General features: G+C 43.8%; 51 protein-coding genes and 2 tRNA genes (1 of these 53 running past the window's edge). 38 read left to right on the top strand and 15 right to left on the bottom strand.

Translation table 11 applies throughout. From position 1 onward, the window contains the following. The 10 genes from KTR06_RS15285 to KTR06_RS15240 form a co-directional block, all read left to right on the top strand. Positions 1 to 825, top strand: the 3' portion of a protein-coding gene (locus KTR06_RS15285) for a DUF3945 domain-containing protein (protein ID WP_004326354.1). 993 nt of this gene lie to the left of the window's left edge; only the last 825 of its 1,818 coding nucleotides appear in the window; its start codon lies beyond the left edge, outside the window; its stop codon occupies positions 823 to 825. A gap of 53 nt (positions 826 to 878) precedes the next feature. After that, positions 879 to 1,139: a DUF4099 domain-containing protein gene (locus tag KTR06_RS15280; RefSeq protein ID WP_004326355.1), complete on the top strand. Its 261-nt coding sequence runs from the start codon at positions 879 to 881 to the stop codon at positions 1,137 to 1,139. A gap of 76 nt (positions 1,140 to 1,215) precedes the next feature. Beyond that, the gene (locus KTR06_RS15275; RefSeq protein ID WP_004326356.1) at positions 1,216 to 2,985 is read left to right on the top strand and encodes a DNA topoisomerase; all 1,770 of its coding nucleotides are present in this window, start codon (positions 1,216 to 1,218) and stop codon (positions 2,983 to 2,985) included. Positions 2,986 to 3,276: 291 nt separating this feature from the next. Further along, entirely contained in the window at positions 3,277 to 3,492 is a 216-nt protein-coding gene (locus KTR06_RS15270; RefSeq protein ID WP_004326363.1) for a hypothetical protein, read from the top strand. Positions 3,493 to 3,514: 22 nt separating this feature from the next. Continuing rightward, positions 3,515 to 3,724 carry a hypothetical protein gene (locus KTR06_RS15265; protein WP_004326364.1) on the top strand — a complete coding sequence of 70 codons (210 nt, stop codon included), beginning with the start codon at positions 3,515 to 3,517 and terminating at the stop codon, positions 3,722 to 3,724. Between the two features lie 18 nt (positions 3,725 to 3,742). Next, positions 3,743 to 4,804 (top strand): PRTRC system protein E, encoded by a 1,062-nt coding sequence (locus KTR06_RS15260; RefSeq protein ID WP_004326365.1) that lies wholly within the window; start codon positions 3,743 to 3,745, stop codon positions 4,802 to 4,804. 44 nt (positions 4,805 to 4,848) lie between these two features. Then, the gene (locus tag KTR06_RS15255) at positions 4,849 to 5,070 is read left to right on the top strand and encodes a PRTRC system protein C (RefSeq protein ID WP_004326366.1); all 222 of its coding nucleotides are present in this window, start codon (positions 4,849 to 4,851) and stop codon (positions 5,068 to 5,070) included. Positions 5,071 to 5,106: 36 nt separating this feature from the next. Then, positions 5,107 to 6,216, top strand: a complete 1,110-nt coding sequence (locus tag KTR06_RS15250) for a hypothetical protein (protein WP_004326367.1) — start codon at positions 5,107 to 5,109, stop codon at positions 6,214 to 6,216. A gap of 5 nt (positions 6,217 to 6,221) precedes the next feature. Next, a complete protein-coding gene (locus tag KTR06_RS15245) occupies positions 6,222 to 6,923 on the top strand; it encodes a prokaryotic E2 ligase family D protein (RefSeq protein WP_004326368.1) in 702 nt (233 codons plus the stop codon). Beyond that, on the top strand, positions 6,920 to 7,702 hold the full coding sequence (locus KTR06_RS15240; protein ID WP_004326369.1) for a PRTRC system ThiF family protein: 783 nt from the start codon (positions 6,920 to 6,922) through the stop codon (positions 7,700 to 7,702). Before KTR06_RS15245 ends, KTR06_RS15240 begins: the two co-directional genes overlap by 4 nt. Positions 7,703 to 7,756: 54 nt before the next feature. Here KTR06_RS15240 and KTR06_RS15235 read toward each other — a convergent pair whose 3' ends face one another. Continuing rightward, a complete protein-coding gene (locus KTR06_RS15235) occupies positions 7,757 to 8,062 on the bottom strand; it encodes a helix-turn-helix domain-containing protein (RefSeq protein ID WP_004326370.1) in 306 nt (101 codons plus the stop codon). 318 nt (positions 8,063 to 8,380) lie between these two features. Here KTR06_RS15235 and KTR06_RS15230 point away from each other — a divergent pair, with 318 nt between their 5' ends. After that, complete coding sequence (locus tag KTR06_RS15230) at positions 8,381 to 8,662, top strand: helix-turn-helix domain-containing protein (RefSeq protein ID WP_004326371.1); 282 nt, start codon at positions 8,381 to 8,383, stop codon at positions 8,660 to 8,662. Beyond that, positions 8,659 to 8,952, top strand: coding sequence for a helix-turn-helix domain-containing protein (locus tag KTR06_RS15225; RefSeq protein ID WP_004326375.1), 294 nt, complete (start codon positions 8,659 to 8,661; stop codon positions 8,950 to 8,952). The genes KTR06_RS15230 and KTR06_RS15225 overlap by 4 nt, the downstream gene beginning before the upstream one ends. A gap of 264 nt (positions 8,953 to 9,216) precedes the next feature. Here KTR06_RS15225 and KTR06_RS15220 read toward each other — a convergent pair whose 3' ends face one another. Beyond that, positions 9,217 to 11,088, bottom strand: a complete 1,872-nt coding sequence (locus KTR06_RS15220; RefSeq protein WP_217290526.1) for a PAS domain-containing sensor histidine kinase — start codon at positions 11,086 to 11,088, stop codon at positions 9,217 to 9,219. A 192-nt stretch (positions 11,089 to 11,280) separates the two neighbouring features. After that, positions 11,281 to 12,666, bottom strand: a complete 1,386-nt coding sequence (locus tag KTR06_RS15215; protein ID WP_217290525.1) for a GDSL-type esterase/lipase family protein — start codon at positions 12,664 to 12,666, stop codon at positions 11,281 to 11,283. Between the two features lie 91 nt (positions 12,667 to 12,757). Here KTR06_RS15215 and KTR06_RS15210 point away from each other — a divergent pair, with 91 nt between their 5' ends. The 3 genes from KTR06_RS15210 to mtgA all read left to right on the top strand — a co-directional run bounded on the left by KTR06_RS15210 (position 12,758) and on the right by mtgA (position 15,710). Next, entirely contained in the window at positions 12,758 to 14,110 is a 1,353-nt protein-coding gene (locus KTR06_RS15210) for an MATE family efflux transporter (protein WP_008643882.1), read from the top strand. 162 nt (positions 14,111 to 14,272) lie between these two features. Beyond that, a complete protein-coding gene (locus tag KTR06_RS15205; RefSeq protein WP_008017353.1) occupies positions 14,273 to 14,989 on the top strand; it encodes an OmpA family protein in 717 nt (238 codons plus the stop codon). After that, positions 14,967 to 15,710, top strand: coding sequence for a monofunctional biosynthetic peptidoglycan transglycosylase (gene mtgA, locus KTR06_RS15200; protein WP_004311587.1), 744 nt, complete (start codon positions 14,967 to 14,969; stop codon positions 15,708 to 15,710). Before KTR06_RS15205 ends, mtgA begins: the two co-directional genes overlap by 23 nt. 270 nt (positions 15,711 to 15,980) lie before the next feature. On the opposite strand, the gene KTR06_RS15195 is transcribed toward mtgA, so the two are convergent. Continuing rightward, positions 15,981 to 16,484 carry an RNA polymerase sigma factor gene (locus KTR06_RS15195; protein WP_004311586.1) on the bottom strand — a complete coding sequence of 168 codons (504 nt, stop codon included), beginning with the start codon at positions 16,482 to 16,484 and terminating at the stop codon, positions 15,981 to 15,983. A 240-nt stretch (positions 16,485 to 16,724) separates the two neighbouring features. On the opposite strand from KTR06_RS15195, the gene KTR06_RS15190 reads away from it, so the two are divergent. The 3 genes from KTR06_RS15190 to KTR06_RS15180 all read left to right on the top strand — a co-directional run bounded on the left by KTR06_RS15190 (position 16,725) and on the right by KTR06_RS15180 (position 18,973). Next, complete coding sequence (locus KTR06_RS15190; protein ID WP_004311585.1) at positions 16,725 to 17,285, top strand: LemA family protein; 561 nt, start codon at positions 16,725 to 16,727, stop codon at positions 17,283 to 17,285. Between the two features lie 45 nt (positions 17,286 to 17,330). Next, complete coding sequence (locus tag KTR06_RS15185) at positions 17,331 to 18,293, top strand: M48 family metallopeptidase (protein ID WP_008643886.1); 963 nt, start codon at positions 17,331 to 17,333, stop codon at positions 18,291 to 18,293. 182 nt (positions 18,294 to 18,475) lie between these two features. Then, complete coding sequence (locus tag KTR06_RS15180; RefSeq protein ID WP_008022096.1) at positions 18,476 to 18,973, top strand: DUF4251 domain-containing protein; 498 nt, start codon at positions 18,476 to 18,478, stop codon at positions 18,971 to 18,973. A 198-nt stretch (positions 18,974 to 19,171) separates the two neighbouring features. Here KTR06_RS15180 and KTR06_RS15175 read toward each other — a convergent pair whose 3' ends face one another. Next, positions 19,172 to 19,795, bottom strand: coding sequence for a trimeric intracellular cation channel family protein (locus tag KTR06_RS15175; RefSeq protein WP_004311582.1), 624 nt, complete (start codon positions 19,793 to 19,795; stop codon positions 19,172 to 19,174). Positions 19,796 to 19,887: 92 nt separating this feature from the next. Here KTR06_RS15175 and wecB point away from each other — a divergent pair, with 92 nt between their 5' ends. The 4 genes from wecB to KTR06_RS15155 all read left to right on the top strand — a co-directional run bounded on the left by wecB (position 19,888) and on the right by KTR06_RS15155 (position 26,298). Then, positions 19,888 to 20,973, top strand: coding sequence for a non-hydrolyzing UDP-N-acetylglucosamine 2-epimerase (gene wecB / locus KTR06_RS15170; protein ID WP_004311581.1), 1,086 nt, complete (start codon positions 19,888 to 19,890; stop codon positions 20,971 to 20,973). 366 nt (positions 20,974 to 21,339) lie between these two features. After that, entirely contained in the window at positions 21,340 to 23,916 is a 2,577-nt protein-coding gene (locus KTR06_RS15165; RefSeq protein WP_061448297.1) for a DUF5686 and carboxypeptidase-like regulatory domain-containing protein, read from the top strand. 6 nt (positions 23,917 to 23,922) lie between these two features. Then, positions 23,923 to 25,194 (top strand): replication-associated recombination protein A, encoded by a 1,272-nt coding sequence (locus tag KTR06_RS15160; RefSeq protein WP_004316871.1) that lies wholly within the window; start codon positions 23,923 to 23,925, stop codon positions 25,192 to 25,194. Between the two features lie 147 nt (positions 25,195 to 25,341). Beyond that, a complete protein-coding gene (locus KTR06_RS15155; protein WP_217290524.1) occupies positions 25,342 to 26,298 on the top strand; it encodes a D-2-hydroxyacid dehydrogenase in 957 nt (318 codons plus the stop codon). Positions 26,299 to 26,532: 234 nt separating this feature from the next. Here KTR06_RS15155 and cydB read toward each other — a convergent pair whose 3' ends face one another. The 3 genes from cydB to KTR06_RS15140 are packed head-to-tail and all read right to left on the bottom strand — an operon-like array spanning position 26,533 to position 29,513. Further along, the gene (gene cydB / locus KTR06_RS15150) at positions 26,533 to 27,675 is read right to left on the bottom strand and encodes a cytochrome d ubiquinol oxidase subunit II (RefSeq protein WP_087318342.1); all 1,143 of its coding nucleotides are present in this window, start codon (positions 27,673 to 27,675) and stop codon (positions 26,533 to 26,535) included. 33 nt (positions 27,676 to 27,708) lie between these two features. Continuing rightward, on the bottom strand, positions 27,709 to 29,256 hold the full coding sequence (locus tag KTR06_RS15145; protein WP_217290523.1) for a cytochrome ubiquinol oxidase subunit I: 1,548 nt from the start codon (positions 29,254 to 29,256) through the stop codon (positions 27,709 to 27,711). Positions 29,257 to 29,276: 20 nt separating this feature from the next. Continuing rightward, positions 29,277 to 29,513 carry a DUF4492 domain-containing protein gene (locus KTR06_RS15140; protein ID WP_008643891.1) on the bottom strand — a complete coding sequence of 79 codons (237 nt, stop codon included), beginning with the start codon at positions 29,511 to 29,513 and terminating at the stop codon, positions 29,277 to 29,279. 218 nt (positions 29,514 to 29,731) lie between these two features. Between KTR06_RS15140 and KTR06_RS15135 the strand changes: the two genes are divergently transcribed. The 7 genes from KTR06_RS15135 to KTR06_RS15105 all read left to right on the top strand — a co-directional run bounded on the left by KTR06_RS15135 (position 29,732) and on the right by KTR06_RS15105 (position 36,957). Beyond that, on the top strand, positions 29,732 to 31,129 hold the full coding sequence (locus tag KTR06_RS15135; RefSeq protein WP_217290522.1) for a TolC family protein: 1,398 nt from the start codon (positions 29,732 to 29,734) through the stop codon (positions 31,127 to 31,129). A 46-nt stretch (positions 31,130 to 31,175) separates the two neighbouring features. Beyond that, the gene (locus KTR06_RS15130; protein WP_074708216.1) at positions 31,176 to 32,396 is read left to right on the top strand and encodes an efflux RND transporter periplasmic adaptor subunit; all 1,221 of its coding nucleotides are present in this window, start codon (positions 31,176 to 31,178) and stop codon (positions 32,394 to 32,396) included. Between the two features lie 48 nt (positions 32,397 to 32,444). Then, the gene (locus tag KTR06_RS15125) at positions 32,445 to 33,188 is read left to right on the top strand and encodes an ABC transporter ATP-binding protein (protein WP_004313363.1); all 744 of its coding nucleotides are present in this window, start codon (positions 32,445 to 32,447) and stop codon (positions 33,186 to 33,188) included. A 177-nt stretch (positions 33,189 to 33,365) separates the two neighbouring features. After that, a complete protein-coding gene (locus KTR06_RS15120) occupies positions 33,366 to 34,586 on the top strand; it encodes an ABC transporter permease (protein ID WP_015531250.1) in 1,221 nt (406 codons plus the stop codon). A gap of 38 nt (positions 34,587 to 34,624) precedes the next feature. Next, complete coding sequence (locus KTR06_RS15115) at positions 34,625 to 35,686, top strand: sensor histidine kinase (RefSeq protein ID WP_004313365.1); 1,062 nt, start codon at positions 34,625 to 34,627, stop codon at positions 35,684 to 35,686. Between the two features lie 96 nt (positions 35,687 to 35,782). Next, positions 35,783 to 36,481, top strand: a complete 699-nt coding sequence (locus tag KTR06_RS15110) for a LytTR family DNA-binding domain-containing protein (protein WP_004313366.1) — start codon at positions 35,783 to 35,785, stop codon at positions 36,479 to 36,481. A 263-nt stretch (positions 36,482 to 36,744) separates the two neighbouring features. Next, entirely contained in the window at positions 36,745 to 36,957 is a 213-nt protein-coding gene (locus KTR06_RS15105; protein WP_004314093.1) for a hypothetical protein, read from the top strand. A 35-nt stretch (positions 36,958 to 36,992) separates the two neighbouring features. Here KTR06_RS15105 and KTR06_RS15100 read toward each other — a convergent pair whose 3' ends face one another. The 4 genes from KTR06_RS15100 to gnd all read right to left on the bottom strand — a co-directional run bounded on the left by KTR06_RS15100 (position 36,993) and on the right by gnd (position 42,051). Then, on the bottom strand, positions 36,993 to 37,943 hold the full coding sequence (locus KTR06_RS15100) for a Dyp-type peroxidase (RefSeq protein ID WP_004314092.1): 951 nt from the start codon (positions 37,941 to 37,943) through the stop codon (positions 36,993 to 36,995). A 44-nt stretch (positions 37,944 to 37,987) separates the two neighbouring features. Further along, positions 37,988 to 38,713, bottom strand: a complete 726-nt coding sequence (gene pgl / locus KTR06_RS15095; RefSeq protein ID WP_162613611.1) for a 6-phosphogluconolactonase — start codon at positions 38,711 to 38,713, stop codon at positions 37,988 to 37,990. Then, positions 38,710 to 40,206: a glucose-6-phosphate dehydrogenase gene (gene zwf / locus KTR06_RS15090; protein ID WP_004314090.1), complete on the bottom strand. Its 1,497-nt coding sequence runs from the start codon at positions 40,204 to 40,206 to the stop codon at positions 38,710 to 38,712. The genes pgl and zwf overlap by 4 nt, the downstream gene beginning before the upstream one ends. 369 nt (positions 40,207 to 40,575) lie before the next feature. Then, entirely contained in the window at positions 40,576 to 42,051 is a 1,476-nt protein-coding gene (gene gnd, locus KTR06_RS15085) for a decarboxylating NADP(+)-dependent phosphogluconate dehydrogenase (protein ID WP_117683730.1), read from the bottom strand. A 109-nt stretch (positions 42,052 to 42,160) separates the two neighbouring features. Between gnd and KTR06_RS15080 the strand changes: the two genes are divergently transcribed. From KTR06_RS15080 to KTR06_RS15060, 5 genes are all read left to right on the top strand, one after another. Further along, positions 42,161 to 43,339 (top strand): dicarboxylate/amino acid:cation symporter, encoded by a 1,179-nt coding sequence (locus KTR06_RS15080; RefSeq protein WP_217290521.1) that lies wholly within the window; start codon positions 42,161 to 42,163, stop codon positions 43,337 to 43,339. A gap of 84 nt (positions 43,340 to 43,423) precedes the next feature. Further along, complete coding sequence (gene gmd / locus KTR06_RS15075) at positions 43,424 to 44,494, top strand: GDP-mannose 4,6-dehydratase (RefSeq protein WP_004316341.1); 1,071 nt, start codon at positions 43,424 to 43,426, stop codon at positions 44,492 to 44,494. A 97-nt stretch (positions 44,495 to 44,591) separates the two neighbouring features. Continuing rightward, positions 44,592 to 45,662: a GDP-L-fucose synthase gene (locus KTR06_RS15070; protein ID WP_008022074.1), complete on the top strand. Its 1,071-nt coding sequence runs from the start codon at positions 44,592 to 44,594 to the stop codon at positions 45,660 to 45,662. Between the two features lie 422 nt (positions 45,663 to 46,084). Then, positions 46,085 to 47,743, top strand: coding sequence for an AMP-binding protein (locus KTR06_RS15065; protein WP_008022073.1), 1,659 nt, complete (start codon positions 46,085 to 46,087; stop codon positions 47,741 to 47,743). Positions 47,744 to 47,797: 54 nt separating this feature from the next. Continuing rightward, positions 47,798 to 48,946 (top strand): LA_2272 family surface repeat-containing protein, encoded by a 1,149-nt coding sequence (locus KTR06_RS15060; RefSeq protein ID WP_217290520.1) that lies wholly within the window; start codon positions 47,798 to 47,800, stop codon positions 48,944 to 48,946. A gap of 199 nt (positions 48,947 to 49,145) precedes the next feature. Here the strand turns inward: KTR06_RS15060 and KTR06_RS15055 are convergent, their stop codons facing one another. From KTR06_RS15055 to KTR06_RS15045, 3 genes are all read right to left on the bottom strand, one after another. After that, a complete protein-coding gene (locus tag KTR06_RS15055) occupies positions 49,146 to 51,140 on the bottom strand; it encodes a fructose-bisphosphatase class III (RefSeq protein WP_008775961.1) in 1,995 nt (664 codons plus the stop codon). Positions 51,141 to 51,205: 65 nt separating this feature from the next. Continuing rightward, entirely contained in the window at positions 51,206 to 52,870 is a 1,665-nt protein-coding gene (locus KTR06_RS15050) for a putative transporter (RefSeq protein WP_008022070.1), read from the bottom strand. A 354-nt stretch (positions 52,871 to 53,224) separates the two neighbouring features. Continuing rightward, positions 53,225 to 53,671, bottom strand: coding sequence for a hypothetical protein (locus KTR06_RS15045; protein WP_004316335.1), 447 nt, complete (start codon positions 53,669 to 53,671; stop codon positions 53,225 to 53,227). 213 nt (positions 53,672 to 53,884) lie between these two features. Between KTR06_RS15045 and KTR06_RS15040 the strand changes: the two genes are divergently transcribed. The 4 genes from KTR06_RS15040 (at position 53,885) to KTR06_RS15025 (ending at position 57,516) form a co-directional block, all read left to right on the top strand. Then, a complete protein-coding gene (locus KTR06_RS15040; RefSeq protein WP_032842191.1) occupies positions 53,885 to 55,459 on the top strand; it encodes an AAA family ATPase in 1,575 nt (524 codons plus the stop codon). Next, positions 55,434 to 56,861 carry a hypothetical protein gene (locus tag KTR06_RS15035; protein ID WP_192498820.1) on the top strand — a complete coding sequence of 476 codons (1,428 nt, stop codon included), beginning with the start codon at positions 55,434 to 55,436 and terminating at the stop codon, positions 56,859 to 56,861. The genes KTR06_RS15040 and KTR06_RS15035 overlap by 26 nt, the downstream gene beginning before the upstream one ends. A gap of 429 nt (positions 56,862 to 57,290) precedes the next feature. Next, positions 57,291 to 57,377, top strand: a tRNA-Ser gene (locus tag KTR06_RS15030). A 67-nt stretch (positions 57,378 to 57,444) separates the two neighbouring features. Beyond that, a tRNA-Glu gene (locus tag KTR06_RS15025) sits at positions 57,445 to 57,516 on the top strand. Positions 57,517 to 57,671 lie beyond the last annotated feature (155 nt).

Genomic DNA, 57,671 nt, shown 5'->3' with positions numbered 1-57,671 from the left:
CCGAATGAAATCAAAGGGGTAACCCTGACTCCGGACGAAATTCAGAAACTGAAAAACGGAGAACAGATATTCGTAGAGGGAATGAAATCCAATCAGGGTAAAGAGTTTAATGCCAATCTGCAATACAGTGCAGAAAGAAGAGGCATCGAATTTATCTTCCCGAAAGACCAGGCCTTCAATCAGCAGACGCTCGGCGGGGTACCGCTTTCCCCCATGCAGCTCAAAGCGTTGAATGAAGGACATACCATCCTTGTAGAGGATATGAAGCGAAAGAACGGCGAACTGTTTTCCTCCTTCGTTACCATGGATAAGGTAACAGGCGGGCTCCAATATACACGCCACAATCCGGAAACGGGAGAAATCTACATACCGAAGGAAATCTGTTCGGTACAGCTCACACCGGAAGATAAGGAAGCGTTACGCAAAGGGCAGCCCATCTATCTTGAGAACATGATCAACCGTAAAGGTGAGGAATTCTCGTCATTCGTCAAGCTGGACCTGGCAAGTGGAAGACCACAGTATTCCAGAACTCCGGACGGTTTCAACGAACGACAGGCACCTACCATCCCGGCTGAGGTTTACGGACACCTGCTTTCGGCACAGGAAAGAGCAAATCTTCAGGACGGAAAGGCCATCCTTGTAACGGGTATGAAAGGTCCCAACGGCAAACCGTTTGATTCCTATCTGAAAGTAAACGCAAACACCGGACAGCTGCAATATTTCCAGGAAAATCCGGATGTGCGCCGCAATACCTCACAGCGTGCTTCACAGACTGACAATACCCAGCAGCAGGAACAGAAGAAGGGAGCAAAACAGGCTGTCTGACCTGAACGGGATTCAAATCATTCAAATCATCAATTACTAAAAAAGGAAAGAACATGAACAAGACCAATCATCATATCTACAAGGCTGAACAAATCGACTGGGAGAAACTGGAATCGGTAGGTATCAGCAGATCGCAAATTGAAAAGGACGGAAACATGGACCTGCTCCTTCAGGGAGAGGAAACCAATGTCATGTCCATTAAAATCAAGACTCCTGTATTTTCACTTACAATGGATGCCACACTCAGTCTGATTGAAGACGAGAATGGAAATCCGGTCATCAGCATAAACGGTATCAACCCTTCAGGTGAATAAATAAGAATCCATAATGTATCATCTCTCTTTCCATACGGACTTACCGTATGGAAAGATATAAAAAACAGAATTTATCATGATTGCCATATTAACAGACAAACCAAGTGTAGGAAAAGAAATCGGAAGAATCATCGGTGCAACCAGAGTAAGAAACGGATATGTGGAAGGAAACGGCTACATGGTTACGTGGACTTTCGGGAACATGCTGTCACTGGCCATGCCGAAGGACTACGGAACCCAGAAGCTGGAACGGAATGACTTTCCTTTCATCCCGTCCGAATTTGAGCTGATGGTACGTCATACACGCACCGAGAACGGATGGATACCGGACATTGATGCCGTGCTCCAGCTTAAAGTAATCGAGAGAGTGTTTCAGGCATGTGACACCATCATTGCGGCTACCGATGCCAGCCGTGACGGGGAAATGACATTCCGCTATGTATATCAATACCTGAACTGTACACAGCCCTGTTTCCGTCTGTGGATTTCATCTCTTACCGACGAGTCTGTGCGTAAAGGCATGGAAAACCTGAAGCCGGACAGTTGCTACAACAGCCTGTTCCTTGCTGCCGACAGCCGCAACAAGGCGGACTGGATTCTCGGAATCAACGCCAGCTATGCCATGTGCAAGGCGACGGGCCTCGGCAACAATTCCCTTGGACGGGTGCAGACACCGGTACTGGCTGCCATCAGCAGACGCTACCGTGAAAGGGAAAACCATATTTCATCGGACAGCTGGCCCATCTACATCAGCCTGCAAAAGGACGGCATCCTCTTCAAGATGCGCCGCACACAGGATCTTCCCGACAAAGAATCCGCAACAATGTTTTTCCAGGACTGCAAACTGGCACATCAGGCACAGATCACAGGTATCAGTCACAGCGTTAAGGAAATACTTCCACCGGATCTGCTTGACCTGACACAACTTCAGAAGGAAGCGAACATCCGCTATGGTTATACCGCATCAGAGGTGTATGACATCGCACAGTCCCTTTATGAAAAGAAACTGATTTCCTACCCAAGGACTTCCAGCCGTTATCTGACGGAGGATGTGTTTGACTCGCTTTCACCAATCATGGCACGTCTGCTATCATGGGAGCTGTTCCCTGCCGCTAAAGGAACTGGAGGTATTGACATATCCAGTTTGTCCCGCCACGTAATAAGTGCAGAAAAAGCCAATGTACATCATGCCATCATCATTACAGGTATCCGTCCCGGAAATATGTCCGAAAAGGAAATGCAGGTTTACAGACTTGTAGCCGGAAGGATGCTCGAAGCATTCATGGCTCCATGCCGCATAGAAACGACAAATGTTGAAGCGGTCTGTGCCGCACAGCATTTCAAGGTCGAACAAACAAGAATCATTGAAGCCGGCTGGCATGATGTGTTCATGTGTTCCGACATGATCCCGACATCGGGGTATTCCGTCAAAGAACTCCCAAAAATGGAGAAAGGTGATACCCTGAATGTATGCGGATGCAACATGGTACACAAGAAACAGCTGCCGGTAAATCCGTTCACGGATGCAGAACTGGTGGAATACATGGAACAGAACGGACTGGGTACGGTATCCTCACGTACCAATATCATCCGTACACTGGTTAACCGTAAGTATATCCGTTATTCAGGGAAATATATCGTTCCGACCCCGAAAGGCATGTTCACCTACGAAACCATCCGTGGAAAGAAAATTGCGGACACTTCACTCACCGCAGACTGGGAAAAACAGCTGGCCGGACTTGAAAGCGGAATGATAACCGGACAGGACTTCCTGAACAGGATCAGGACTCTCGCCAAGGAAATGACTGATGACATTTTCAACACCTATTCCACAAAAGAAGAATAACATCTATACCTAATCAACCAAGAGAATGCAGGCCGGAAGGTCTGCATTTTTTGTATCCGTACAGAAAAGATTCTGTTTTTCCGCTTTTAAGCGGCAAAGGTCTTGGATTGCCTGCCTTTTGCCGCAAGGCTGCCCTGAAGGGCTTGGCTGGACAGGAAAAAATCATCCTCGCTACGCTCCGGTATTTTTTCCTGCCAGGCCTTGCGCAAAAAGGCAATCCAAGAGGCCGGAGGCCTATAAAATCGGGAAAACACATCCCGATGGGATTATTCATTCATAAAATTAAGGATTATGAAACTACAGATTATCAGAAAGATTGGCAGACATGCAACAGCGATATTCCTGATTACCGGAATATGTCTGCTGACAAGCAAAGGGATTGTCCCCACCGGGATGATTACGCTGCTGTTGCTTGCAGGAGGATTCTTCGGTTTCCTGTTCAGGATACTGGTCATTATTTTCAAGATTCTTATTCTTCTGTTCATTGTAGGATTATTTGTCGCATAACCCAAAATATAAATATACATATATGGAAACAGTTGCTATAACTTCACAAGCTCCTGTCATGCCGACTGCATGGCCACAAGGCGAACATATCAGACCGGTCAAAAGACGTCTGCCCAATACAGTTGATGAACCTAAAAACATCGGCTACTATCTGGAATCGCTACGTGATATTTCCAGCAATCCGGACAGAGAGAATATTCTGAAAGAATTCTTCAAGGAAACTTATGTATAACCATAAAATTTTTCAATTATGTTTTTTCAATCAATTTATCAGATGATTACAGCAGGTACGGATCTGAATATCAATATCCGTAAAGTGGATAACAGCCTGAGTGTGGCAGTCATGCCAAGGCGGAACAGCCTGAAAGAGGATACACGGCAAAACATGGTGCCATTGGTCGTGAACGGAACACCGGCAGAACTGGATATGGGCTTCCTGCAGACCATACTCCAACCGATACAGAAGGTACAGGGACTGCTTGTCAATGCGGAAAATTTCGAGAAACAGGCAGAAAAGGCTACATCACAGGCCAAATCATCCAAAACTCCAACAGTACCGGCTGAATCAAAGGAAGCCAGGGAAAAACGTGAAAAGATGGAAAAGCTCCTCAAGAAGGCTGATGATGCAACTGCCGCAAAAAGGTTCTCCGAAGCAATGACATGGCTGAAACAGGCACGAGTGCTGGCTCCTTCAGAAAAACAGAAGGAGATTGACGAAAAGATGCAGGAAGTACAGAAACAGGCCAGCGAAGGAAGTCTGTTCGGTATGGCAGAGGAACCGGAGCCGGTAATTCCCCAACCACAAGGCAATATGAACGGTCAGTCACAGCCCGGTATGCAAACAAGCATATTCCCAGAACAGCAGACCCATACTATGAATCCTGAACCTGTCATGCAATCTGCTCCACAACAGATTCCACAGGGAATGCCTCAACCGGTATATGGAATGAACGGAGCATATATCCAACCTGCTCCAAACCGCCCCGTAATGCAAGGAACAGGTATGCCACAAGGAGCTACAATGCAGCCCTATCCGCAGCAGCCGGCTTACCAGCCTGAGACGGCTCCTTATCCACAACAACAGGTACGGCAGCCGACAAACGACCATATACCGAACAGAACAGCACAGGTACAGAACGGAAACGGACGGGAATACCAAACTGCACCGGCAGCCCATGATACATTCTGCTTCGATCCGGAAGACGAGAATGACAGGGAACTTCTAAGAGAGGACCCGTATGCGGAATATCCGGATTTTCCGGCTGAGTACCGTATGAAGGACGAGGCACAGGTAGAAATGGTATACTGCTGATTATAAAAATAAATGATTTGTAAAACCAATAAACAATAAACAATATGGCACTGGAAATTAAAGGAATGAAAAGAGTATTCAAGATGAAGAAGAACAGTCAGGAAATCGTACTGGATGATCCGAACGTAAACATGTCTCCGGCTGAAGTAATGGATTTCTATTCAATGAACTATCCGGAACTGACCACCGCGACCGTACATGGGCCTGAAATCGAGGACGACCGGGCGGTATATGAATTCAAGACAACCATCGGAGTGAAAGGGTAAGGACATGAAAAAAGGACAACGTAAAAATAAGAAACCATGTACACAACTTACGGAACGGGCTTTGGAAAATTTAGCCAGACTTATCATATCGGAACTCGAAAATACGGACATAAGCCGGGGCATCAGGAGCAGAAAGAAAAGAAAACTCCCTCCCGCAGAAAGCCTCATGGTTTTCTGAACACAAGAATACCTTCCATCGCCCCCGATCTGTATGTGGAGAATGACAGGGATGTAACGGTAAATGTCACCACCAAAGAGAATCTTGATTTCCTGTACCGTTCAGCCATGAAGTATGCGCAGCTCCTGGATGTGGAGCTGCCATACCATCCTACAGGCAGGACTTCCATAAGAGAAAAAATATGCCTGCTATATAATGCGCTGGATTCCATAGTATCTCATCATGTAAATCTGGAACTTGTCGGTGACAGGCTCCAGTTCTGTATCTATCATTTCCATGAATGGCCTGATTACACCCTGTTCCTGATACCGATAGATTTTACAGAAAAACTGAAAGGTGAAATCAAAAGGATCACACTGGAGTTCATCAGAAGGTTCATCAAGTATCACAGGATGATGGATATAACCGATACCCCTTATTTTGAGATGTCGGAAGTCTGTATCGATTATGTGGACTTTGAACAGCTCGATGAGGAAGAGAAAAAGGATTTGTACAGAAAGGAAAAGCTTTTCAGGTCATATGAGAAAGGGAGAATCCACAGGAAACTGTGCCGGATGCACTCCAAGGCTTTCTGCAGGAATCTGGAAGAACATATCCGCAACTGTAATCCTTCCAGCAATAAGGAAAAAAGACTTTTGGAACTGATTACTGAAGGGATGTTCCTGATTGCAAAAGACAGTCCTCATATCTTGAATTATGATTATGACTATGCAAGCGAAAAGGAAAGGGATTTCGAACCGCCACCGCTCGAATATCAGATTCTACTTACCTATTCCATTACGGATACGGTTACCAAAGACATGGAAAGCTGTTTCAGTACTGACTGTCAGGAAACATATAACCAGACTCCCGTATCATTTACCTTCATCACACCGGAAACTGAAAAACTGTTCAGACCAGAGAATTATCCGGAACGGTTCTCAAAATGGTTTGAGAAATTTGTAGAACATGTTACCTATAATTTATAAACATCATGAATGAACTGACCCAGAACATACAGAAAATGATGGTGCCGAAAGCTGCTATCATAGCCTACAAATATGAAGACAGAAGAAATTCTGACACCAGGTACTTCATAGAATTGCGTCCCATCGGGAAAAGCGGACAGATGGGGGCAGGTATCCCCGTCACATACGAATTCATGAATACCCTGCTGGAATCCTATACGGAGGAAATGAGCGGGATACCGGCAGGCAGAGTCCCCGAAAACATGCTGGCCTGCAATCCAAGAAAAGGACAGGAAGAATATATCTGGTACAATCCGCCCGGAAAAAGACAGATGTTCTTTCACAAGGATCTCAATATACAGGACGGCATGTTCAATCTGCCGGGAATTGTCTACCATGTAAAAAACGGAAGCATGGACGTATTCGCCTTCAAGGGAAAACGTCCGGTGGAGACGACTCCGCTGTTCCGTGCCCCGTTCTTCAACGTGACCGGATCAAGTGTCTGCCTTGGCAGCAGTTCTTTGGAAAAGCCACAAAACCCGACTTTCCTTTCCCTGCTGGAATACTGGGAAAAACGGTTCTGGCTGACTGAATTCTCCCATCTGGGAGGAAATGTGAATCCTACCGTTTCAAATCTTGTCATCGTTACCGAGAACATAAGAAACAATCCGTTCGACATGAACGAACTCAAGCCCATGAATAAAAAACTTAAAGACATACTTCCATGAAAAAGATACATTTTACCGACCGCTACCTGCTCAATCCGCGTCATCCGGTAACGGTATTCGTCATCGGAGCAGGAGGTACCGGCTCACAAGTGATAACCAATCTGGCACGCATGAGCATGGCACTTCAGGCATTGGGCCATCCCGGACTACATGTCACCGTATTCGATCCCGACACAGTAAGCCAGGCCAATATAGGACGCCAGCTTTTCAGTGAAACAGAACTGGGACTGAACAAAGCCGTATCACTAGTCACACGCATCAACCGTTTCTTCGGATACGCATGGACTGCCGAACCGCAATGTTTTCCTACCAGGAATTTTTCTGAAGACAGCACAGCAAATATCATCATTACCTGTACGGACAATATACGCTCACGTCTTACGCTTTGGAAGTTCCTGAAGAAAGTCCGCAAAGAAAACTTCAGTGACCATTCGGCTCCCATATACTGGATGGATTTCGGGAACAGCCAGACAAAAGGACAGGTCATCATCGGGACGGTACGTGAGAAAGTTCTCCAACCTTCTTCACAGGAATATATTCCCATGCCTAAAATGAATGTCATCACCGAGGAAGTGGACTATGCAAAAATCAAGGAAAAAGAATCGGGACCAAGCTGTTCTCTGGCGGAAGCCCTGGAAAAACAGGATTTGTTCATTAACTCCACACTGGCACATATCGGATGTGACATATTATGGAGAATGTTCAAGGAAGGAAAGACACTGTATCGCGGTGCCTATGTCAATCTGGAGACATTGAAAGTGACCGCAATCCCAGTATAATGCATAAGTGACCGTATCATCTTTCCATCAGAATACGGTCACTTATTCTATTTGCTACTTATTATTTACTACGTTCTTACCTCGCTGGAGCAGGAAACTCTGTATCTCTGAGGCGAGATAGAATGATTTCCCGTTCTTTTCAACCGAGTAATATTTAATCTTGCCCTCTTGCCTGTAACGTGCCAGAGTTCTTTGTGACACACCAAGGAGTTCTGCCAGATCCACATTATCAAGCAGTTTATCCCCATTCATACATTCTTTCAGACGGTTCATCTGATCCAGTTTCTTTTCAATGCGGGCAAATCCCTCTACCATGGTTCCTATCAGTCTTTCGAGTATCTCATTATCTATATATGACATAATTCCAATATTATAAGTGAATAAATCGATACTCTTTTCGTGCGCACTCAAGAGTATATACTTATAGTAGTGAAAATAGTATGCCTAAATCTGAGATAAAGATTAATAAGTTTGCTAACCGTTGATAATCAGGTGCATAAAATTCTTTACTTAATATTTAGTGTAAACTAAAAGTGTAAACTATATAATAAAGAATTGGAAACCGGTTAACACAGCCACCAACAATGACATCTGATGCTACCTGACGACACCTAATGACAACATTTTGTATCATATAAATATTCAAAATACATTTGTACAAACTCAACTTTTTTGGATATGGAAATCATTGGAATTGAAACAGCTACATATGAAAAGACATTAAAGGAAATTGAAAACTTCCTTGATACCATTGATAAATTGATTACAGCTTCTTCACAGAAAACAATAGGGGAATGGTTGGATAACCAAGAAGTTTGCCTGATCCTCAAAATTTCTCCCAGAACATTACAGAATCTTAGAGATACAGACCAAATCTCTTATTCTCAAATTGGAAAAAAGATTTATTATAAAAAAGAAGATATTCAGAAGTTCATTGAAAAACACAACAGAAAATTATGAGCAAAGTAATTACCCAAGATAATGAGCAAGTTATTCAGATATACAATAGGTTAAAAGATACACTAACAAGACTCGAAGATATTCTGAAGAACAACAACCCAACACTTAATGGGCATAGATATATGAATGATGCAGAATTGGCAAATTACCTTAAAGTATCAAGACGCACTTTACAAGAATATAGAAATAATGGAATCTTATCCTATTATCAGATTGGAGGTAAAATTTTATATCGGGAATCTGATATAGAAGAACTTCTTAAGAAAAACAGACAGGAAGCATTCCGTTAAACATTTCTTGGAATTTTCGTTGATTTTCAAAGCAAAAATCCGTATCTTTGCAGTACTGACAAAGAGTTGTATATCAGTGCAGAACAAAGAAGTTCAATCGAGGTGAAATAGGTGGACTAAATGATAAACAGCAAGATAAGTAACTGATTATTAGCGATAAAAAATATAAGGTTCCGCCCCCAGGCGGATCACGAAACATAAAATTAATCCCTTGATAATCAGTCGTTATCAAGGGATTTTTATTTTAATATTCTTCACATATACTTATTCTACAAGCATAGAGCGACACGGTAATTCGATTATAAAAGTAGTACCTATCCCCAGTTGGGAATCGACTAATATCCGCCCGTTCATCTTCTCGACGATCAGTTTGCAGATAGGTAAGCCCAGACCGGCCCCTTGAGCAAAGGAATCCAATTTCTCAAACCTTTCGAATATCTTTTCAAGCATATTCTGCGGGATGCCCCGACCGGTATCTTTAACACCGATTCTGACAGATTGGTGGTCTACCTCATAGAAGACTTCCACATGTCCGGTGGTAGTGTTCTTTAAGGCATTCGAAAGGAAATTACTCAAGATCTGTTTGATACGCAATTTGTCCAGTTCTACCAGAGAATCATGTGCCGGATAGTTGGTCAGAAGTTCAACGCCGGATGGTACTTGATGAGCATACTCCGCTACACTCTCGTCAAGAAGCTCGGTAAGGTTAACCCAGTCCGGACGCAATTCCAGATAACCGGATTCTATTTTAGAAAGATCAATTACATCATTAATCAGATTTAATAATAGTTTGTTGTTATGTCCAATCAGAGAATTATATAGTTCCTTTTCCGCTGCATTTTCCGTACTAGTCAACAGGCTTGAAAAGCCGACAATAGCATTTAAAGGAGTACGGATTTCATGACTCATATTAGCCAGGAAAGCAGACTTTAACCGATCGGACGCTTCAGCTTTATCACGTGCCTTGACAAGCATTTCTTCTGTCCTTTTCAGTTCTGTGATATCATAATTGATGCTGATAATTTCGATAATCCGGTCCTGCGGGGCATATTTCTTTACTAACAGATTGACATGCGTCCATGTGTATGTGCCATCCTCCCTAAGAACACGCATCTCTTTGCTAAGTTTGGTAGTAAGTCCCTTTCGTGCGTCGTCCAAAAACCGAATCAACAAGGCACGGTCATCAGGGTGGAAATGCCGGTATGTGCCAAAGATGTCGGACAACGGAGTTTCATCCGCTTCACCCACATTTCTGTACCAGCTTTTTTGGGCATAGCCGTGTCCACTCAAAATATTGAAATGAGCATAACCGACCTTGGCATAATCACCGACCAATTCAAAAAACTCCTCAAACTCCTGAATCTTATTATAGGCTACCGTTGTTTCTGTCTTATCCGCATTAATCAATAGATAGTTTATTGGCTGATGCTCACTATTATATAATGTAGTCACTTTAGTCATCAGATCAATCGTACCCTGTTTTTGGGTATTCTGATAATACGATCCGACCTTCGAGAAGTCATAACGGAAAGTAAAGTCGGCGTCTTCATTTTTCTTCAGCCGTTCTTTCATTTCTTTCGGAAAAATAGGATTATCAAAAATATTGATACCCAATACATCTTCTTTCTTCTCTATATGAAACATTTCTAATTCCTTATCGTTCAGATCCACCAATACCCCATCCATATCGTATAATTCGATACCAATAGGCAAATACTTGAAAATGTTAGATAAGAGACGCTCACTGTATTGCAAAGCTTGGTAAGCAGATGCCATATCAGGACCATCTTGCACTTCGGATATACCATAGATGACTTCGTTTCCGTCTTCATCCGTTTCTTGAAAGCATACCTTGCTACGTACCCAAACAGATCCTTTCACCGTATCAAGCAAATACACCACCTCCGGCCATTGATACACACCAAAGGAATGAAAAGTTGCAGAATGTTGCTCCTCTTTCTGAATACGTTTATTGAAATCGTCAAAACTGATAACTCCGGTCTGATCCAGACCTAATAACTCTACTATAAAGTCAGAACATTCATAATTCGCAGTTGATAAATTGGCTTTCCACCATCCCATATTAGCGTTAGCCATCAACTGCGAGAAAAAGGTAAAATCTTGTAGTCTATTCATAACGCTATTTATCATTTTATTATTTTTCGGGCGCAAAAATACAGATTGGTAACAAATCTAACTTTCAGAAAGACACTTTTTTAGCATATTATAAGAAGATTATTTGTGATTAAACTAAAAAATTTCCGGTTAAAACTTTCTCTAAAAGAGATTATTTCAACCGGAAATTTTACAATCGTCAAGTTCCTTATTTTACTTTTTCAAGGACTGATAAACAGCTTTTGCCATCACTTTAGCCCCTTCTTCATTCGGATGGATCTTATCCGGAAACAATTGGGGCATTCCGTCCATTGCTGCGTGAAGATCGATGACAGACAAGTTATTTTTCTTGGCAACCTTCTTTATCATCGGAATGATTTGTTTAGAGATGATATCATCGTTGATATTATCACCGGTCTGATAGGCTTTAGAAGGATAACAAAGATAAATCTTCGGTTGAGCTGGCAACGCTTTGAAAGCATCGACCATTGTTTGCAGATCTTTCGTGAAGTCGGCCTTATATTTCCAGTTGAATGATTTACTGTCATTCGTACCCAACTTGATAACAACGATATTAGGATTGAAAGCCAGCGCATCCTGATAAGCCTTTTCATTCATATAAGGATGATCGCCCTTGTTCAGCAGAGTGCGGGCACTGACTCCGAAATTCTTTACCCAATAAGCCTCTCCCAACATACGACTCAACACAGCCGGATAACTGTCACGATCACGATTCTTGATACGTGCTCCATGCGTAATACTATTTCCAATGCAAGCTACACGGATAGCATCTTTATGAGGTACTTTGAAACTACGGAGCCAAGACGTCAGTTCGTCCAACATTTCATTCTTATAGAGGAAACCCTCGCGAATTCCCCATCCATGTCCACCGGAAGGATAAATATGAAGCACTGAAGGAACATTGTTCTTGTTCAGCGCCAAATAATAATTAACTCCGTTAGCAGGCGGAACGACTTTATCATCATCACTATATACGATAAAAGCACGTGGTGTATCTTTCGTCACTTGCTTTTCATTAGAATATTCAAGTTCCAATTCAGCAGAAGCATCTTTTCCCAAAAGGTTGTCGTGAGAGCCCCTATGGGTATAAGATTTATCCATCGTAATCACAGGATAGAAAAGAATCTGAAAGTTCGGACGAAGTTCGGGCTTAGCATGAGTGGCAATGGTAGAAGCCAGATGTCCACCGGCAGAAGAGCCCATGATACCAATGTCATTCGGGTTCAAATTCCAGACATCGGCACTGTCACGTACCAATTTCATTGCTGCTTCAGCATCCGAAATGGGTAATGTACGATCACCGTTCGGCATCCGATATTTTAGCACAATCAATGCAATACCTTGTTTATTAAAGTAGGGAGCCCAATCACACCCTTCGTGTTCGAATGCCAAATGCGAATATCCACCTCCCGGACACGCAACCACAGCACGCCCCGTTGCCAGTTCCGGCGCAGGAAGGAATACGCGAAGTGAAGGTTGTTCAATATCAAAAGGTTTCGGAGCATTTTGCGCCACCACTCGTGAACCAGCAAAAAAGAGAAGCAGCAAGATAAAAATAGTAGAAAATTTCTGTTTCATAGTATCTATGTACTTTGATTAATGAATAATTAGATGCGCGAAGATAGTAATTTTGCGTATCTTTGCACCCCATTTTGATTAGAAAAATTATATGCAAGGAATAAAGAATCTGACACAAGGCCCTATCAATCGTCAACTGTTTAATCTGGCAATGCCGATCATGGCAACGTCGTTTATCCAAATGGCATATAGCCTCACAGATATGGCGTGGGTAGGACGACTGGGAAGTGAAGCCGTAGCCGCCATCGGTTCTGTCGGAATCCTGACCTGGATGTCCGGTTCTATCTCCTTATTAAATAAGGTGGGATCTGAAGTGAGTGTCGGACAATCCATCGGTGCGCAAAGCCAGGAAGATGCCCGCAGTTTCGCGTCTCATAACATCACGATTGCTTTGATTATTTCCATCTGTTGGGGCACACTCCTTTTTATATTTGCAGAACCTATCATACGCATCTATGAACTCGAGGATCATATTACGGCCAATGCCATCCAATACCTGCGGATTGTCTCTACCGGATTACCTTTTGTCTTCCTCTCCGCCGCCTTCACCGGAATTTATAATGCGGCAGGGCGCAGTAAAGTCCCGTTCTTTATCAGCGGCACAGGATTGATACTGAACATCATCCTGGACCCGCTCTTTATATTCGGTTTCGGGCTGGGAACCAATGGTGCGGCATACGCTACCTGGATTGCGGAAGCAAGTGTTTTCCTGATTTTCGTCTATCAGTTGCGTTGCCGGGATGCCCTGCTTGGCGGTTTCCCTTTCTTCACGCGGCTAAAGAAAAAATATACACGGAGAATCTTTAAACTGGGATTGCCCGTAGCTACTTTGAATACGCTATTTGCTTTCGTCAATATGTTCCTTTGCCGCACCGCCTCGGAACAGGGAGGACACATCGGACTGATGACTTTCACCACCGGAGGGCAAATTGAAGCAATCACCTGGAATACCTCACAGGGATTCTCCACCGCTCTAAGTGCCTTCATCGCCCAAAACTACGCCGCCGGACGAGTGGAACGGGTACTTAGAGCCTGGTATACGACTTTATGGATGACGGGAATCTTCGGTACATTCTGCACATTACTATTCGTTTTCTTCGGGAATGAAGTTTTTGCCATATTCGTCCCCGAACAAGCAGCCTACGAAGCCGGAGGTGTATTCCTCCGTATCGACGGATATTCGCAGCTTTTTATGATGCTCGAAATCACCATGCAGGGAGTATTCTACGGCATCGGACGCACCATCCCTCCTGCCATTATCAGCATCAGTTGCAACTATATGCGTATTCCGCTTGCCATCCTGTTTGTACGGATGGGTATGGGAGTGGAAGGAATCTGGTGGGCAGTCTGCATCACCACGGTTGCCAAAGGGTTAATTCTTTTGAGTTGGTTCATTATTATTAAAAAGAAGTGTTTGAGTATTCCTTCAACGATAAAAGGATAATTATCATTTCCCTTTATTAACAAACAAAGGGGCTCTTCCGAGTTATTTTAACTTAAAAAGTACACGCTTGCCAAATAATATGTATCTTTGCATTGTTATTAATAATGCGAAGTGATTCGTATAAAAACATTTTTTATAAACCAATTAAAAAACATCAACATTATGAACAAGATGAAATTTATGGTTCTCTTCATGAGTATTGCCATGATATTTGGTAGCTGTGGAAGTATGAACAACACTGGTAAAGGTGCTGCTATCGGTGGTGGTTCGGGCGCTGCACTAGGTGCGATCCTGGGAGGTGTTATCGGTAAAGGTAAAGGTGCTGCTATCGGTGCTGCTATTGGTACGGCAGTAGGTGCAGGTACAGGTGCTCTTATCGGTAAGAAGATGGACAAAGCAGCAGCAGAAGCAAAACAAATTGAAGGCGCACAAGTAGAACAGATAACAGACAACAACGGATTGCAAGCCGTGAAAGTAACATTCGACTCGGGTATTCTTTTCACTACCGGTAATGCAAATCTAAGTGCTGCTGCTAAATCTGCTTTAAGCAAGTTTGCCAACAATGTGCTCAACCAGAACCGGGATATGGACGTGTCTATCTACGGATATACCGACAACCAGGGCTGGAAGAACAGTACTGCTGCACAAAGCCAGCAAAAGAACCTGAACTTATCACAAGAACGTGCGCAAAGCGTGTCCAGTTACTTGTTGAGTTGCGGTGTTTCCACCAATCAAATCAAGAGTGTACAAGGAATGGGTGAAAGCGATCCCGTTGCAAGCAATGACACTGCTGCCGGTCGCGAACAAAACCGTCGTGTAGAAGTATACATGTACGCAAGTGAACAAATGATTAGAGATGCACAAGCAGCTACTCATTAAAAAATTACTGCGCTATACGCGCAACCTGCTGATTTTCTTCTTTGCATCAACACTACTGGCCGTGATTATTTATCGTTTCATGCCGGTTTATGTAACTCCGTTGATGGTTATCCGAAGCGTTCAGCAAGTTTTTTCAGGAGATAAACCCACGTGGAAGCACACGTGGGTTTCTTTTGATAAGATATCTCCCAACCTGCCGATGGCGGTCATAGCCTCCGAAGACAACCGTTTTGCCGAACACAACGGGTTCGACCTCGTAGAAATCAAGAAAGCGATGAAAGAAAACGAAACACGCAAACGGAAACGGGGAGCAAGCACCATCAGTCAGCAGACAGCCAAGAATGTATTCTTATGGCCGCAATCGTCGTGGGTACGCAAAGGGCTCGAAGTCTACTTTACGTTTCTCATCGAACTCTTCTGGTCGAAAGAGCGAATCATGGAAGTCTATCTCAACTCTATAGAAATGGGAAATGGCATCTACGGCGCACAAGCAACCGCAAAAAATAAGTTCGGAACAACAGCCGACAAGCTGACCCGGGGACAATGTGCACTCATCGCCGCCACCCTCCCCAACCCAATACGATTTAACTCGGCGAAACCTTCGTCATACATACTAAAACGACAAAGTCAGATATTACGGCTGATGAATCTGGTTCCTAAATTCCCACCGGAAGAGAAGGCCGTTGAAAAGAAAAAAAGCAAAAAAAAGAAAAGCAAATAACAAGAAAGAATTTATAACCTAGTTTAATTTACGATTAGACGAATAGGTGATTTACGATTAGACAATTTACGATGTACGATTGAAATAACTTTTGGAATTATAAGTACTTATCTTTGCATAAGTATCTCCTCATTCACAATTCAAATTTCAATCGTACATCGTAAATCGTTTAATCGTAAATAAAATTAGGTTATAAAAAAGGAAGGAGCAATGAGAATCTATCTCTTTGCTCCTTCTGCTAATAAGCTTGTTTGTATGCGCTATCCTCATTTATACAAAATCTTTCAATTCCTGTTGTAAACGTTGACGTGTGAAGAATATGCGGCTCTTCACTGTGCCTAATGGTAATCCTAATTTCTCTGCGATTTCGCGGTATTTAAAACCAGATACGTGCATAGAGAAAGGAATCTTATACTCCCGGGGGAGTGCGTTGACGATACGGTGCATTTCTTTCAGGTCGTAAGCACCTTCTGTACTCTCAAATCCTGAATCTTGTGGCAGATTTAAGTGATAATAATTATCGGTTGTGTCAACAAAAGTTTGATCGCGTACTACTTTACGGTAGTTATTTATAAAGATGTTACGCATGATAGTGTACATCCATCCTTTGAAATTTGTGTCCGGAACATATTTTTCTTCATTATCTAATGCTTTTAAAGATGTTTCCTGCAATAAGTCATTTGCTTCTTCACGGTTGGCCGTCAATTTATAAGCAAAACGAAGCAACTCTTCCTGTACTCCAATTAAATCTTTTCTGAAACTTAAACTTTTCATACTTTAATGGTTTTATGGTTAATATTTCGTTTTTCTCGATGTTTGCAAGTTTAAAGGTATTTTGCTTATCAAGCAGGGTAGGATCCGTTATTTTTTAGGGTGAAATTCTATCAATTGACAGATTTTGGGTGCTTTCTGACAGTTTTTAGGTGGTATTAGCGAAATTTACCCCCTACTACTTGGTTAAAAGAACCAAATAGATTACTTTTGATTTTATATTATTAAATAAAACAAAAAGCTATGACCATACTTATTATTGTAGGGATTATTGTATTGCTGGGCATCTTCTTTGCTTCCATGTACAACTCATTAGTGAAATTGAGAAACAATCGTGAAAATGCGTTCGCCGACATCGATGTACAGTTGAAACAACGCCATGATCTCATTCCCCAACTGGTAGACACCGTGAAAGGATATGCCGCACACGAAAAGGAAACGCTCGACCGGGTGATTCAGGCACGTAACGGTGCAGTGGGCGCAAAAACGATTGATGATAAGATAGCTGCCGAAAACCAGTTAAGCTCTGCTCTTGCAGGATTGAAAATCACTCTCGAGGCTTATCCCGATTTGAAAGCTAATCAGAATTTCCTGCAATTACAGGAAGAAATTGCTGATGTAGAGAATAAACTGGCTGCTGTCCGCCGTTACTTCAACTCGGCAACCAAAGAATATAATAACGCCGTACAGACATTCCCATCGAATATAGTAGCAGGAATGACCGGATTCCAAAGAGAAATCATGTTCGACCTAGGGAAGAATGAACGTGCGAATCTGGATCAAGCACCTAAAATAAGTTTCTAAACTCATTATTCACACCGTCCACTCAATTACAAAAGTTGAACACGCATGCAATACGTCGGAATCCAAACACAGCAGAGCCGGAATAATCTGCGCTCTGCGTTTCTACTGTTCCTGTTTCCCTGTCTCGTGGCAGCACTCCTCTATTTATCCTGCTACCTGTTGGTTCTTTTTGGATACGGAAAGAGTATGGAAATAGAAATAATGCCAATGGTCAATCATTTCTTTCTCTCTTCGTTGCCATACACCATGGGAATCGTAATCATCTGGTTTCTGATTGCCTACTGGGCCAACACAAGCATTATCAATTCTGCCACCGGTTCCAAACCGCTGGATCGTATAGAGAATAAACGCGTTTACAACCTGGTGGAAAACCTATGTATGTCGCAAGGCATGAAGATGCCGAAAATCAATATCATCTATGACAGTTCTCTGAATGCATTTGCAAGCGGCATCAATGAACGTACATACACTGTTACCCTCTCGGAAGGTATCATCAAAAAACTGAATGATGAAGAACTGGAAGCAGTGATTGCGCATGAGCTAAGTCATATCCGCAACCGTGACGTGCGCTTGCTGATAATATCCATCGTCTTTGTCGGTATCTTCTCCATGCTGACAGAAATCACATTATATACCATCACGCACATACGTGTACGCAGCAACAGCAAAGGTAGTGGCGGTATTTTTCTTTTCATTCTACTCGCTTTAGTGATAGCCGCCATCGGTTATCTTTTCTCAAGCCTGATGCGTTTTGCCATTTCACGCAAACGCGAATACATGGCAGACGCGGGATCGGCAGAAATGACAAAGAATCCGTTGGCACTGGCCAGCGCTCTCCGCAAAATATCGGCAGATCCTGCCATCGAGGCAGTAGAAAGGAAAGACGTGGCGCAATTATTTATACAGAATCCTAAAAAGAAATCGAAAAGTATATTCAGCGGAATCAACGGATTGTTTGCCACTCATCCTCCCATTGAAAAACGAATTGAAATACTGGAACAGTTCTAAAAGCCTGTTCTAATTTTCTTCCCAAGCGTTTTTATTCAAAAGTTGATTATGCCCTTAATTGGTCTAAACTTATAAATAACAGGGATTTCTGTTTAATTTTCATTAAAGGAAACAGAACTATCCCTGTCTTTTTCTTATATTTGGTTGTTATACATATATACATCAACCTAAATACAACTGATATGAGAACGAAGAAACAAATCTTTATGCTGTTACTAGCCTTGCTAGTGGGCATCCCTACCCTTTCGGCTCAAAGTAAAAAGGAAAAGAAAGAACAGAAGAAAGAAGCCGTAAAGAAGCTGATTGAATCTGAAAACTACAAGATAGATGTCAACACCGCCATGCCGATGCGCGGACGCTCCATCCCTTTGACATCTTCCTACTCACTGGAAATCAGAAACGATTCGGTCATTTCTTATCTGCCTTATTATGGACGGGCTTACAGCATCCCCTATGGCGGAGGCGACGGGCTAAATTTTAAAGCTGTGCTCAAAGAATACAGTATGGAAATGGATAAGAAAGGAAATGCCGTCATCGAGTTTATCGCACGCAATCCCGAAGACAGGTATGAATACAGAGTCAAAGTATTCCCCAATGGTTCGGCAAGCATTGATGTCAATATGCAAAACCGTCAGTCCATTAGTTTTCAGGGGGAGCTGTATATAAAGGAAGAAAAGTAAGAAACAAAAAGCAAGTAAGAAGAACGGACTGAATAATTTTGTATTATTAGGCGTGGATTGCACGGATTACACGGTTGTTAGAATGATGATTACCATACAGCAACCGTGTAATCCGTGCCTAATTTTATAATATAAACTATTAATTCTTAGCTATCCGATAGAAACAATATGAACACATTCACTCGGGCAATATCTTTTTTATTCTTCCGGCTCTTCCCCACCTTTTAATATAGGCAGGCAAATGTGATATTTCACAGCTAAGATGCGAGTCAGAAATACGGCTGATCCGCCAATCAACTGACAAGCGTAGGACTCCATACCTGCGAGATCGCAAATCCAATATGCAATACCGCCTACGACGCAAGCCATTGCGTAAATCTCCTTTCGGAAGATAAGAGGTATTTCATTGATAAATACGTCACGAATCACCCCACCGGCTGCTCCCGTAATGCTACCCATGATAATCGCCACCCAAAAAGGATACCCCAGAGCAATGCTCTTGCCTACACCTACCACGGTAAACAGTGCCAGACCGATGGTATCGAAAATGAAGAAAGTATTATTGAGCCGGATGAGCCAGCGTCCGAAACAGATGACCCATAACAAAGCCAGTCCTGTACAAATCAGATAGATAGGGTCAGTCATCCATCCCGGTGTCACGTCGAGCAGTACATCACGGATGGTACCGCCGCCGATAGCCGTAGCAAGTCCTACCACATAAGCGCCGAACCAGTCGAAACGTTTCGCCGAAGCTAGCCGGATACCACTAATAGCAAAGGCAAATGTGCCTATAAAATCAAGAATTTGAACGAATGTGGGCATATATTTGTTATTTTGTATGCAAAGTAACGAATAAATTCCGTAAGAAAATGTACTTTTGCTTCACGAATTAAACCGAATTAGGTAGAAACAATATGAAAATAACAATTGTTGCGGGGGCACGCCCCAATTTTATGAAGATAGCTCCCATTACACGCGCTATTGAAGCCGCACGGGCGCTGGGTAAAAGTATCTCTTACCGACTGGTTTATACAGGAAGGAAAGACGATACGAGTCTGGATGCTTCTCTCTTTTCGGATCTCGACATGAAAGCTCCTGATGTATATCTGGGAGTGGAAAGCAGTAATCCAACGAGTTTGACAGCCGGAATCATGGTAGCCTTTGAACAAGAACTGACGGAAAATCCGGCACACGTAGTCCTTGTGGTAGACGACTTGACCGCAACCATGAGTTGTGCCATCGTTGCCAAGAAACAAGGCATCAAGGTAGCGCATCTCGTAGCCGGAACCCGTTCTTTCGATATGAAAATGCCGAAAGAAGTCAACCGCATGATTACAGACGGACTATCCGACTATCTGTTCACAGCCGGCATGGTTGCCAACCGCAACCTAAACCAGACGGGAACGGAAAGCGAAAACGTATATTATGTAGGCAACATTCTGATTGATGCCATCCGCTATAACCGGAACCGCTTGCTCAAACCGATATGGTTCTCCGTCCTGGGACTGCAAGAAGGAAATTATCTCCTATTTACTCTCAACCGTCGTGTATTACTCGGCAATAAGGAGAATCTGCGTCAGTTGATGAAAACAATCATCGACAAGTCCGCCGGTATGCCTATCGTTGCACCGCTACATACCTACGTACGTAATGCCATTAAAGAGTTGGACATCGAAGCTCCGAATCTCCATATCATGCCACCGCAGAACTACCTATTCTTCGGTTATCTGATAAACAAGGCGAAAGGAATCATAACAGATTCGGGAAACGTAGCCGAAGAAGCGACCTTCCTGGGTATTCCTTGTATCACACTCAACACGTATGCCGAACATCCGGAAACGTGGCGCATGGGCACCAACGAACTTGTCGGAGAAGATCCTGCCCTGCTTGCCAAAACCATGGATACACTGATGCACGGTGAATGGAAACGTGGCGAACTTCCCGAACGTTGGGACGGACGTACCGCAGAGCGTATTGTACAGATACTTACGAGCAAATAATATTTACCCGGCATGTTCCATTCCGTTTCCCGGCATGGGACTGTTAGTTTCAAGCAATGAAACTAATAGTTTCACACCGAGAAACAAAGTGTTTCACACCGAGAAACCAACAGTTTCATGCCGGGAAACAAAAAGTTTCAAGGGTCGAAACAAAAAGTGCCCTACAACGGGAGCAAAGGTTTCAAATACCGAAACCGGGAGAACGAAATGCGGAAACGGCCTTATCAAAAGGATTAACAGCGGGATGTTCTTTGAATTATCGGACGATATATGCTTGTAAACAACAAAAAACGATGAGTAAAAAAAGTTATATATTCTGTTATCCTTAGAGTTATTTGTTAACTTTGCAGCCCTACTACAAACGTTATGATACAACGATATAACAAAATACTTATACTGTTCTTACTCGTATTGGTAGCTTCCAATGCTTTTGCGCAGCAAATTAAAGGGGTAGTCACTGATTCGGTTACCCACGAGCCATTGATGTATATCTCTGTTTACTATCAGGAGAAGAGAGATATGGGAACCATCACCAATATTGACGGAGAATACAGTCTTGACACCCGCAGAAACGGAGGAACACTGGTGTTCTCCGCTGTAGGTTATATCAGTAAAACGGTTCGGGTTGGTTCCAACAATCAGACAGTGAACGTTAAGTTAGCTCCGGATAATGTGCTCCTGAACGAGGTTGTCGTGAAACCTCAAAAGGAGAAATATTCCCGCAAGAACAATCCGGCAGTGGAATTCATGAAGAAGGTAATCGAACACAAAAAGGCACAAGTCCTCGAAGTGAACGAGTACTATCAGTACGACAAGTACGAGAAGATGAAAATGTCTATCAACGACCTCACACCGGAAAAGCTTGAAAAAGGTATCTACAAAAAATATTCATTCTTAAGAGACCAAGTGGAAGTGTCGGAAACAACCAATAAGTTGATTCTCCCTATTTCCGTACAGGAAACGTCCTCGCAAACCATCTACCGCAAAAATCCCGAAAACAAGAAAACGATTATCAAAGGAAAGAACTCTAATGGTATAGAAGAATTTTTCTCTACGGGAGATATGCTCGGCACCGTATTGAAAGACGTATTTGCCGACATCAATATCTACGATGATGATATCCGGTTGCTTCAGCAGCGTTTCGTCAGTCCGATCGGTAACAATGCCATCTCATTTTATAAATATTATCTGATGGATACATTGATGGTAAACAAACGCGAATGTGTCCACCTTACTTTTGTTCCGCAAAACTCGCAGGACTTCGGATTCACCGGCCATCTGTATGTATTGAACGATTCTACATACGCCGTTCAGAAATGCACGATGAACCTGCCTAAAAAGACCGGAGTCAACTTTGTCAACCGCATGGACATCACGCAACAGTATGAGCAACTGCCCAACGGCAACTGGGTATTGGCGGATGATGACATGACCGTAGACCTTTCCTGGAATTCCAACAAAACAGCAGGTGGATTGCAGGTGGAACGAACCACGAAATATAGTAATTATAAATTCGATCCTATCGAACAACGACTGTTCCGGTTGAAAGGCAGCGTGATAAAAGAAGCGGATATGCTCTCGAAAAGCGATGAGTACTGGGCGAGTGTCCGTCAAGTACCATTGACAAAGAAAGAAAGTTCGATGGATGTATTCGTCAACCGTCTCGAACAGATTCCGGGATTCAAATACATCATCTTCGGAGCGAAAGCACTGATTGAGAACTTTGTAGAGACAGGAAGCAAAGAGCATCCGAGCAAAGTGGACATCGGCCCTATCAACACCATGATTTCGAGCAATTACATTGATGGTACGCGTTTCCGGTTGAGCGGTATGACTACGGCTCATTTCGACAAGCACTGGTTCTTGAGCGGATACGGAGCGTACGGTCTGAAAGACGAACGCTGGAAATATAGCGGAACGGTGACTTATTCGTTCAACAAACGCGATTATGTGGTTTGGGAGTTCCCGAAACATTATCTTTCGGCAACGTACAGTTATGACGTAATGTCTCCGATGGACAAATTCCTGTTTACGGATAAAGATAATATCTTCCTGTCGGTCAAGACAACGACAGTAGACCAAATGTCGTATATGCGCGACGCCACCATTAATTATGAACTCGAAACGCTGACCGGATTCGGAGTGAAAGCCATGCTGCGCCACCGTAACGACGAGCCTACCGGCAAACTGGAATACCTGCGCAATGATGCCGCACAAACCCGTGTGCACGATGTCACAACTTCCGAAGCAAGTCTGACGCTGCGCTATGCGCCGGGCGAATCATTTGTTAATTCCAAGCAACGCCGCGTGCCTGTGTCGCTGGACGCTCCTATCTTTACGCTCACTCATGCTATGGGTTTCAAAGGCGTATTGGGTGGGGATTACAACTTTAACCGTACGGAAGCAAGTGTGTGGAAACGTTTCTGGCTCCCGGCTTCCTGGGGAAAGATTGATTGCAGCGTGAAAGCAGGTGCAGAATGGAACACAGTTCCTTTCCCGTTGTTAATCCTGCCGGAAGCCAACTTGTCCTACATCACCCAGCGCGAAACGTTCAACTTGATTAATAACATGGAATTCCTGAACGACCGTTACGCTTCCATGTCATTATCCTACGACATGAATGGAAAACTCTTCAACCGTATTCCTCTTATCAAGAACCTGAAATGGAGGGAAATGTTCCGTGTACGTGCTTTGTGGGGAACATTGACGGACAAGAACAATCCATTCAAGAGCAACAATCCCGATTTGTTCCGTTTCCCGACACGCGACGGTAAATTCACCAGTTTCGTGATGGACCCGAAAGTGCCGTATGTCGAAGCAAGTGTAGGTATCTACAACATTTTCAAGTTGCTGCACGTTGAGTATGTACATCGTTTCACTTATCGTGATAATCCGGGTATCAACAAAAACGGTATCCGCTTCATGGTATTAATGGTATTCTAAAAAATTATGCAACCACTAGCAGAACGGTTACGGCCAAAGACTTTGGATGATTATATCGGTCAGAAACATTTAGTTGGACCGGGGGCTATCTTGCGGAAAATGATTGACGCAGGACGCATCTCTTCGTTTATTCTCTGGGGACCTCCCGGAGTGGGTAAAACAACCCTTGCGCAAATCATTGCCAACAAACTGGAAACACCTTTCTATACGTTAAGTGCCGTGACTTCCGGTGTGAAGGATGTGCGCGAAGTGATAGAACGTGCCAAGAGCAACCGCTTCTTTTCACAGTCTAGCCCGATTCTGTTTATCGATGAAATCCATCGGTTCAGCAAGTCGCAGCAGGATTCTCTGTTGGGAGCGGTAGAGAACGGAACAGTCACACTGATTGGCGCAACAACGGAGAATCCGTCGTTTGAGGTCATCCGCCCTCTCCTGTCCCGCTGCCAGCTTTATGTGCTCAAATCTTTGGAGAAAGAAGATTTATTGGAACTTCTGCAACGTGCCATCACCACGGATGCCGTATTGAAAGAGCGCAAAATTGAATTGAAAGAAACAACAGCCATGTTGCGCTTCTCCGGTGGAGACGCCCGCAAGCTGCTTAATATATTGGAACTCGTTGTACAATCGGAAACGGAAGAGACTGTCGTCATCACCGATGAAATGGTGACCGAACGGTTGCAACAAAATCCGCTGGCATACGACAAGGATGGGGAGATGCATTATGACATTATCTCCGCTTTCATCAAATCTATTCGTGGCAGTGATCCCGATGGAGCGATCTACTGGCTTGCCCGTATGGTGGAAGGAGGCGAAGATCCTGCTTTCATTGCCCGCCGACTGGTGATTTCGGCTGCCGAGGACATTGGTTTGGCAAACCCGAACGCACTGCTTCTCGCTAACGCCTGCTTTGAAACATTGATGAAAATCGGCTGGCCCGAAGGACGGATTCCTTTGGCTGAAACAACGATTTATCTGGCTACCAGTCCGAAGAGTAATTCGGCATACAGCGCGATCAATGACGCACTGGAGTTAGTCCGTTCAACCGGCAATCTGCCTGTCCCCTTGCATCTGCGCAATGCTCCGACCAAACTGATGAAGCAACTGGGCTACGGACAGGAATATAAATATGCACACAGCTATGAAGGTAACTTTGTCAAACAGCAATTCCTCCCGGACGAACTGAAAGACAAACGGATATGGCAGCCGCAAAACAATCCGGCAGAGCAGAAGCATGCCGAACGGATGATACAGTTGTGGGGAGACAAATTCAAGAAATGATATTTTCAGGCATAGATTACACGGATTACGCAGATGCTTCATGCAAAGCATATTTTAAGAAAACGTGAAATCCGTGTAATTCGCGCCTATAATATCAATATGTTGTTAAGAAAACACGTATAACTTATTATTAATATTGAAATTGAAATGAAGATTGTAGTTTTAGACGGCTTTGCCGCCAATCCCGGAGATTTATCTTGGGAAGGTATGAAAGTTCTTGGAGAATGTACAATTTATGATCGTACAGCTCCGGAAGAGGTATTAGAACGTGCAGCCGGTGCAGAAGCAATTCTGACTAACAAGGTAATCATCAATGCAGACCACATGGCTGCACTGCCCGAACTGAAATATATCGGTGTATTGGCTACCGGATACAACGTGGTAGACACAGCTGCTGCCAAAGAACGGGGAATCGTCGTTACTAATATTCCTTCATACAGCACCGCTTCCGTTGCTCAAATGGTATTTTCGCATATCCTGAACATCACTCAACAAGTGCAACACCACTCCGAAGAAGTGCACAAAGGCCGTTGGACAAACAACAAGGATTTCTGTTTTTGGGACACTCCGTTGATGGAACTTCGGGATAAGAAAATCGGTCTGGTAGGACTGGGAAACACCGGATATACCACAGCGCGTGTTGCTATCGGATTCGGTATGCAAGTGTACGCATTGACTTCTAAATCCCACTTCCAATTGCCACCGGAAATCAAGAAGATGGATATGGATCAATTGTTCAGCGAGTGCGATATTATCAGTTTGCACTGCCCGCTTACGCCGGAGACACGCGAAATGGTGAATGCACGCCGTCTTGCTATGATGAAGCCGACAGCTATCTTAATCAATACCGGTCGCGGACCGCTTATCAACGAACAAGATCTTGCAGATGCTTTGAACAGCGGTAAGATTTATGCAGCCGGCTTAGATGTGCTTTCTACCGAACCGCCTTGTGCCGACAATCCATTGTTGACAGCAAAGAACTGCTACATCACTCCGCACATTGCCTGGGCAACCATAGAGGCTCGCGAACGTCTGATGAATATTGCAATCAGCAATCTTCAGGCTTACATTTCCGGCAAACCGGAGAATGTAGTCAATAAATAATTAACATTAGTGTAATTCATAATGCCCGAAGTGTTTAGGCACACACGTTAAGTATAAAATATATAAAAAGCTCCCCTTATTTTATCTCTCTACCATGACTTAGAGTGATGTTAAATAAGGGGAGTTTATTTGTTCCGACTAGAATCTCTATTTCGAAATTCTATATGGACAAAGTATGAGTGTATGGACAAAGTTATTAGTACACAGACAAAAGACTAATATACAAATGATATATTAGTATGAGTGTCCTCCTTCATCCATTTCTTTCTCGGTAATCTTATGCCGGTCGATACTACGCCAAGCGTAGAAAATATAAGCAATCACAAACGGAACAAGAATGGAAACATAAGCCATTGTCTTCAGTGTAAATTCACTGGAGCAGCTATTGGCTAATGTCAATGAGCTTTGCAGGTCGGTGTATGACGGATAATAGGCAGTGTTGTTGTACCCTGTTACCAGTAGCAAAGATAAAACAGTCAGCACCGTACCGATTCCTGCAAACCAGATACCTTTATCAAAAGTCTTTTTAAGCAATGTCTTTCCGATACCGAAAAGAACCAATACCACCCCAATCAGGAATAAAGCCAGCACTACCGGCATCTCGATAAAGTTTGTGAGATACTTGTATGGCTGCATATAAATCTCCTGTGTTTCCGGGTTAACGGCAAAGCCTTCGGATACCAGTGTACGAATGACAAACGACAAAAAGAATACAAGGAACAAGACTGTGTTATTGCGTACTGCACGACGACATTTGTCGGTCAGTTCTTTGTCATCAATATTATTAATGAAATAGAGTGCTCCCAATACACGAGCAAGGAAGAAGACAGCCAATCCGAGAATTACATTCCAGATATTCGTCAACGCATCCAATCCGTGCCAGCCATTTCCCCAATGACTGATTACCGGCATAATAGTGTCTGTCATATTGGCCTTATTAATATAGAAATCAGAACCGGTGAAGAAAGTAGCCACCGCCCCGCCAAGTAACACAGGACCCACTACCCCATTAATCACCAAGAAAGTCTGATATGTCTTTTTACCTAACAGATTTCCTGCCTTACTCTGAAACTCATAACTGACAGCCTGCAATACAAAACTGAAAAGTATAATCATCCAAAGCCAATAAGCACCACCGAAACTGGTACTGTAGAACAACGGGAAAGAAGCAAAGAAAGCTCCTCCAAACGTCACCAACGTAGTAAACGTAAACTCCCACTTACGCCCGGTAGAATTCACCATCATCTTACGATGCTCTTCGGTTTTACCCAGACAGAACAATAATGAATTACCTCCCTGCACAAACAATAAGAACACGAGTATGGCTCCCAGCAAGGAAACGACAAGCCACCAATATTGTTGCAAAAATATATACATAAGTTTCAAGTATTAAGTAATAAGTATTAAGTATTATGCGTCCGGTCCTTTCTTGATAGCTTTCACCATAATTCCGACACCTGCAATCAGCATCACTGTAAACAGGAGCAGGAAGATAAAGAACGTAGTTTGCACGGAGCTTACATCCAGTTTGGAGATAGCAGCCATCGTAGGCAACATATCGCGGATAGCCCACGGCTGACGACCACATTCGGCAACCACCCATCCGGCTTGTCCGGCGATGTAACCCAAAGGAATTGTCAGCAAAGCAATCCAGTGCATCCAGCGCATCTTACTCAAATCCTTTTTATAGATAAAGAAAAGAACGACTATAAAGAACAGGATGAAATATCCGCCCAAGATTACCATTATACGGAATGCGTAGAAGTTGAGAGGAACATTCGGAACCAGTTGGTTCACGTCTTTGATATATCCGTAGCCAAAATAGGGAATATTTTCCTGCAATACATTATATGCAATCTTCGCATCTTCCTCGTGTCCGGCACTCTTTGCAGCACGATAGGCAGCCAATGCGCCGATAGCCGTTTTACCACGTTCTATCTTCTCGGCAGCAGAGAGAGCCTTCGGTCCGTCTTTCAACTGATACCCACCTTCGATGATATTCGTAATGCCCGGAACGTAGCCGTCCACATTACGTTCGGCAAGGAAAGAAAGCATACTCGGGATTTCAAAACGGAAGAGGAAAGGATCTTTCCCATCGTTGTAAGTCTTCTTTTCAGGATTCAATACTCCTATTCCGACCAGACCGACATTCGTTCCGCCTTCATACAGACCTTCCACTGCTGCCAGTTTCATCGGTTGTGTCTGGGCAATCTGATAACCGGAACCGTCACCCGTCCAAACAGAAAGCAACGATGCTACCAATCCGAAGATTGCACCAATCTTGATGCTGGCCAGTGCAAACTCACGATTTCGTTTCTTCAGCAAGTACCAACAACTGATACCGACCACAAAAATAGCACCCAACACCCAGCCGGACAATACCGTGTGGAAGAACTTATTGACTGCTACAGGCGAGGTAGCCACCGCCCAAAAATCAACCATCTCATTACGGACAGTGTCAGGATTGAATTCCATGCCTACCGGATGCTGCATCCATGCGTTGGCAACGAGAATCCACCACGCGGAAATCGTAGCTCCCAATCCTGTCAGCCAGGTGGAAGCCAAGTGGAAACGTTTACTTACTTTTCCCCATCCGAAGAACATAACCGCGATAAACGTAGCTTCCATAAAGAATGCCAGAATACCTTCAATAGCCAACGGAGCACCGAAGATATCCCCTACAAACCACGAATAATTGCTCCAGTTCGTACCGAATTCAAACTCCAGAATCAACCCCGTTGCCACACCGATGGCAAAGTTAATACCGAAAAGTTTCATCCAAAACTGGGCAGTCTTTTTCCAAAATTCGTTGCCTGTTTTATAATACAGCGTCTCCATGATTCCCATCACCACTGCCAGTCCAAGTGTGAGGGGAACAAAAATCCAGTGGTACATGGCTGTCATCGCAAATTGGGCTCTCGACCAATCGATCAGCGAGGTGTCAATACTTTCAATCATAATCCTATGTAGTTTAAGAGTTAAAAATCAGTAGATTTATCGGGGATGGCACGTTCTATCAGTTCATTTCCCACGTATGTACCTTTGTCGGCATCCGTTGGGTGGTCGCCGAGGAAATCAGGGAAAAAGAACATTTTGAGGATGAAGAACATGACGAATAATTTCAGCAAAATAATAACCCATAGGGTACGTCCTAAGGTCATACTACGGAAACCATCCAAATAGAAGTTCCAGATCGTAAGCAGTGTATTCTTCATATGTTTACGTTATAATTTGTAATGAGTACAAATATACATTTTTTATAATTAAAACAAACAAGTAGTCAAAAAAGTTGCAAGATTTGTCGTGTTTTTCTTCAAAAACCTACCTATCGACAGAAAAAAATCATTTAACGGCGAAATAACGTCATCCGTCTATCGTTTTTGCGGCATATATAATATGTACGTACCTTCGCTAACAGTAAATCAATAGAAGTATGAATATGATAAATGTAAGAAGATTGACAGTGATGACATTTCTTGGAGCAGGTATGCTGTCCGGCATATCTGCCCAGGTTTCTCCGCTGCAAGTCGATACGCTGAAAGAAACGAAAATCCCGGATCAATGGGACTTGCAGTCATGCATCGACTATGCAAAGGAACAGAACATTACAATTCGTAAGAACCGGATCACTGCGGTCAGCACGCAGATTGATGTGAAGACAGCTAAAGCTGCCATGTTCCCCAGTCTTTCGTTTTCTACCAGCCAACAGGTGGTGAATCGTCCGTACCAAGAGACAAGTAGCCGGGTGAGCGGTAGCGAGATTATCAGTAGCAACAGCAAAACGAGCTACAACGGTAATTATGGACTGAATGCTTCGTGGACTCTATATAATGGTAATAAACGGTTGAAAACCATCCAACAGGAGAAGTTGAATAATCAGATGGCCGAGCTGGATGTGGCGACTTCCGAAAATAATATTCAGGAGTCCATCGCCCAAGTATATATCCAGATTCTTTATGCAGCCGAATCTGTGAAAGTAAACGAAAACACCCTGCAAGTTTCCATTGCACAGCGCGACCGAGGACAGGAACTTCTGAATGCCGGAAGTATTGCCAAAAGCGACCTCGCGCAACTGGAAGCACAGGTGAGCACCGACCGATACCAACTTGTCACAGCGCAAGCCACTCTTGAAGATTACAAATTACAACTGAAACAACTGCTCGAACTGGATGGGGAGAATGAAATGAACATCTACCTCCCTGCCCTGTCCGACGAAAATGTGCTGGCTCCGCTGCCTACCAAAAGAGATGTGTACATCAGCGCATTGAGCTTTCGTCCGGAGATTGAAGCGAGCAAACTGAATGTAGAAGCTTCCGAACTGGGTATCAATATCGCCAAATCAAGCTATTTCCCCACCATCAGCCTTAGCGCAGGAATCGGAACCAACCATACCAGCGGCAGCGACTTTACCTTCGGAGAACAAGTGAAGAACGGATGGAACAACTCTATCGGACTGTCTGTCAGTGTGCCTATCTTCAATAACCGTCAAACGAAAAGTGCTGTACAAAAAGCTAAATTGCAGTACGAAACGAGCATATTATCCTTGCTTGACGAACAAAAGGCACTGTACAAAACCATTGAAAGCCTTTGGCTGGATGCCAACAGCGCGCAACAGCGTTATGCTGCCGCAAACGAAAAGCTGAAAAGTACACAAATCAGCTATGAGTTGATTAGCGAACAGTTTAATCTGGGAATGAAGAATACCGTAGAACTCCTTACTGAAAAGAATAATTTGCTGCAAGCACAACAGGAACAGCTTCAGGCTAAATATATGGCTATACTGAATACACAGTTGCTGAAATTCTATCAGGGAGATCAATTAGCTTTATAAAGAGTATAAAATCAGCATTATAAATAAGTAAAAGCATAATAAACGAATGAAAACGAAAAAGATTATTCTAATCGCCGTAGTAGTCGTTGTGGTTGTAGGAGCAGGAATATGGCTCTTTGCCGGTTCACCCGCCAAACACAAAGTGACGTACGCCACCGCTACTGTCAGTAAAGGCGATATTTCAAATTCGGTGACTGCTACCGGAACGATCGAACCGGTGACGGAAGTAGAAGTCGGTACGCAGGTGTCCGGTATCATCGACAAGATTCACGTAGATTACAACTCGGTAGTAACCAAAGGACAGCTGATTGCTGAAATGGACCGCATCACATTGCAAAGTGAACTGGCCTCACAGCAGGCAACTTACGATGGTGCGAAAGCCGAATATGAATATCAGAAGAAAAATTATGAACGCAGCAAAGGCTTGCACGAAAAGTCATTGATTAGTGATACGGACTTCGAACAGGCGCTCTACAATTATCAGAAAGCGAAAAGCAGCTATGACAGCAGCAAGGCATCGCTCGCGAAAGCGGAACGTAACCTGTCTTACGCTACCATTACTTCACCGATTGACGGAGTTGTTATCAGCCGTGATGTAGAAGCAGGACAAACCGTTGCTTCCGGATTCGAAACTCCGACCCTGTTCACCATTGCTGCCGACCTGACACAGATGCAGGTAGTAGCCGATGTGGATGAAGCAGATATAGGCGGTGTAGTGGAAGGTCAGCGTGCCAGCTTCACGGTAGATGCTTATCCGAATGATGTATTCGAAGGTGTGGTTACACAGATTCGTTTGGGCGACGCAAGCAGTACGAGCAGCACGAGCAGCACTACCACCGTAGTTACCTACGAGGTAGTCATCTCTGCCCCCAACCCCGACTTGAAACTAAAACCGCGTTTGACGGCTAATGTAACGATCTATATTCTTGATAAAAAAGATGTACTGTCTGTTCCGAACAAAGCCTTGCGATTCACACCGGAAAAACCGTTAATCGGCAATAATGATATAGTGAAAGATTGCGAAGGCGAACACAAACTTTGGACTCGCGAAGGAACTACATTCACCGCTCATCCGGTAGAAGTGGGAATCAGCAACGGCATATCCACCGAAATTATCAGTGGTATTCCTGAAGGGACAAAGGTGGTAACAGAAGCTACTATAGGTGTAATGCCCGGTGAAAACATGGGACCTGAAGGAAATATGGAAAATGGCGGAGAAAGAAGTCCGTTCATGCCGGGCCCTCCGGGAAGTAAGAAGAAAAAATAATTATTCAATGTGCCAATAACGAATTGGCGCATTAGCACATTATTTACGATGAAAAAAGTAATTGAAATACAAAATATCAAACGTAACTTTCAGGTAGGCGACGAGACCGTTCACGCATTGCGGGGCGTTTCGTTCAATATCAATGAAGGGGAGTTTGTCACCATCATGGGTACTTCCGGTTCGGGAAAATCCACGCTGCTTAATATATTAGGCTGCCTGGACACCCCGACAAGCGGAGAGTATCTGCTCGACGATATTCCCGTACGTACGATGAGCAAGCCTCAACGTGCGGTACTAAGAAACCGGAAGATTGGATTCGTGTTCCAAAGCTACAACCTGTTGCCTAAAACAACGGCTGTGGAAAATGTGGAACTACCGCTGATGTATAACTCTGCCGTCAGTGCTTCCGAACGTCGTCGTCGCGCTATCGAGTCTTTACAGGCCGTAGGATTGGGGGATCGTTTGGAACACAAATCCAACCAGATGTCCGGCGGACAGATGCAACGGGTAGCCATTGCACGTGCGTTGGTCAACAACCCGGCAGTGATTCTTGCCGACGAAGCGACCGGAAACCTCGATAGCCGTACCTCTTTTGAGATACTCGTACTGTTTCAGAAACTTCATGCAGAGGGACGTACGATTATCTTTGTGACACATAATCCCGAACTTTCGCAATATAGCAGCCGGAATATCCGTCTGCGTGACGGGCAGGTTATTGAGGATACTGCCAATCCGAAAATTCTGTCTGCCGCCGAAGCACTGGCGGCATTGCCAAAGAACGACGAGGATTAATTAATGTGATAAGGAGTAATGAAGTTATAAGAAGCAATTCATGTGATAAGGAACAATGAAGTTATAAGATGATATGCTTAGAGCATCACGCCAACATTTTACAGTCTCATAACTTTATAACCTTATAATAGCCTTATACCTTCAGAACCCCATTAATAACTCCATAACTTTATAAACATGAATGGAACTAATTTATTTAAGATAGCTCTCCGGGCATTGGCGAACAATAAGCTGCGTGCTTTTCTAACCATGCTCGGTATCATTATCGGTGTTGCTTCCGTCATCACGATGCTGGCTATCGGACAAGGTTCGAAGAAAAGCATCCAGCAGCAGATTTCCGAGATGGGATCGAACATGATTATGATTCATCCGGGAGCCGATATGCGTGGAGGTGTCCGGCAGGACCCGTCTGCGATGCAGACTTTGAAACTTGCCGACTACGAGGCCTTGCGCGATGAGACAAGTTTCCTGTCTGCCATCAGTCCCAATGTTTCGTCATCGGGACAGCTTATTGCCGGTAACAACAACTATCCGGCTTCGGTAAACGGTGTCGGAACAGAATATCTCGATATTCGCCAACTGACTGTTGAGAATGGAGAGATGTTCACAGAAGCCGACATACAGAGTTCAGCCAAAGTGTGCGTGATCGGAAAGACCATAGTAGACAATCTTTTTCCGGACGGAAGTGATCCGGTAGGTAAGATTATCCGTTTCAGCAAGATACCTTTCCGTGTGGTAGGTGTGCTCAAAGCAAAAGGGTACAACTCTATGGGACAAGACCAGGATGCCGTAGTGCTTGCACCATATACCACCGTAATGAAACGTCTGCTTGCCGTTACGTATTTGCAGGGAGTATTTGCCTCTGCCCTCACCGAGGATATGACGGACTATGCAACTGACGAAATCAGTACAATCCTCCGCCGCAACCATAAACTGAAGGCTTCGGATGATGATGACTTCACCATCCGTACCCAACAGGAATTGAGTACAATGCTCAACTCAACCACCGATTTGATGACAACCCTGCTGGCTTGTATCGCAGGTATTTCATTGGTAGTAGGTGGTATCGGGATTATGAATATCATGTATGTATCCGTTACGGAGCGTACCCGTGAAATCGGTCTGCGTATGTCTGTCGGCGCACGCGGGGTCGACATTCTAAGTCAATTCCTCATCGAAGCCATCATGATTAGTATCACGGGAGGTATCATCGGAGTGATTATCGGCTGCGGAGCCAGCTGGATTGTCAAGAGCGTAGCGCATTGGCCTATCTATATCCAGCCGTGGAGCGTATTCCTCTCCTTCGCAGTATGTACAGTTACAGGAGTCTTCTTCGGATGGTATCCGGCTAAGAAAGCAGCAGATTTAGATCCGATAGAAGCCATCAGATACGAATAAAATGGATAATTACCAATAAAAGAATTATCTTTGTCTTTATGAAACAAACCTTTACATCCGCACGTCGTCCCCTAGAAGTACTGATACATATTATCAGCTGGGGGATTATGTTCGGTTTCCCGTTCTTCTTCGTCGAACGTGGGAACGGGAACATTAATTGGATGGCTTATACACGCCACCTTGCCGTACCACTCTCTTTCATGATTGTGTTCTACGTGAATTATTTCATTCTTGTGCCGCGCTATCTTTTCCAGAGTCAGGCCAAAAGATATGTGGTCTACAATATTATCTTTTTATGTGCCATCGGTGTGTTGCTTCATCTCTGGCAAAGTCTGACGTTCGATCCGTCATTCGCTCCCAAATCAAAAAGACCAGGGATGCCTCCGGGATGGTTGTTTTTCCTTAGGGATATGTTGAGTCTCGTATTCACTATCGGACTAAGTGCCGCTATCCGCATGAGTGCCCGATGGACACAGAATGAAGCTGCCCGAAAAGAGGCGGAACGGAACCGTGCGGAAGCAGAACTGAAGAACCTGCGGAACCAACTGAACCCTCACTTTCTGCTGAATACGCTGAATAATATCTATGCACTGATTGCATTTGATTCGGACAAGGCGCAACAGGCAGTTCAGGAGTTGAGCAAACTGCTTCGCTATGTGTTATATGATAACCAGCAGACATACGTTCCTCTCTGTAAGGAGGTCGATTTTATCCGCAATTACATCGAACTGATGCGCATCCGTCTGTCCGCCAACGTGCAGATGATTACTAAATTCGATATTCAGCCCGACAGTCAGACGCTCATTGCCCCGCTTATCTTTATCTCTTTGATAGAGAACGCTTTCAAACATGGCATCTCTCCTACTGAATCGAGTTTCATCAGTATTCATATTTTGGAGAATGACAACGAAGTGGTGTGTGAAATCCGCAATAGTAATCATCCTAAGACAGTGGAGGATAAGAGTGGATCGGGCGTGGGATTGGAACAAGTCAGCCGTCGGTTGGAGATACTTTATCCCGGAGCTTATACGTGGTTGAAAGGCGTCTCAAAAGACGAAAAGGTATACGAATCGAGATTGAGTATCAAGATTAGAGAGTAGAAAGAAAAACGTTCAGTATAAAACGTTAAGTACCAATGTTTAGTATAAAGCGTCAAGTACAAGATTTTGGATATAAAACTTTAGATATAAAATAGTATGATGTTACGTTGCGCAATCGTTGACGATGAGCCTTTAGCTCTTAGCTTGTTAGAGAGCTATGTGAATAAGACTCCGTTCCTGCAACTTGCAGGAAAGTATTCCAGTGCGGTTCAGGCGATGAAAGAATTGCCGGGCGAAGAGGTCGACCTCCTGTTTCTGGACATTCAGATGCCGGAACTTAACGGTCTGGAGTTCTCGAAGATGGTAGATCCGCATACGCGCATTGTATTTACCACTGCTTTCGGACAGTATGCTATCGACGGTTATCGTGTCAACGCACTCGATTACCTGCTGAAACCAATCTCATACGTTGATTTCCTGCAAGCTGCCAACAAAGCTCTCCAATGGTTCGAACTCGTGCAGAAACCGGAAGAGATAGACAGTATCTTTGTGAAAAGTGACTACAAACTAGTACAAGTGGACTTGAAGAAAATCATGTATATCGAAGGACTGAAAGATTACATCAAAATATATACGGAAGACGCTCCCAAACCTATCCTGTCACTGATGAGTATGAAAGCCATGGAAGAACTCTTGCCATCCAGTCGTTTCATACGTGTGCACCGCTCCTTCATCGTACAGAAAGATAAAATACGTGTGATTGACCGCGGACGTATCGTGTTTGACAAGACATATATTCCTATCAGCGATAGTTACAAGCAAGTTTTTCAGACTTTTCTTGACGAAAGGAGCTGATTATTCATTATTTTATCGGTAAAAAAGTGATTTTTGTCGATTATAGTTTGCCAAAATCCGTTTTATATCTACCTTTGCAAAGAACAGAAAGGGATTGTGAAATTCCAAGAATAGAATAGTTTAGTTAAGTCTAGTTTAGTTTTTGTGTTGATAGCTCCCTCGTCGGCGGACGAACTAGGGAGCTATTTTTATATATTACAGGAATATTATTGCACAAAATATACATATTTTCCATAACTTTGCAGCGATAAAGTCTCACACAAATGGAATATAGCGTAGAAGAACTAAAAAATGCATTAATTGAGAGATGCGAAAAAGAGGGTATTCTATATGCAACGGTGGCAATGGATAGACGTACCAAAGAGATGATTCTTCCTGATACTTTAGAAGGAGCCCTGAAACATCCGGAATACTTTGTATGTACCTGCAGGAGAGTGAAAGATCAATATATAGTGGAGGAGATTACCAAAGTGTAATCCTCCTCCAATCTTTTATTCTTATTTTTCTTTTTTTATTCGCCCAATTCTCCCAGCAAATCGTAGGAAGGAGCAAAGAAAAGCGTTCCTGTTACAGCTGTGCTGAAGTCAAGCAAACGATCGGTATTCCCTACCGGATTGCCGATGAACATACTTTCCAACATCTGCCGGGTCGTACTGAACGTACTTGCATAACCGATGAAGTATGTGCCATATTCTCCCTTAGACGTATTGGCAAACGGCATGTTGGCACGTACAATTTTCAGGTCATCACCAATATTAGTGACGGCATTATGCGCATTTTGAGGTTTCTCCTCGTCAGACAGCTCGACATCGTTAAACTTACGACGACCGATCACTTTCTCCTGTTCTTCCACAGGCAGAGCGTTCCATGCAACCATATCGTGAATGTACTTCTGTACAAAAACATAACTTCCTCCTGCAAAATCAGCATCCTCCTCTCCTACCACCGCAAAATGATAAGGATTCTCATCAACTGCCGGATTCTCTGTTCCGTCTACAAAGCCGATAATAGCCTTGCCGTCCATATATCTGAAACCGTGAGTTTCATCGACAGGTTCAACTACGCCCTGGAGCTTCTCGTCAATGATGGAAGCAAACTCAAAACACAACCCCATCTGTTTTGCACGGATATGAAACAAGATGTCGCCCGGAGTAGAGACTGCCGTGTGCTTTCCGCCTTTGATCTCTTCAAAAGTGTTCAGTTCTTTCGGCTTTCCCTTTTCCGGGAAAAGACGGCCCCAGGCATCGGCGCCAAAGCCCATCGTACAACTGAACATCAGTTCGGGGAAACGATTACGCATGCTGCGAATCATGCCCGAGAAATTAGCGCATACATCTTTTACTTTATCAAGAGTTTCGGGAGTATCTTTTAGAGTATAAACAATAAAAATGACATTTTCACCTTGTTTCCCGGCTACGTCCTGCGGGATATTACCTCCAAATGAATTTTGATAAGGATTCATATTTTTCTTTTTTCTGTTAGTTTCGTCAACGAAACAGTTCTAATTCATTTTTTATTACTATCGTCAATATATGCGGCAGCCGCTTTATCCACAAATAGCTCTACATTCTGCGCGTGATGAGCTATATAGGCTGCGGGGCCAGTGTCTCCCGAATTACAGATTTCTTCTACTACGTCGACTTTATTTTTTCCGGTAATCAGGAAAATGACATAGCGGGCATTCTGAATGGGGTATCCCGTCATTGCGATGCGCTTCTGCCCGTTACGGGGATGGGCGCTGACTACATAAATAGAGTTTGAAGTCAGCAAATCTTCTTGTCCGGGAAAGATGGAAGACGTGTGTCCGTCGTCTCCGGCCCCCAACAGTACAATATCAAATTCGGGCCAGCCACGCTTTTGCGGCACTTGCTGCCGGACTAACTCCGAATAGCGAACCGCTTCTTTCGCAGGCTTCGCCTCTCCACGAATACGGAATACATTTTCATACAAAATAGGAGTCAAACCCAAAAGAAGGTTGCGCATCATTCCGTAATTACTGTCCGAATCATCGGGAGGCACACAACGTTCATCCACCCAATAAATCCGCATACGATCCCACGGGGTAATATCCATGTATTCATTCGCCCATAAATCGAACATCAGAGCAGGTGTGTTGCCACCGCTGACTGCGATATTGAACACTCTGTCCGGCTCTTCATTCATGATTTCCACCAAGCGGAGTATCAATGCTCGTGAAGTTTCAATAGATGAAGGAAAAACTGATAGTTTCATAATTCACAATATTGATCTGTATTCGTCAAATTCTTACAAGGATTCGTCCAGTCGGCCCCATGTTCGTGCATCATCGCTTCGCTTTCCAAAGGTCCCCACGTACCTGCGGGATAACCGTAAAGAGGTGCGTCGGGGTTGTCTTTCCAATAACGGAGTACCGGATCGAAAAATTTCCATGAGGCTTCTACTGCGTCACTTCGAGTAAATAAAGTCGGATCACCCTGGATGCAGTCGTCTATCAGACGGGCATAAGCGTCGCCACTGGGTACGCCGCCCAACTGCGCATAACTGAAATCCATCGTCACCTGACGCACTTCAAAACCTGCGCCGGGGACTTTCATTCCGATTTTGAGCACTATTCCTTCATTCGGTTGCAAACGAAGAATCAATTTATTAGCCCGCGGACAGTTGCCACCGGCACAATGAAACATCTGATGAGGTGTCTCACGGAAATGAACGACGATTTCCGTTACTTTCGTCGGCATTTGTTTACCTGTACGAATGTAGAACGGAACGCCACTCCAGCGCCAGTTGCTAATGCCCAGTTTCATGGCAATATAAGTATCCGTGCGCGAATCGGGAGCCACTCCTTTTTCTTCACGGTATCCTTTTTTATTGCCGGAGGCTGTATATTGTCCACGAACGATATGTTCGTTCAAATCCACTTCATTCAACGGGGTGAGAGATTCGTAGACCTTCACCACTTCGTTACGGAAATTGTCGGCATTGAAAACAGCGGGCGGTTCCATAGCCGTAAGGGCTACGAGCTGAATCAGGTGATTTTGCACCATATCCCGCAGTGCACCTGCCGTTTCATAGAATCCGCCACGTTGTTCGATACCCAGATTTTCTACGGCTGTGATTTCTACGTAGTCGATATAGTTACGGTTCCAGAGAGGTTCGAAGATACCGTTGGCAAAACGGAAAGCCAGTACATTCTGGGCTGTTTCCTTACCGAGAAAATGGTCGATACGGTAAATTTGATGCTCATTGAAAACAGAAGCATACGTTTTATTCAGTTCACGTGCCGATTCGAGATCATAACCGAAAGGTTTCTCGACGATGATACGTGAATGGGGGGTGTTGAGTCCCGCAGCTTTCAGGTACAAGGGCACTACTCCGTACAATGACGGCGGAGTGGCTAGGTAGAACAGCAGGTTGTCCGGGTCTACCTCACCGGTCAAGTCGACCAGACGTTGGCGGAGTTGCGGGTAACCTTCTTCTTTTGCCGGGTCCATCGGTAAATAGTAGAGATGGGAGACAAACGAAGCCATCAGAGCTGTGTCCTGTTCTTCGGACTTTACGAACTGTTGCAGTTCTTCTAAGATATAGGAACGGTAGTTATCGTCAGAGTAGACCGTACGCCCGATACCCAATATAGAATACTCTCCGGTCAACCGCTTTTCACGGTAGAGGGAGTAAAGGGCGGGCATCAGCTTACGCTTGGTCAGATCACCCGACGCACCGAAAATTATCATTGCAAATTTATCCATTTTTCAAGAGTTGTTTTAATTTCTGTTTTGAGATGGTAAATGATAATTTTGCGGAGTGCCCTGAAAGGGCTTAATTATATAGCGTAGGGCAACGCCCTACGTAAAAACGGCAATCTGAATTTGCGCCCTGAAAGGGCATAATTGTATACAGTTCCGCCCTTTCAGGGCTTGTGGCTGGTGTGTTTTTTTCGTAGGGCGTTGCCCTACGCTATATAATTAAGCCCTTTCAGGGCACCCCAATAAATATATAATTGTAAGGCTTTCAGCCTAACCGATAAATTCTCATTTAACCGATAAATTCCCATTAAACCGCTAAATTCCCATTTATCATTTCAAATTCCCATTTATCATTTCAAAACTGTTTTCTATTTAAACATTATATGTACCCGATTTCGTATCTCCTCCGTGACCTGTCCAGTTCTCGTGGAAGAACTGTCCACGCAACTCGTCTTTGCGCTCGAAAGTGTGCGCGCCGAAATAATCGCGTTGTGCCTGCACAAGATTGGCGGGCAGATCGGCAGATGTGAGCGAATAGAAATAGTTCAGCGCAGAAGAGAAAGCAGGAACAGGAAGTTCTTCTTTCATGGCTTCCGCCACCAGATTCTTCCATCCGGGAAGCAATGTTTTCATTTCTTCTTTAAAATAAGGAGCCAACAACAAGTGTTTAGGCTTGTCGGTGGCTTCGAAGGCGGCAGCAATGTCGTTCAGGAATATACTGCGGATGATGCATCCTCCACGCCACATACGGGCAATGGAAGCCAGGTCGAGATGCCAGTCGAAAGCGTCGGAAGCACGTTGCAACACGGCGAATCCCTGGGCATAAGAGACGAGTTTGGAAGCATAAAGAGCAGAAAATATATTCTTTACGAGTTCCACCTTATTATATATAGGTTGTGTATGTTGACACTGATATTGTCTGGAAGCCTGATGACGCAAGTCTTTCTGTGCAGAAAGACTTCGTTCGAATACCGCCGTGGCGATCAATCCCAATGGCATGCCGAGTTCCATAGCGTTGATGACCGACCATTTGCCGGTTCCTTTCTGTCCGGCCGCATCCAAGATTTTATCAATCAGATACCCTCCGGATTTGTCTTTATGCCGCAGGATGTTGGCGGTGATTTCGATCAGGTAGCTGCGTAGTTTGCCTTCGTTCCAACGGGCAAAGACATCAGCCATTTCCTCATTGGTCAGATCCAGCAACTTTTTCATCACCCAATAGGCTTCGGCGATCAACTGCATATCACCGTATTCGATACCGTTATGAATCATCTTCACAAAATGACCCGATCCGGCAGGGCCTACCCATTGGCAACAGGGAGTTCCGTCCGGTGCTTTTGCCGCAATGCTTTGAAGGATCGGTTTCACTTCCGGCCATGCTTTCTCCGAACCGCCGGGCATGATAGAAGCTCCATTCAAGGCTCCTTCTTCACCGCCTGACACTCCGCTACCGACGAAGAGAAATCCTTTCGACTCCGCCAGTTTGACGCGACGGTTGGTATCTTCGTAATTGGAGTTACCGCCATCAATAAGAATGTCTCCCGGTGAAAGCAACGGGAACAGCTGATCCATCAGTTCGTCAACCGGACTTCCGGCACGAACCATCATCATTATCTTACGGGGAATAGCTATCGAATCTACAAATGCTTTTATATCTGTGAATCCTTCGATGTTTTTACCTTTTGCACGACCATTCATAAAGCGATCTACCACTCCTTCCTCTACTCCGGGAACTGTACGGTTATATACCGATACATGCCACCCCTTACTCTCCATGTTTAAAGCAAGATTCTCGCCCATCACAGCCAAGCCGATAAGTCCGATATCTGTTTTATTCTGATTTGCCATAACTTATATATTTTGAATATTCTTTATCTTAGTAACAGTTGAAATGCACATTTGTTCGCAATATTTTAGATTAAAATATTATTTTTGTGGCCTACAAATAAAATCAAGGATGAAGAAGATCAAAATCGGTTTGTTGGCACGCATCGTAATTGCCATCATTTTGGGTATTGCCATCGGCACTTTTTTCCCGGCTCCGCTAGTGCGAATATTCGTTACTTTCAACGGCATTTTCAGCGAGTTTCTCAATTTCTCTATCCCGCTGATTATCGTCGGACTGGTAACGGTGGCTATTGCCGACATCGGAAAAGGTGCAGGAAAAATGCTGCTCGTGACGGCTCTGATTGCTTATTTCGCCACCCTGTTTTCGGGATTCCTCTCCTACTTCACAGGAGTCATCGTATTTCCGTCACTCATCGAACCGGGAGCGCCGCTTGAAGAAGTGAGCGAAGCACAAGGAATCCTCCCCTACTTCTCCGTCTCCATCACACCGCTGATGAACGTCATGACAGCCTTGGTATTGGCTTTCACCTTGGGCTTGGGACTGGCGTCACTGAACAGCGACGCATTGAAAAACGTGGCACGTGATTTTCAGGAAATTATCGTACGAATGATTAGCGCAGTCATTCTGCCTTTGCTGCCACTTTATATCTTTGGCATATTCCTCAACATGACACATTCGGGACAAGTATATTCCATCCTGATGGTGTTTATTAAAATTATCGGAGTCATCTTTGCTCTTCACATCTTCCTGTTAGTTTTTCAGTATTCCATCGCGGCACTGTTTGTACACAAAAACCCGTTTAAATTACTTAATAAAATGCTGCCGGCTTACTTCACGGCATTGGGCACACAGTCTTCGGCAGCCACCATCCCTGTAACGCTGGAACAAACCAAAAAGAACGGGGTATCTGCCGAAGTGGCCGGTTTCGTGATTCCGCTCTGCGCCACCATTCATCTGTCGGGCAGCACACTGAAAATCGTAGCCTGCGCACTGGCATTGATGATGATGCAGGGAATACCGTTCGACTTCCCCTTGTTTGCCGGATTTATCTTCATGCTGGGCATCACAATGATAGCCGCTCCGGGGGTTCCGGGCGGAGCTATCATGGCCTCTCTGGGAATTCTTCAATCCATGCTCGGCTTCGACGAATCGGCACAGGCTTTAATGATTGCGCTTTACATCGCAATGGACAGTTTCGGCACAGCCTGCAACGTGACGGGCGACGGAGCTATCGCTTTGATTATCGACAAAATAATGGGGAAAAACCGTGCTGAAAGACTGTGCTGAAAAATAATTGGGTAGTAGCTTGGCTGGCTCACAAAAAATGCCGACATTTGCACCCACATTTTCAATTATATTAAATAATAGCGTATGAAAAAAGCCCTAATTTCAGGCATCACCGGGCAGGATGGTTCTTATCTTGCCGAATTTCTATTGCAAAAAGGTTACGAAGTACACGGTATACTCCGTCGTTCTTCTTCGTTCAATACAGGACGTATTGAACATTTGTATTTTGACGAGTGGGTGCGCGACATGAAACAGAAACGTACGATCAATCTGCATTATGGGGATATGACAGATTCTAGTTCGTTAATTCGTATTATTCAACAGGTGCAACCGGATGAAATCTACAATCTCGCTGCTCAAAGCCACGTGAAGGTTTCATTCGACGTTCCGGAATACACGGCCGAAGCGGATGCTATCGGTACGTTGCGTATGCTCGAAGCGGTACGCATCCTGGGACTGGAAAAGAAAACCCGCATCTATCAGGCTTCTACTTCCGAATTGTTCGGTAAGGTGCAGGAAGTTCCACAAAAAGAGACAACTCCATTCTATCCCCGTTCTCCGTATGGGGTAGCCAAACAATATGGTTTCTGGATTACTAAAAACTACCGCGAAAGCTATGGTATGTTTGCCGTAAACGGAATCTTGTTCAATCACGAGAGTGAACGCCGTGGCGAGACATTCGTTACCCGTAAAATTTCGCTTGCTGCCGCACGTATCGCACAGGGCGAACAGGACAAACTGTATCTGGGTAATCTGGATGCACGTCGCGACTGGGGATATGCCAAGGATTACATCGAATGTATGTGGCTGATCCTGCAACATGACGTTCCCGAAGATTTCGTAATTGCTACCGGAGAAATGCACACAGTACGCGAATTCGCAACGCTGGCATTCAAGGAAGCAGGCATCGAACTTCGTTGGGAAGGTGAAGGCGTGAATGAGAAAGGTATCGACGTAGCTACCGGAAAGTCTTTGGTAGAGGTTGATCCTAAATATTTCCGTCCGTCAGAGGTGGAACAACTGCTGGGTGACCCGACTAAAGCAAAAACATTGTTAGGATGGGATCCATGCAAAACATCATTCGAAGAACTGGTAAGTATCATGGTTCGCCACGATATGGAAAAGGTGAAGCGGATGATTGCTACCAAACATTAAATGAATTTCATTTCACTACAGATTAACACAGATTTCCACAGAATTTTTTTATATCTATAATCTGTGTTAATCTGTGGTGAAAATAATAAAAGATAGAATGGAAAAGAATGCAAAGATATATGTAGCAGGACACCGCGGACTTGTGGGATCTGCTATCTGGAAGAATTTGCAGGATAAAGGATACACCAATCTGATAGGCCGCACGCACAAAGAGCTTGACTTACTGGATGGAATGGCGGTCCGTAAATTCTTCGATGAAGAACAGCCGGAATATGTATTCCTTGCCGCTGCCTTTGTGGGTGGTATCATGGCGAACAGCATCTACCGTGCCGATTTTATATACAAGAATCTGCAGATTCAACAGAACATTATCGGAGAGAGTTTCCGTCACAATGTGAAAAAGCTGCTCTTCCTCGGTAGTACGTGTATTTATCCACGCGATGCCGAACAGCCGATGAAGGAAGATGTATTGCTTACTTCACCGTTGGAATATACCAACGAGCCGTATGCAATCGCTAAAATTGCCGGACTGAAAATGTGCGAGAGCTTCAACCTGCAATATGGAACGAACTACATCGCCGTGATGCCGACAAACCTTTACGGACCGAATGATAATTTCGATTTGGAACGCAGCCATGTATTGCCTGCCATGATTCGCAAGATTCATTTGGCACACTGTCTGAAAGAAGGAAACTGGGAAGCTGTACGCAAGGATATGAACCAGCGTCCGGTGGAAGGTGTCAACGGCGACAGCTCAAAAGAGGACATTCTGGCTATTCTGAAAAAATACGGAATCAGCGAAACAGAGGTCACTCTCTGGGGCACAGGTACTCCTCTCCGCGAATTCCTCTGGAGCGAAGAAATGGCGGATGCCAGTGTCTTCGTTATGGAACATGTGGACTTTAAAGATACCTATAAAGAAGGTAGCAAAGATATCCGCAACTGCCATATCAACATCGGAACCGGTAAGGAAATCACCATCCGCCAACTGGCCGAACGGATCGTTGAAACAGTTGGCTATCAAGGTAAACTGACCTTCGACAGCAGCAAACCGGACGGCACAATGCGCAAGCTAACCGATCCTTCAAAACTGCATGCACTGGGCTGGCACCACAAAATTGAAATCGAGGAAGGCGTACAAAGAATGTACGAATGGTACTTGAAATAAGAAATGAAGTTACTGTAAATATGCTATTAGCTGAATGTTTTTTGCTAATAGCATATTTTTTTTAGCTATAATGATAATTAAATTAGCTATAATGATAATCAGTTTTGCTATAATGATAATCCAATTAGCTATAAGCATAATCTGTTGAGCTATGAGCATAATCTTTTTTATACTACGAGTCAATCTATTTTATTATAAGTTAATCCCTTTTGTGATAAGCCTTCATCCAACTAAGCATCATTTATTCAACCATAAGCACCATTCATTCAATTATAAGCCTCATCCATTGTATTTATAACGTATCGCCACACAAATTCCCCCACTACTCTCTCCTCCATTTCCAAAAAATTTTCACTCTTAATTCTTCATTCTTAATATAATTGCTATATTTGCACAATTTAATACCAAATGTGCAAAAAACAATGGAACAAAGTTTTATAGCCTATATTGAGAATAGTATCAAGAATAATTGGGACCTGGATGCCCTGACCGATTATAAAGGTGCAACTTTACAGTATAAAGACGTAGCTCGTAAAATCGAGAAACTCCATATCATCTTTGAAGAAAGCGGAATCCGCAAAGGAGACAAGATTGCCGTTTGTGGAAGAAACAGCTCTCACTGGGGAGTTACTTTCCTTGCCACACTGACGTATGGAGCCGTTATTGTACCTATTCTCCATGAATTTAAAGCAGATAACGTGCATAATATCGTCAACCACTCCGAAGCTAAATTACTGCTTGTAGGAGATATGGTATGGGAAAACCTGAACGAGTCGGCAATGCCGCTACTGGAAGGTATCCTGATGATGAACGACTTCACCCTATTAGTGTCACGCAGCGAACGACTCACGTATGCACGCGAACATCTGAACGAAATGTTCGGCAAAAAATATCCGAAGAATTTCCGTAAAGAGCATGTCGCTTATCACAAAGACGAACCGGAAGAACTGGCAGTTATCAATTATACTTCGGGAACAACGAGTTATTCCAAAGGAGTAATGCTCCCCTACCGCAGTCTGTGGTCGAATACCAAATTTGCTTTTGAAGTGTTGGAACTGGAAGCCGGAGATAAAATCGTTTCCATGCTTCCTATGGCACACATGTACGGATTGGCTTTTGAATTCCTTTATGAGTTCTCCGTAGGTTGCCACATCTACTTCCTCACCCGTATGCCAAGCCCTAAGATTATCTTCCAGGCTTTTGAAGAAGTGAAACCCAGTCTGATTGTTGCCGTACCACTCATCATCGAAAAGATAATCAAGAAAAGCGTACTTCCGAAGTTGGAAACTCCGGCGATGAAGATATTGCTGAAAGTGCCTATTATCAATGACAAGATAAAGGCAACAGTGCGCGAAGAGATGATTAAGGCATTTGGCGGAAACTTCAAGGCAGTCATCGTAGGAGGTGCAGCGTTCAATCAAGAAGTGGAACAATTCTTGAAAATGATTGATTTCCCTTATACGGTTGGATATGGAATGACGGAATGTGGCCCGATTATCTGCTACGAAGATTGGAGAAAGTTCAAACCGGGGTCTTGCGGAAAGGCTGTGCCACGGATGGATGTACGGGTATTGTCATCTGATCCCGAAAATATTGTTGGTGAAATTGTATGTAAGGGCCCGAATGTGATGCTGGGCTATTACAAAAACGAAGAAGCCACTCAAGAAGTCATCGACAAGGACGGTTGGTTGCATACCGGCGACTTGGCTTTGATGGATGAAGAAGGTAATGTTACAATCAAAGGACGCAGCAAGAACCTGTTATTGAGCTCCAGCGGACAGAATATCTATCCGGAAGAAATTGAAGATAAATTGAACAACCTGCCATACGTGGCTGAAAGCATTATCGTTCAGCAAAACGAGAAACTTGTCGGACTTGTTTATCCCGACTTTGACGATGCGTTCGCTCACGGCCTGAAGACTGAAGACATCGAACAAGTAATGGAAGAAAACCGCGTGACACTGAACACTATGTTACCGGCATACAGCCAAATATCCAAGATGAAAATCTATCCGGAAGAATTTGAAAAGACACCGAAGAAGAGCATCAAGCGTTATTTGTATCAGGAAGCAAAAGGCTGATAGATTATCAGCTGCATAGAGAAAGATATAACTTAAACCGAAAAAGAGAAAGGAATGAAGATAAAGAAAACAATACTTACGGCAGCTATACTAATGGCTGCCGTTTCTTTACCGGCACAGAACAAGAGTGCAGGGATCAATATATCCATCTGGAAAGATATATGCACGCAACCGCATGACAGTACACAGACGACCTATGTAAACATCGGCCTCCTGTCTACCATGAACCGTCTGAACGGTGTGGGTATCAACGCATTGGGAAGCGTGGTTCATGGTGACATGAACGGAGTACAAATCACCGGATTAGCCAACTTGGCAGGGGGTACTATGAGGGGCGTTCAACTGGCTGGTATCAGTAATATCAGCGGCGATAACACCGTAGGGCTTTCTGCTGCCGGATTGGTAAATATCACCGGCGACAAAGCACAGGGAGTAGTCATATCCGGGCTAACGAGCATCGGAGGAGACAACAACTCGGGGTTAATGATTAGTGGTTTCATGAATGTGACGGGCAATATGGCTTCGGGCTTACACTTTTCCGGAATAGCAAATATAACCGGACAGAGCTTCGGTGGTCTGATGGCTTCGGGACTTTTAAATGTAGTAGGCGAACACATGAACGGTTTGCAGATAGCAGGAATTGCCAATATAACCGCATCAAAGCTGAATGGAGTACAAGTAGCATTATGCAACTACGCAACGAAAGCGCGCGGACTTCAAATTGGTCTTGTCAATTACTACAAAGAAGATATGAAAGGTTTCCAACTTGGTTTGGTGAATGCAAATCCTGACACAAAAGTGCAAATGATGATATACGGTGGAAATGCAACGCCTGCCAATATCGGGGTACGATTCAAGAACCAGTTGTTTTATACCATATTGGGAGTGGGTTCCATGTATCAGGGATTGAATGATAAGTTTTCGGCCAGCGCATCCTATCGTGCCGGTCTGTCTTTCCCCCTTTACAAAGGGTTATCCATCAGCGGAGACCTCGGATACCAGCATATCGAGGCTTTTGATAACAAAGATGAGGTCATCCCGAAACGCCTGTACGCATTGCAGGCACGTGCAAATCTGGAATATCAATTTACCAGGAAGTTCGGCATCTTTGCAACAGGTGGATATGGGGTAACCAGATTCTATAATAAATCGAGCAATTACGATAAGGGAGCTATTATCGAAGCGGGTATTGTTCTTTTCTAAACTTATTCACCACAGAGGACGCAGAGGACACAGAGGTTTACTATTTTTTATTCACTATAGAGTAACACAGAGTCTCATGTATTTAGAATCGTATTTATCGCTCTGTTTTACTTGTAGAAAGAAAAAAACTCTGTGTCCTCTGCGTCCTCTGTGGTGAATAAATTCAGAAACGTGCAACTTTGAGCATACTGATTACTAATTATACCTTTTCTTTTATCAGACCGGTACGATAAGCAACGAGCAATTTCTTCAAATCCTGTATTTGAGTCACCAGTTCTTTTCCTTTATCGGTATCTTTCACCATCATCCGTTGCGAATTGAATTCCAGGACAAAGTTGGTAGATTTGATATCAAGTCCCTCTTCGATAGCTTTCTGGCGAGACTGGAAAGGTTCGTGCTGTACAAGCTGCATACCGTGAGAATGATAAACAAGCGTATATCCCGCAATTCCCGTTTCCGGCTGATAAGCTTTTGAGAATCCGCCATCAATAACGAAAAGCTTGCCATTAGCTTTCATTGGCTGTTCTCCCTGAATCGTTTTCACAGGCACATGACCGTTGATGATATGCGAGTGAGGACCGGAAGCTCCAAACTCTGCCAAAATCTGATCGCAGACATCTTCCCGGTTACGCAATGTATAATAATAACCTTTCTTCTCTTTATGCAATTCTTTATCCTCTACGAAATAACGCTCAAAAGTCGCCATCTTATCCTTATCGAACAAGGGAGCTTCCGGACCACACCACATATACCAAATGTAATCCATAGCAAATTCCTTATCCTCCTCCCCTTCTTCATCGAAGTACGCAGTACGAATCAGTTGATCGGCTTTATCCAGCAATTTACGCCCCCAATATTCCTTACCACGTATTTTGACATGCTTAAAGCTGCCATCCTCATTCAGAGGAACAGAAGCGTGATAAAGAAGATTCGAATTTGAAACCAGATACATTCCGCCATAGGTAAACAGGCAACGCATGTGTTTCTTCAGCTTTTCACTATTCATAAATGAATAATGAATCTTTTCTACCAATTCGCGTTCTTCTTCCGTCAACCGGTAAGGGTCGGCAGGATCTACGGTCGGGAAGTTGGTATCGCGCAAAGCGTATTCTTTTCCTTCGTATACAAAGACGCCACGCTCAAAATCAATCTTCTCCAGCAGTTTGCGGTTGGTCATCCCGAACTCCGGACGACGGTCGATGATTTCGGCTTCCAGCTTAAACTGGATAATGGTAATGGCTTTATGCATTTGAGTGATCAAGCGCAGAGTCTTCTCATTATAATGAGCGTCGGCAAAATTCATCTTCGGCATGAAGATGGTGCAAGGATCATCGGCATACGTATCCATTGCAAAAGTAGCCAATGGAAGCAGATTGATTCCGTATCCGTCTTCAAGCGTGCCCAGGTTGCCGTAGCGCATGGACATACGTATCACGTTGGCAATACAACTATCGTTACCGGAAGCTGCACCCATCCAGAGAATATCATGATTTCCCCATTGAATATCGAAGTTATGGTAATTGCACAACGTATCCATGATGATATGCGCGCCAGGGCCACGGTCGTAAATATCGCCTACGATATGAAGAGAGTCAATAGTCAGACGCTGAATCAGATTGCACATAGCGATAATGAAATCGTCGGCACGCTTGGTAGTGATAATCGTGCTGATAATTACATTGATATAAGCATGCTTGTTCGGCTCGATGGACGATTCGTGCAATAATTCCTGAATAATATAAGAGAACTCGGCAGGCAGCGATTTACGAACCTTCGAACGGGTATATTTGGAAGATACATTCTGACAGACCTTCACCAGTTGGTTCAGGGTAATCAGATACCAATCATCCAGGTCCTTTTCACGGGCTTTCACTAATTGAAGTTTCTCTTCGGGATAGTAAATCAACGTGCAGATTTCTTTCTTTTCAGCCTCGCGGAGAGTGTTGCCGAATATTTCATTTACTTTACGTTTTACCGCACCTGAAGCATTTTTCAGTACGTGCTGAAAAGCCTCGTATTCTCCATGAATGTCAGTCAGGAAATGCTCTGTCCCTTTAGGTAGATTTAAGATAGCCTCCAGATTGATTATTTCCGTACTAGCATCGGCAATCGTAGGAAAACTTCGGGAAAGCAGTTGCAGGTAACGGAGATCGCCCACAATGCTTTCAGGAGTTATGTTACTTTGAGCAGTCATTTTATTTACTATTTTACTATTTACAATTTACTAGTTACTAATTACGATTCAGCAATGTACCATTCTCAATTTAACAAGAACATCAACAACACTTGGGCGATAATTACCCGCAAGAACATACATAGCGGATAAACAGTCGCATAGGCTACGGATGGGTTGTCGCCGGGGATTGTATCGTTTACATAGTTCAGTGCCATCGGATTTGCCATACTTCCGCACAACATACCGGATACAGAACCGAAATCGATCTTCATCATCTTGAAGGCCACGAATCCAACCAACACTGTTGGAATGATAGTCAATCCGGCTCCCAAACCAATCCATAATAAGCCTTCCGGACGGAATACGGTATCGAAAAAGTGAGCTCCCGCATCCAGTCCCAGACAGGCAAGGTACATGGAAAGTCCCAAGGCACGCAACATCAGGTTCGCGCTACGGGTGGTATAGGTAATCATGTGTATCCGTGGTCCAAAAGTACCCAGAAGGATACCGACAATGATCGGTCCGCCCGCTAATCCCAACTTCACAGGAGTACTGACACCCGGAAAAGAGAAAGGAATAGCCCCCAGTGCCAAACCAAGCACGATACCGATAAATATAACAACCAGATTGGGTTCTTTCAGGCTTTTCACGGCATTTCCCAATACTTTCTCCACATTCTGGATAGCAGCAGCCTCGCCCACTACTGTCAGGCGGTCGCCCAACTGAAGTATCAATCCCGGAGTAGCAAGCAGTTGCACCCCCGACCGGTAAACACGGCTGATGTTAATACCGTAATGGTTTCTCAACCGGAGTGCACCGAGTTTCTTACCATTCAGTTCGGGACGGGTAACAACGATACGCTGCGAGATCAATTCGCTGTCAATCGCATTCCAGTCAATGTCCTCTTTATTCCAATCCGTATTTTCCTGTTCACCAAAAAGCACTGTCAGGGCCAAAGCGTCTTTTTCCGCAGTTATCACCAGCAGACGGTCGCCTTCTTTCAAAATCTTGTCTGAAGTCGGAATACTGACATGTCCGTCACGCCACAAACGGGATATGACAAACTTTGGGTAACTCATACGAGCTATATCCTTGATACTTTTATTGAAAATAGCAGGATTGTGTACTTGAAACGCTGCAATATAAGTTTTGTTCGCATCGTCTTTCTCTTTTATCTCCAAGTCTTCTTTGCGGACCAATACTTTGCGGATTAATAAAACGGCAAGGATTACGCCGACTACTCCCATCGGATAGGCCACCGCACATCCTAAAGCAGGCGTACTGCTGTTTATTCCCATCTGTTTCAGAGTTTGTTGCGCAGCTCCCAATGCCGGAGTGTTTGTCGTTGCTCCACAAAGGATGCCCACCATATCAGGAAGAGAGACACCCGTTGCATAACTAGCCACCACCGTCAACAACGTTCCCAGTAGAACTACTCCCAACGCCAACATATTCAACGTTACCCCTCCTTTACGGAAAGAGCTAAAAAAACCGGGACCGACTTGTAGCCCAAGGGAATAAACGAAAATGACCAGTCCGAAACTTTCTGCGTAGTTTAACATCTGCGGATCGACCGAAAGCCCGAGATGGCCGGCCAGGATACCCGCGAAAAAAACAAAAGTGACTCCCAGGGAAACTCCCCAGAAATGCACTCTTCCCAAGCCCAAACCAATGGCAGAAATCAGTGAAAGTACCACAACAGCCTGTAAGGCAGAATGTTCGATGAATAGACTATATAACCACTCCATGTATATAAAAACTAATAGGGCGCAAAGATAAAAACTATTTAGTCCGGTTCAAAACTTTTAAGCTTTCATTTCGCGCCCCAATTATACCCTGATTCATATATCCTGAAATCTTATTGATTACCCTTTCACACTGTTACCTGTTATTTTGTTCTTAATACCTATTATATTTCTATCTTAACAATCTTATCCTTTCTCTTTTTACCCGCATCTTGTTATCCTTCCAACGATGCTTTTTTACCTGTTTCTTCCTTTACGCTTACCTATTTCTTTATCTTTTTCTAATTTCTTTATCTCTCCTAATTTCTTAACCTTTTCTTATTTCTTCCTGCTTCACGCTTCATCTTGCTTCACGTCTCATCTTTTCCCTTGAAACTCCACAAAGTTATTTCGTCCGTCCAGATAACCGCTCAATCTGTTTCCACCGATATATACATCATCCAGGTATGAAACATCATTCGGTCCGTATGACATACGAATGGAAGTCTGTGCATAATTTTCCCAACTCCAACGGAAATTATATTCATATTGATCGACTGCTCCATTAGGATATTCCACCCGTATATAGTCGATTCCGGTACGGTCTAAAAAGAAGTCCAGTTCCTGACGGCAATAGTTACCGTCCATGTCGCGGTAGAAACTAACCCAGGTACGGCTACATAAATCAGCCGAACGGTTATAGTACCCTGCACCATTATTATCATCATCATAGAAACTATCTATTTCCACTTCGCAAGAGGTAAAACTTACCATCAATATAGCCATCAACGCCAAACCGAAGTATTTAAATGTGCTCGTTTTCATATTCCTTTATTTTTAATGGTTCTCTAATTATTATATATCATTTATCTTTCGATAGAACAAAAGTAGAGAATGAATTTTCCCCATGAAACTGAAAACTCCTACTTATCGGGAGGAAATTGCCTAAATCTAGGAGTAAATCCCTCCGGTGAAGTCTATTTCAAAGAATTCTTGTATCTTTGCCTCCCACTAACAACACATGAAATTATCCGTCGCATGAAGTCTATCAAATCACATATCACCCAATTATTGAAGTCCCTCAATGAGGGAGTATTCGAAAAAGAGCATACCATCGCACTGTCTTTACTATCCGCCATGGCAGGGGAAAGTATCTTTCTGCTGGGCCCTCCGGGAGTAGCTAAAAGTTTGGTAGCACGCAGGCTCAAACTGGCATTTAAAGACGCAGATGCTTTTGAGTATCTGATGTCCCGCTTCAGTACACCGGACGAAATATTCGGCCCCGTCTCCATTTCAAAATTGAAGGATGAAGATACGTACGAACGCATCACAAAAGGATACCTGCCGACAGCATCAATCGTCTTTCTGGATGAAATATGGAAGGCCGGCCCTGCTATCCAAAATTCCCTTTTGACGGTAATCAATGAAAAGATATACCGCAACGGACAATTTACGGTGCGTGTACCCCTGAAAGCATTAATTGCCGCTTCCAACGAACTGCCGGCAAAAGGTGAAGGACTGGAAGCCTTATACGACCGTTTCCTGATCCGTCAGTTTGTCGGATGTATCGAACAGGAATATGCGTTCGATCAGATGATTTCTTCTACACGGGAGATAGAACCTGAAATCCCGGAAAAACTCCAGGTGAACGATGAATTATACAACCAGATACAAGCTGAAAGCGAAAAAGTAGGTATTCACTATACTATCTTCGAGCTGATTCACAATATCAAACGAGAAATTGAACAATATAACACAGGACGGGATGAAAACACCCCTCCCATCTATGTATCCGACCGCCGCTGGAAGAAAATAGTAGGTCTGCTCCGCACATCAGCCTATCTAAATGAATCTCCGGGAATTCATTTCTCCGACTGCCTGTTGATGAGCGCCTGCCTATGGGATGAAATTTCGCAGCTCCCCATTATAGAAGAGATTGTAGAACAGTCGATAGCACGAGGCATCAACACCTATCTGTTAGGAGAAAAACGGCTGGAACAAAAACTGGACACACTGAAAGAAAACATGAAGTCCGAACACAGCCTGCGTGAACTTAGCGATCCGGGAATTCAGGTAGTAGACACCTTCTATCATCGCATAGAAGGTTATCACATTGCCGGAAATCTACTCATTTTTGCTTCCGATTACCAGTCTTTGAAGAAAGACAGCAACCGGCTATTTTATATCCAACAGGATAAATTCCGTCCGGTCAACAAAATCCTGAAAGCCTACGATTTTGTAAAGAACAGAAATATCGCGCAAAAGAATATCTATTCCCTCCGAAAAGGAAGACGGTCAGTTTTCGTCAACAATCAGGAATATCCGTTACTATGTTATGACAATTGTGATCCTTTGCCTGCACAACAGGATGGCAACACTCCGTTCGAATTTACATTGCAGGAAGTGATCGACTTGCTGCATCAAATGGAAGTGGAATATAAAACAATCTCCGAACGGGAAACAGCATATACAAAGGAGCATCTTTTCTTAAGCTCATCGCAAAAAAGCAAGATCAAACGAATTTTAGGAGAGACTGCACATATCATAGAGAATTACCGGAACGAACTCCGCATCATCGCTCATGCCCATGAACAAGAGAACAGAGAGTATTAGGCTCAAACACCTGCAAGACATTTATTATGAGAAATTACAGGGAATAGCCTACGATGTGTACGACGAACAACTGCACAACCTGATTATCCGTCCCGAAGAACTGGATGCGGATATTCACCGGTATTTTCGTCACACGCAACCCTCCCTGCAAGATTTCTACTCCCACTACGCGTCGCAATGGGAATACTTTCATGAAATGGATGAAGCATCCGACACCAAGTTTCTCCAATTCCTGAAAAACAGCGCCTACCCGTTCTCGATGAAATATCACCTGGTAGACCTCAACGTAAAATACTACCTCCAGCGTTTTGACGCAATCAGCCCGCGCTCTAAAGAATGGAAAGCGTTGCGGACTCTCTTCTTCGACAAATGGCACACACTGCTCTCGAACAACGAGTTCAACTATCAGATGGAACATATCGAGCGGCTTTGTGATGATTTCTACCGTCTTCAGCTATCACTTGCCAAAAACCTTCCGGTGCGTGGCGGCTCACGCCTCGTCTGGTTACTCCGCAACCATAAACAGATAGCAGAACAGATTTTAGAATACGAAGAAACGATCAAACGAAATCCCGTTATCCGTGAACTGGTAGAAATCTTGGGCAAGAAACACCAAAGCAGCCGGAAACGTTTCAAAATGACTGCCGGTATTCATCGGGAACAAATTATATCTCATGCCACCCGAAGCGATATTACAGGTATTTGCGAAGGAAACGACTTAAACAGCCTTCTTCCCTTGGAATATTGCTATCTGGCCGAAAAAAGTCTGCAACCCATTTTCTTTGAGCGTTTCATTGAGAAGAGATTGCAAGTCATCGACTATCAATCACACGAAAAGCAAACCATCAACGACAAGAAAACAATAGGGAACGAAGTTTCCGAAGAAGCCGAAGGTCCTTTCATTGTTTGTCTGGACACTTCCGGTTCCATGGCAGGCGAACGGGAAAGAATCGCGAAATCCACCCTACTTGCCATTGCCGAACTGACGGAAGTGCAACACCGAAAATGTTACGTCATCCTGTTTTCCGATGATATCGAGTGCATTGAAATCACAGATTTAGGCAGCAGTTTCGATCGCCTGGTCGATTTCTTATGCCAATCCTTTCATGGCGGAACTGATATGGAACCTGTTATTACACATGCTTTGCGAAAGATCAGCGAAGAAGGATATATGGAAGCGGACATTATTACCGTATCGGACTTTGAGATGCGTCCTGTCGATCAACTACTATCCCGAACCATCGAACACGCAAAAGCGAAACAGACAAAAATGTACGCTATTTCTTTAGGTGGCAAGAGTGCCGAGACCAGCTATCTGAAATTATGTGATAAATATTGGGAATATAGCATTCAAAACGCCGAAAGTCTTAATAAAAATAGAATTGAAGAATCAAATATTTAATCAATGTTATAAAACATCTCTTTTTTCTTGTTTTATTTGCAAAGTTGACAGAAGTCCGTATATTTGTACTGTGTTTTTCATAGTATTAGATTTAAGGTTAACAAAAAGATTGGCTGTCTGGGATAGATAGCCTTTTTTTATGTCCTTTTCTTACGTCAAATATACCGTCACTATCCCATCCGGATGTTTACCCTATCCCATGAAGATACCGTCACTATAATAAGCGGATAGCGTCAATATGTTTCAAGTTCCCATTCCATCGATAAAAATTAAAAGCTTTCGAAAAAAAATTCTTCCGTTTAACATTTGAAACATAGCAGGTTATCTCATTTTACAAAAAACAGGTAAAAAAAATCTTGCTAAAAGATTTGCGTAGTCCAAAAGTTCCCCCTATATTTGCACCGCATTTGAGAGAGAATGCGGGTTCAAGGAAGTTTGGGTGAGTGGCTGAAACCACCAGTTTGCTAAACTGACGTACTCGTAAGGGTACCGGGGGTTCGAATCCCCCAGCTTCCGCAAAAAATCTCAAAATAAAAAAGAGCTAAGTTTTAAAGACTTGGCTCTTTTTAATCTATCAAACTCCGGTGGGTTCGTCTAACGGTTAGGACACATGCCTCTCACGCATGTAATACGAGTTCGATTCTCGTACCCACTACTATCTGATTATCGGCCTCTTACCAACAAGTAAGGAGCTTTTTTATTGCCTTATATTTATCTCAAAATATCGTTTTTAAGCGATATAAAGAGGTATTTTCGGCTCAGTCTGAAACCTTGGGGGATTGCGTTAAAATTCTTATTTTTGCATCATGA

The sequence above is a fragment of the Bacteroides sp. MSK.20.12 genome (assembly GCF_019052435.1).
Classification (GTDB): Bacteria; Bacteroidota; Bacteroidia; order Bacteroidales; family Bacteroidaceae; genus Bacteroides; species Bacteroides xylanisolvens.
Note: the sequence above shows the minus strand (reverse complement) of the source record. Positions and strands in the feature narration are given on the sequence as shown.

What these genes read in the sequence shown, in the direction of transcription:
- KTR06_RS15255 (WP_004326366.1), top strand. Translation starts at nt 4,849, where the DNA reads ATGGCACTGGAAATTAAAGGAATGAAAAGAGTATTCAAGATGAAGAAG.
- KTR06_RS15270 (WP_004326363.1), top strand. Translation starts at nt 3,277, where the DNA reads ATGAAACTACAGATTATCAGAAAGATTGGCAGACATGCAACAGCGATA.
- KTR06_RS15230 (WP_004326371.1), top strand. Translation starts at nt 8,381, where the DNA reads ATGGAAATCATTGGAATTGAAACAGCTACATATGAAAAGACATTAAAG.
- KTR06_RS15220 (WP_217290526.1), bottom strand. Translation starts at nt 11,088, where the DNA reads ATGAATAGACTACAAGATTTTACCTTTTTCTCGCAGTTGATGGCTAAC.
- KTR06_RS15215 (WP_217290525.1), bottom strand. Translation starts at nt 12,666, where the DNA reads ATGAAACAGAAATTTTCTACTATTTTTATCTTGCTGCTTCTCTTTTTT.
- KTR06_RS15045 (WP_004316335.1), bottom strand. Translation starts at nt 53,671, where the DNA reads ATGAAAACGAGCACATTTAAATACTTCGGTTTGGCGTTGATGGCTATA.
- KTR06_RS15155 (WP_217290524.1), top strand. Translation starts at nt 25,342, where the DNA reads ATGAAGATTGTAGTTTTAGACGGCTTTGCCGCCAATCCCGGAGATTTA.
- KTR06_RS15135 (WP_217290522.1), top strand. Translation starts at nt 29,732, where the DNA reads ATGAATATGATAAATGTAAGAAGATTGACAGTGATGACATTTCTTGGA.
- KTR06_RS15210 (WP_008643882.1), top strand. Translation starts at nt 12,758, where the DNA reads ATGCAAGGAATAAAGAATCTGACACAAGGCCCTATCAATCGTCAACTG.
- KTR06_RS15080 (WP_217290521.1), top strand. Translation starts at nt 42,161, where the DNA reads ATGAAGAAGATCAAAATCGGTTTGTTGGCACGCATCGTAATTGCCATC.
- cydB (WP_087318342.1), bottom strand. Translation starts at nt 27,675, where the DNA reads ATGTATATATTTTTGCAACAATATTGGTGGCTTGTCGTTTCCTTGCTG.
- KTR06_RS15245 (WP_004326368.1), top strand. Translation starts at nt 6,222, where the DNA reads ATGAATGAACTGACCCAGAACATACAGAAAATGATGGTGCCGAAAGCT.
- KTR06_RS15120 (WP_015531250.1), top strand. Translation starts at nt 33,366, where the DNA reads ATGAATGGAACTAATTTATTTAAGATAGCTCTCCGGGCATTGGCGAAC.
- KTR06_RS15235 (WP_004326370.1), bottom strand. Translation starts at nt 8,062, where the DNA reads ATGTCATATATAGATAATGAGATACTCGAAAGACTGATAGGAACCATG.
- KTR06_RS15125 (WP_004313363.1), top strand. Translation starts at nt 32,445, where the DNA reads ATGAAAAAAGTAATTGAAATACAAAATATCAAACGTAACTTTCAGGTA.
- KTR06_RS15065 (WP_008022073.1), top strand. Translation starts at nt 46,085, where the DNA reads ATGGAACAAAGTTTTATAGCCTATATTGAGAATAGTATCAAGAATAAT.
- KTR06_RS15280 (WP_004326355.1), top strand. Translation starts at nt 879, where the DNA reads ATGAACAAGACCAATCATCATATCTACAAGGCTGAACAAATCGACTGG.
- KTR06_RS15140 (WP_008643891.1), bottom strand. Translation starts at nt 29,513, where the DNA reads ATGAAGAATACACTGCTTACGATCTGGAACTTCTATTTGGATGGTTTC.
- KTR06_RS15190 (WP_004311585.1), top strand. Translation starts at nt 16,725, where the DNA reads ATGACCATACTTATTATTGTAGGGATTATTGTATTGCTGGGCATCTTC.
- KTR06_RS15275 (WP_004326356.1), top strand. Translation starts at nt 1,216, where the DNA reads ATGATTGCCATATTAACAGACAAACCAAGTGTAGGAAAAGAAATCGGA.
- KTR06_RS15265 (WP_004326364.1), top strand. Translation starts at nt 3,515, where the DNA reads ATGGAAACAGTTGCTATAACTTCACAAGCTCCTGTCATGCCGACTGCA.
- KTR06_RS15040 (WP_032842191.1), top strand. Translation starts at nt 53,885, where the DNA reads ATGAAGTCTATCAAATCACATATCACCCAATTATTGAAGTCCCTCAAT.
- KTR06_RS15115 (WP_004313365.1), top strand. Translation starts at nt 34,625, where the DNA reads ATGAAACAAACCTTTACATCCGCACGTCGTCCCCTAGAAGTACTGATA.
- KTR06_RS15240 (WP_004326369.1), top strand. Translation starts at nt 6,920, where the DNA reads ATGAAAAAGATACATTTTACCGACCGCTACCTGCTCAATCCGCGTCAT.
- KTR06_RS15250 (WP_004326367.1), top strand. Translation starts at nt 5,107, where the DNA reads ATGTACACAACTTACGGAACGGGCTTTGGAAAATTTAGCCAGACTTAT.
- KTR06_RS15165 (WP_061448297.1), top strand. Translation starts at nt 21,340, where the DNA reads ATGATACAACGATATAACAAAATACTTATACTGTTCTTACTCGTATTG.
- KTR06_RS15035 (WP_192498820.1), top strand. Translation starts at nt 55,434, where the DNA reads ATGAACAAGAGAACAGAGAGTATTAGGCTCAAACACCTGCAAGACATT.
- KTR06_RS15050 (WP_008022070.1), bottom strand. Translation starts at nt 52,870, where the DNA reads ATGGAGTGGTTATATAGTCTATTCATCGAACATTCTGCCTTACAGGCT.
- wecB (WP_004311581.1), top strand. Translation starts at nt 19,888, where the DNA reads ATGAAAATAACAATTGTTGCGGGGGCACGCCCCAATTTTATGAAGATA.
- gnd (WP_117683730.1), bottom strand. Translation starts at nt 42,051, where the DNA reads ATGGCAAATCAGAATAAAACAGATATCGGACTTATCGGCTTGGCTGTG.
- KTR06_RS15175 (WP_004311582.1), bottom strand. Translation starts at nt 19,795, where the DNA reads ATGCCCACATTCGTTCAAATTCTTGATTTTATAGGCACATTTGCCTTT.
- KTR06_RS15195 (WP_004311586.1), bottom strand. Translation starts at nt 16,484, where the DNA reads ATGAAAAGTTTAAGTTTCAGAAAAGATTTAATTGGAGTACAGGAAGAG.
- KTR06_RS15110 (WP_004313366.1), top strand. Translation starts at nt 35,783, where the DNA reads ATGATGTTACGTTGCGCAATCGTTGACGATGAGCCTTTAGCTCTTAGC.
- KTR06_RS15180 (WP_008022096.1), top strand. Translation starts at nt 18,476, where the DNA reads ATGAGAACGAAGAAACAAATCTTTATGCTGTTACTAGCCTTGCTAGTG.
- KTR06_RS15205 (WP_008017353.1), top strand. Translation starts at nt 14,273, where the DNA reads ATGAACAAGATGAAATTTATGGTTCTCTTCATGAGTATTGCCATGATA.
- KTR06_RS15100 (WP_004314092.1), bottom strand. Translation starts at nt 37,943, where the DNA reads ATGAATCCTTATCAAAATTCATTTGGAGGTAATATCCCGCAGGACGTA.
- KTR06_RS15055 (WP_008775961.1), bottom strand. Translation starts at nt 51,140, where the DNA reads ATGACTGCTCAAAGTAACATAACTCCTGAAAGCATTGTGGGCGATCTC.
- KTR06_RS15225 (WP_004326375.1), top strand. Translation starts at nt 8,659, where the DNA reads ATGAGCAAAGTAATTACCCAAGATAATGAGCAAGTTATTCAGATATAC.
- zwf (WP_004314090.1), bottom strand. Translation starts at nt 40,206, where the DNA reads ATGGATAAATTTGCAATGATAATTTTCGGTGCGTCGGGTGATCTGACC.
- pgl (WP_162613611.1), bottom strand. Translation starts at nt 38,713, where the DNA reads ATGAAACTATCAGTTTTTCCTTCATCTATTGAAACTTCACGAGCATTG.
- KTR06_RS15130 (WP_074708216.1), top strand. Translation starts at nt 31,176, where the DNA reads ATGAAAACGAAAAAGATTATTCTAATCGCCGTAGTAGTCGTTGTGGTT.
- KTR06_RS15145 (WP_217290523.1), bottom strand. Translation starts at nt 29,256, where the DNA reads ATGATTGAAAGTATTGACACCTCGCTGATCGATTGGTCGAGAGCCCAA.
- mtgA (WP_004311587.1), top strand. Translation starts at nt 14,967, where the DNA reads ATGCACAAGCAGCTACTCATTAAAAAATTACTGCGCTATACGCGCAAC.
- KTR06_RS15185 (WP_008643886.1), top strand. Translation starts at nt 17,331, where the DNA reads ATGCAATACGTCGGAATCCAAACACAGCAGAGCCGGAATAATCTGCGC.
- KTR06_RS15060 (WP_217290520.1), top strand. Translation starts at nt 47,798, where the DNA reads ATGAAGATAAAGAAAACAATACTTACGGCAGCTATACTAATGGCTGCC.
- KTR06_RS15070 (WP_008022074.1), top strand. Translation starts at nt 44,592, where the DNA reads ATGGAAAAGAATGCAAAGATATATGTAGCAGGACACCGCGGACTTGTG.
- KTR06_RS15105 (WP_004314093.1), top strand. Translation starts at nt 36,745, where the DNA reads ATGGAATATAGCGTAGAAGAACTAAAAAATGCATTAATTGAGAGATGC.
- KTR06_RS15160 (WP_004316871.1), top strand. Translation starts at nt 23,923, where the DNA reads ATGCAACCACTAGCAGAACGGTTACGGCCAAAGACTTTGGATGATTAT.
- gmd (WP_004316341.1), top strand. Translation starts at nt 43,424, where the DNA reads ATGAAAAAAGCCCTAATTTCAGGCATCACCGGGCAGGATGGTTCTTAT.
- KTR06_RS15260 (WP_004326365.1), top strand. Translation starts at nt 3,743, where the DNA reads ATGTTTTTTCAATCAATTTATCAGATGATTACAGCAGGTACGGATCTG.